This window comes from Bradyrhizobium huanghuaihaiense (assembly GCF_025200885.1).
GTDB classification, from domain to species: Bacteria; Pseudomonadota; Alphaproteobacteria; order Rhizobiales; family Xanthobacteraceae; genus Bradyrhizobium; species Bradyrhizobium huanghuaihaiense.
In genome coordinates this window covers 1411770-1468385 of record NZ_CP104172.1, presented here as the reverse complement: position 1 = coordinate 1468385, position 56616 = coordinate 1411770, and the positions used below count along the sequence as shown (strand labels likewise).

The window sequence follows — 56616 nt, the reverse complement described above, 5'->3', positions numbered from 1 at the left end:
GAAATAGACGCGGTTGCCGCTCGGCCCGGTCGAGATCGGCCCGTGCAATTCGGTCGGCACCGCGCCGGTCGAACCCGGCTCCTGACCCGGCAGGCCGAAGTCGCGGATCTTCTGCGGATGCGCGGGATCTGAGAGGTCATAGACCTGCGTCATGCGGCGCGTGCGCCAGTCCGGCGCACCCGAGACGAGAAAGGCGATGCCGGTGTCGCATTCCCACCAGCTCTTGTGCGTGTCCTTCAGGCCGGCGATGCGCGTGATGAGCACGGGGCTGGCGGGATCAGTGACGTTCCAGATCTCATGCGCCTCGCTGCCGAAGGTGCGCAGCATATAGACTGCGGCGGGATCGCCCTTCGGCAAGGCCTTGCCGTCGCAGACCCGCACCATCTGTGCGCCACCGGACTCATACTTGCCCTCCTGCCCCGGCAGATGCCGCAGATACTTTGGACGCGCGGGATCGGTGACGTCGACGATCGAGGTTCCGTTCGGCTCCGCCTGCCCCGTCATCGGATTGACGGGCGCGGGTACATCGTCGGTGCCGCCGTGATGGCCGATATAGGCGATCCAGCGATCGCCCTGATGGTGGATGGTTGGCTGATAGGCGCTGCGCGCCTGGAGGTCGTTGGTGCCGACCAGCTTCATGTTGGAAGCCTCCGGCGGCGCGCCGATCGTCTGCTTCTGCGCGTAGGCCGCGGTGCTGCAGGCGAAAAGAACGAGGCCTGCGGCAGTCAAGACACAACGGAACATCAATGTCCTCCCGGAACCAATCTGCGTTGGCTGAAATGAAAGGCTAACACGCTCGATCCTGCGGCCCAAAGACACGATCGCTTGGGCGTCATTCCGGAAACCGCGCAGCGGTTATCCGGAATCTCGAGATTCTCAGGTGCGCAATTGCGCACCGTAGCTCGACGCTAACGCGTCGCCCCGGAACGACGTCGTGCTTGACATGCAACCATTTGGTTGCCTATTATCGCCGCCATGGATGAGGTCTTCAAAGCGCTCGCGGACGCGTCACGACGCTCGCTCTTGGACAGGCTTCACGCCAGGAACGGCCAGACGCTGAACGAACTCTGCGAGGGCCTCGCGATGACGCGGCAGGCCGTCACCAAGCACCTTGCCATTCTCGAAGAGGCCAATCTGGTCACGACCATCAGGCACGGCCGCGAGAAGCTGCACTACCTCAACCCTGTGCCGATCCATCAGATCGGCGAACGCTGGATCAGGAAGTTCGAGCGCGGCAAGCTCGCCGCGCTCGGCGAGTTGAAACGCCAGTTGGAGAAGCGCGATGAGTAAGCCGCAATTCGTCTATGTGAGCTATATCGAGACCACGCCGGAAAAACTGTGGGAGGCGCTGACGTCGAGCGCGTTCACCAGGCAATACTGGTTCGGCGCCGAGGTGAAGTCGGACTGGAAGGTCGGCTCGCCCTTCGCGCTTCTGCTCGACGGCGAGGTCACCGATTCCGGCGAAATCCTCGAAGCCGATCCGCCGCGGCGCCTCTCCTACAGCTTCAAGCACCACAAGTTCGAGGAACTGCGCGGCGAGCCGATCTCACGCGTCCTCTTCACCATCGAACCGTTCGGCCCGCTCGTGCGTTTGACCGTGCTACATGACGGCTTCGTCGAGGGCGGCAAATATCTCGGCGCCGTCTCCAACGGCTGGCCGGCGATCCTGTCCCAGCTCAAGAGCCTGCTCGAGACCGGCAAGCTGCTCGGCATTCCGCGCGCAGCCCTGAACAAGGGATTCGATGCAAAATGAACCTCGATCAATTCAAGCCGCTCACGGTCTACACCATCTACATCGCCGCGACGCCGGAGAAGGTGTGGGAAGCGCTGACCTCGGCCGAGTTCAGCAAGCAGTATTTCTTCGGCAACGCCGTGGAGGTCGAGCCGCGCCTTGGCGGCGCGTTCATCGTGCGCACGCCTGATGGCGCGCTGCACATCAGTGGCGAGGTTCTCGCCTATGACCCGCCGCGAAAGCTCTCCGTCACCTTCAACGTCAACTGGCCGGAGCTGATCGAAAAGCTCGGCCCGACGCTCGTGACCTATGAGATCGAACAGGTCGGCGATGCGGTTCGTCTCACCATGAGCGAAGGCCATGACCGGCCGCTCAGTGACGATGTCCTCGAAGGCGGACGGCAGGGTTGGCCGGCGATCCTCTCCAGCCTCAAGAGCGTGCTCGAGACCGGCAAGCCGCTGGTGGTGAAAATGGGCCCGCCGCAGCGGATGCTGGATGCTCTGAAGGCGATGGGGATCAAGACGCCGTAAGTCTCCGCGAACTCGATATCGTAGGGTGGGCAAAGGCGCGCTTGCGCCGTGCCCACCACTGACTCAATACAGCACAGACGCGGTGGGCACGCTTCGCTTTGCCCACCCTACGGCACTGATCGAGGGCGAAGGAAAAGCGACAAATTTACACCGGCACCACCAGCCGCCGGTACAGATGCCACGTCGCGTGCCCGAGCACGGGCAGCGTCACGATCAGGCCGAGAAAATACGGCAGCGCCGAGACGATCAGCAGCATCACGATCACGGCCGCCCAGCCGATCATCGGCAGCGGGCTGGTCACCACCGCACGCACGCTCGTCACCATGGCCGTGACGAAATCGACCTCGCGATCGAGCAGCAGCGGAAACGACACCACGGTCAGCGAGAACAGGATCAGCGACAGCGCGGCGCCGACCGCGTTGCCGAGGGCCAGGAACAGCAGGCCCTCATTGGTCGTCAGCACCACCGTCATGAATTCCTGCAGGCTCGAGAACGAGGCATGCAGGCCGAGCAGCAGCGCGATCAGGAGCCGCACCTGGTACATCCAGATCACGAACACGAACAGCGTGACGAACGCCATCCAGCCGATCTCGCTGCGCGAGCGCACCGCCGACCAGATCGCGCCGAACGACACCGGCTCGCCGCGCTCGCGGCGGCGGCTGACTTCGTAGAGGCCGATCGCCACGAACGGGCCGATCAGCGCGAAACCGGCGGCCAGGGGATAGACCAGATAGACCATGCCGAAGGCGGTGAGGCAGAGCATGATCGCGATGCCGCCGGCGGCATAGAGCGCGCCAAAGGAAAGTCCGTAAAGCGGCAGCGCCTGGAAGTCGCGCAGACCCTCGACCAGCGCCTCGGCGATGTCGGTCGCCACGACGGGGCGCACGACCGGATCGACCTTGCCCGAGATGGACATCAGCTTCCTCCTGATTTGCCGGCGCGATCTCCGTCGCACGCGACCTCGATATTAGCGCCCTCCCGCACCACGCGCACGCGCAAGTTGACCGCGGAACGACGGTATCGCGGTGAGCCCGCAGCGCCTCCTCGCCCACCCGCCAAGCGTGTGCGTCAAAATCTTTCCTCGCTTTTCGGCACGATGCCTATGGACGGAGCGGAGGGCGGTGCCGCAAATTGTACCTCCGCCCCCACATCCGATGACCCGAGCGGACCATTCGACCGATGAGCTTGCGTACCCGGCTACTGATCCTCGTCATCGCGGCCATGCTGGTGCCCGCGGGCCTCGTCGGCTTGCGCTTCATGCAGAACCGCAGCAGCGACATCAACGCCGCCCTGACCAATCTGGCGGCGGCGGCCGACGAGATTGCAAGCGACCTGAACGAGAAGATCCAGGGTACCGCGCAGCTTCACTATGGTCTCGCGCGCGCCCGCGACCTCGACACCCGCGACAAGGCGGCGTGCTCGGCGTTCCTGTCGGAAGTGCGCGAGGAATACCCGCAGTTCACCGGAATATTGACCATCGATCCCGACGGCAGCCTGTTCTGCGACTCGCTGCGGACCAACCGCAGCCTCGATCTCCGGGATCGCGCCTATTTCAAGCAGGCCCTGGCCTCGAACCGCGTCGTGCTCGAACCGGTGTTTGGCCGTCTGACCGGAATATCGGTGCTCCAGATCGCTTATCCGGTGCGGACGGAAGCGGGCGCATTGAAGCTGATCCTGCTGGCTTCGTTCAACCTGCGCAAATTCGCGGAGTTTCACCACAGGCGCCTGCTCGCCGAGAAGGATGTCCTGCTGGTCGACGGCAAGGGCACGGTTCTGGTCGCTCCCTCGGGAGCAGGCTGGTCCGTGCCCGTCGGCGGGTCGATTGCGGGATCCGAACTGTTCCGCTTCGCGGCGGCGCCCGAGCGGGAGTCCTTTCATGAGGTGACCGATGACGAGGGCCGCACCCATGTCTGGAGCCTCGCCGCCCGCTCGCCGTCGACCCAGGATGCCGGTCTCTACATCCTGGTCGGACGGTCCAAGGATGGGCTGGTCGCGGCGGCGAACCGCCGGCTCTTCGAGGACCTGGCGATCCTCACCGTGGCCTCGCTGCTGCTGCTGGCGGCGGTCTTGATCCTCGCGACCGTGAGCGTCGGGCGCCAGGTCGGACGGCTCGCCGCGATGGCGAAGAAGCTCGGGCGCGGCGATCTCAGCGCGCGCATTCCACCGCCGCATCCGGGCGGCGAGCTCGGCGGGCTGATGACCCTGCTCAACGACACCGCCGAGTCGCTGCAGCAGCAACGCGCCGCCATCGCCGACCTCAACCAGAAGCTCAGCCAGTCGCAGAAGATGGAAGCCATGGGCCAGCTCACCGGCGGCGTGGCGCACGATTTCAACAATCTCCTGACCGTCATTCTCGGCAATTCGGAGCATCTGGCCGACCAGCTGGCGGGCAACAAGGAATTGCACCGGATCGCCGGCGACATCGCGACCGCCGCCGAGCGCGGCTCCGACCTGACGCGGAGCCTGCTCGCCTTCGCGCGCAAGCAGCCCTTAAGGCCGCGCGACATCGACATCGCCGGCAAGCTGCTCGAAATGGAGCCGTTGCTGCGCAGATCGCTGGGCGAGCACGTCGAGTGCACCTTCGCGCTCGATGCGGATCTGTGGATGACCAGCGTCGATCCCGGCCAGCTGGCGACCGCGCTGCTCAACCTCGTGCTCAACGCGCGCGACGCCTTGCCCGACGGCGGCAAGCTGACGGTCGAGGCGCGCAACATCTCGCTCGGCGACTCCGACCTCGACGTCAACGGCGAGCCGCGGCCGGGCGACTACGTCATGGTGGCCGTGACCGACACCGGCACCGGCATGACCGCCGAGGTGGCGAGCCGCGCCTTCGAGCCGTTCTTCACCACCAAGGAGGTCGGCAAGGGCACCGGGCTCGGCCTCAGCATGGTCTACGGATTCGTGCGACAGTCCGGCGGACTGGTGCAGATGCAGTCCGAGCCGGGACACGGCAGCGTCGTCAGGCTGTTCTTTCCCCGTCTTGCGACGCCGCCGGCCGAGGATCCATTGCCGGCGGAGCGGATCGCGGCCCCCGATGGCAGCGAGACCATTCTCGTCGTCGAGGACGACGACATGGTGCGGGCCTATGTCGAGAACGAGCTGAAGGCGCTCGGCTACCGCGTCATCGCGCGCTCGAACGGCCCCGCGGCGCTGGACCTGTTGCGCCAGCGTGGGGACATCCATTTGCTGTTCACCGACGTCGTGATGCCCGGCGGCATGTTCGGGCCGGAGCTTGCGCGGCAAGCAACGGCGCTGCGGCCCGGGCTCAAGGTGCTCTTCACCTCAGGCTACACGCAGGATCCGGTCAAGACGCCCGACGGCGTCGGCGACGCCCGCATCCTGACAAAGCCGTTCCGGCGCAAGGATCTTGCCGCGATGTTGCGGGCCGCCCTCTCGGCACCGTCGCGATAATCAGGACGAGAACGCGAGCTGGAGCGCCACGCCGAGATTGGCAGCGAACAGCGCCGCGTCGATGACGAAGATCCGGAGCATCGGGCCCTTCAACACGGGCCAGTAAGCGACGCCGACACGTCCGCCGCGCATCAGCACGGGAACGTTGTAGACGAATTGGCTGAAGTGGCAGGCAGAGAAGAACAGGAACAGCACGAGCTGCGCCTGCACCGGCTGGAAGAAGAGCGGCCGGGCGGCCAGAAGATAGAACGACAACAGCCCGATCGGCAGGTTCATGCCGCCGAGGAATGCGACGCTGGCCGCCAGGGTCGGCGCGATCGGATTGCTGCGCTCTTCGCGCGGCAGCAATATCTTCAGCGTATTGCGCTGGGCGATACTGAACTGGATGAAGGCACCGACGAACCAGAGCGTGTTGAGAAGCAGAACGATATCCAAAAGGCGCATGGCTATTTTCCGTAAAAGGCCTCGCTGCGGACTACGCGGCCCGCAGCGTCGAAGTCCATGAATTCGCCGGCGCGCGTGCCGCCCAATTGCCACCACACCGTCAGCCGCGCGATCACCTCGTCCCAGCTCCAGCTGAGGATCTTCAGGTCGGCGCTTTCGATGTGGCCATAGGCTTGCCGCCAATAAGCGCGGATGTTCTCCGCGCCCGTGACCACGGGGGAGCCTGTCAGTTCGAGCGCCAGCGGGCTGCGCATCTGCGCATCGTCGGCGAAATGCGCGACGACCGCGTCGATGTCGACCTTGCACCAGCTCGCGCACCATGCCGCGACGAAACGTTCGGCCGCCGAGCGGTCCATCTTCCCTGCGCTCATGGCAGAGCCCTCCCTGACCCGTTGGCCGGAAAGTGGCAAAGCCGCGCCCTCATGTCAACTATGTTGACTTGAGAAGTCGTCAGTTGTTGTCAGCGATCGCCTCCATGACCGCCATCCAGGCCGCCGTACCAGACGCCCCGGCGCGCTCGAATGCCTGGCGCATGACCTTGCGCTCGTGGTCCGATGCCCTTTGCTCGATGCGTTGCCCCGCGGCCGTCAGGCGCAACAATTTCGAGCGATGCTGCTCGGGCGAGCGCTTCGACGTCAGGAGCTTGCGCTCCAGCAGCAGGTTGAGCGGCCGGTTCAGGGCCTGCTTGGAAATGCCGAGAGTCTCGACCAGCGCGCCGATCGCGATATCGGGCCGGCGCGCCACGACATAGAGGATACGATGGTGCGGGCGCGACAGCCCCTGCCTGGCGAGATAGTCGTCGGCCTCCAGCGTCATCCCGCGCCAGCCGTAATACATGAGCTCCAGCGCCGCATCGAGATCGTGCAGCTTCGCAAGCGAGGCGCGGTGAAGCCCCGCGGCCTGAGACGTCTTCGGCATGAAAAACTAACCCCTCGCCCGCAGCTCGCGCCGCAGCACCTTGCCCGTGGCCGTCATCGGCAGCGTCTCGGCGAATTCCACATAGCGCGGATATTCGTGCGCGGCGAGCTGCACCTTCACGAACTCCTGGATCTCGCGCGCAAGCGCGTCGCTGCCGGTAAAGCCCGGACGCAGCACGATCCACGCCTTGATCGACTCGGTACGGATCGGATCGGGGATGCCGACCACGGCGGCCATCGCCACCGACGGATGCTTCATCAGCGTGTGCTCGATCTCGGAGGGGCCGACGCGATAGCCGGCGGTGGTGATGACGTCGTCCTCGCGGCTGACATACCAGAAATAGCCGTCCTCGTCCTGCACGCCGAGATCGCCGGTGAGCAGAAACTCGCCGGCATATTTCTTCGCCGTCGCCTCCGGATTGCGCCAATATTCGAGCATGGTGACGGGGCACGGCTGACGCACGCCGATGATGCCGCGCTGGCCGCGCGGCAATTCCTCGCCCTTGTCGTTGACGATGCGGACATCGAAGCCCGGCGTCGCCTTGCCCATGGCACCGGGGCGGATCGGAAAGAGATTTGAGTTGCTGCCGATCACGAGGTTGCACTCGGTCTGGCCGAATACCTCATGCGCGTCGATGCCAAAGGTCTCGCGCACCCATCCCAGCAATTCGCCGCCGAGGGATTCGCCGCCCGTAAAGATGCTGCGCAGCCTGACGCCGGGATGCTTCACGCCGGCCTGCCGCATCAGCTTCAGCGCGGTCGGCGGCAGGAAGACGTTGCGCACCGACAGATCGGCCATCATCTGCATCGCCGCCTGCGGCTCGAATTTTCGTGCGCGATGGCCGACCAGCGGGATGCCGTGATACCAGAATGCGAGCAGGCCGTTGACGAGGCCGCCGATCCAGGCCCAGTCGGCCGGCGTCCACATCAGATCGCCGGGCCGCGGCAGGAAGTTGTGACACATCTCCACATTCGGCAGATGGCCGAGCACGACGCGATGCGCATGCAGCGCGCCCTTCGGATTGCCCGTGGTGCCCGAGGTGTAGATGATCAGCGCGGGATCGTCGGCCGAGGTGTCGACGTTTGCAAAATCCTCGGACGCGGTTTCGATCGCTGGCCAGAACGGCTTTGCGCCGGCGTGGACGGCGCCGCTCGTGACATAGATATCCTGCAAATAGGGCAGCCGATCGCGGATCTTCGTGAGCTTCTCCCAGCCGGCCTCATCGGTGATGATGGCTCTTGCCTGCGAATTCGACAGGCGGAATTCCAGCGCGTCCTCGCCGAACAGCGCAAACAGCGGGATCGAGATCAGCCCGGAGCGGAACGCGGCCATATGCGCGATCGGCAGTTCCAGCGACTGCGACAGGAACACTGCGACGCGATCGCCGCGGACCAGCCCATCCGCCTTCAATACATTGGCGAAGCGGCGCGACATGTCCGCGACCTCGTCGAAGGAGGTGCGCGTGGTGACGCCGTTCTCGTCGACATAGATCAGCGCGAGACGCCCGGTACCGTCGGCATGGCGATCGCAGCACGCCTCCGCCATGTTGAAGCGCGCAGGGATGTCCCAGCGGAAGTTGCGATAGAGCTCGTCGTAGGTTGCGGCTTCGGTCAGCATCGGCTTGGTCGTCTTCCCGGTGTCTTGTTGTTATGGCCCAGTGTAGAGCCGTGGGTGCTCGGGACAAGAGCCCCGCGGCGTCATTCGGGGCGATGCGCCAGCGTCGAACCCGGAATCTCGAGATTCCGGGTTCGCCCTTCGGGCGCCCCGGAATGACGACGCACTAGGACCGCACCGTCGCGAAGAACTTCCTGACATCGCGCACGAACAGCTCCGGTTGCTCGAAGGCGGCGAAATGGCCACCCTTCTCCATCTCGCTCCAATGCGTGATGTTGTGAAAGTTCGGTTCCATCCAGCGCCGCACCGGCGTGATGATTTCCTTGGGGAACACCGCAACGCCCGTCGGCACCTTGACCACCGGCGTCGTGCGTCGCTTGCCGAAGCTCTCCCAATAGAGCCGCGCCGACGAGGTCGCCGTCTCCGTTGCCCAGTACAGCATGACGTTGTCGAGCAGCTCGTCCTTGCTGAAGATGTTCTCGGGGTCCCCGTTGCAATCGGTCCAGGCCCAGAATTTTTCCAGGATCCAGGCCGCCTGCCCGCTCGGCGAATCCGTCAGGCCATAGCCGAGCGTCTGCGGCCGCGTCGACTGCTGTTTGGAATAGCCGGAGTCGAGATCGACATAGTGCTTGAGGCCGGCGAGCGCGCGCTTCTCCTCCGCCGTCGGCTCGCCCTCGACCTTCGGCGCCGCGTTGAAGGCGAGCGTGATGTGGATGCCGGCACAGTGCTCGGCATCCTGCGCGCCGAGCGAGGTCGTCACCGCCGAGCCCCAGTCACCGCCTTGCGCGCCGTAACGCGCATAGCCGAGCACGTCCATCAGCTTCACCCAGGTCGCCGCGATGCGGTCGACACCCCAACCGGTACTCTTCGGCTTGGCGGAGAAGCCGAAGCCCGGCAGCGACGGACAGATCACGTGAAAGGCATCCGCAGGATTGCCGCCATGCGCGACGGGATCGACCAGCGGCGCGATCACCTTGTGGAATTCGACGATCGAGCCGGGCCAGCCATGGGTGATGATCAGCGGCAGCGCGTTTGGCTCTTTCGAACGCACATGCAGAAAGTGGATGTCGAGCCCGTCGATCTCGGTGGTGAATTGCTCGAAGCGATTGAGCTTTGCCTCGCGGGCGCGCCAGTCGTAACCGCTCGCCCAGTAGGTACAAATCTCCTGGATCCATTTCAGCGGCGCGCCCTGGCTCCAGTCGTCAACCAGCTCCGCCTCCGGCCAGCGGGTTCGGGCGAGGCGCGATTTGAGATCAGCGAGGATGTCGTCGCTGATGGCGATGCGAAACGGATTGATGGCGGCGGTCATCGGTTGCCTCCCCGATTTTCTTGGACAGAGAGTAGACCGAACTGATGCCGCATCAAAGGTGCCCATCCTCCCCTGGAGGGGGAGGATCGGTTCGCATAGAGCGAAGCGGCATGCGGACCGAGGTGGGGTGACAGTCTCTCCACGGAAGCGCTGCCCGAGTGGAGAGATCACCCCACCCCGCTCGCGCTACGCGCGATCGACCCTCCCCCTCCAGGGGAGGGTAAGGACGGCCTAGCCCGACAGCGCGGCCTTCACCAAACCGGACGCCTTGCCGAAATCCATCTGTCCCGCGTATTTCGCGCGCAGCACGGCGATCACCTTGCCCATGTCCTTCATGCCGGCGGCGCCGGTTTCAGCGATCGCGTCCGCGATCGCCTTCTTCACCTCGTCCTCGGACATCTGCTTCGGCAAATACGCCGAGATCACCTCGATCTCCTCGCGCTCCTGCTTGGCGAGCTCGGCGCGGCCGCCCTTGTCGTAGAGCTCGACCGCTTCCTGGCGCTGCTTGATCATCTTCTGCAGCACCGCGAGCAAATCGGCGTCCGACAGAGGCGGCTTGCCCTGCCCGCGCGCGTCGATGTCGGCGTTCTTGATGGTCGAGTTGACCATGCGCAGCGTGGACAGCTTGCGCTCGTCCTTGGCCTTCATGGCCTCCTTGACCGCATTGTTGATGTCGTCGCGCAGCATGATCGTGATCCCTTCGAATATATGACGCCTGATCTAGGCCGTTTGCGGCCTCCACACAACCTAACTCGCGAGCCATTCGGTGAGCGCCCGCGCTGTCGCATCCGGCTGTTCCGGCTGCGGCAGGTGCCCGCAGCGATCGAGGATCACGAGCCGTGCGCCGGCGATGCTATCGGCCATCTCCTTCGAAAACGCGTTGGGGATGGTGTTGTCCTGATCGCCCGTCAGCACCAACGTTGGGCACGTGATCCTCGCCAGCGTCGGACGTGAGTCCACCCGCGCGATGATCGCGGTCTGCTGCCGCAGATAGCCCTCGACGCCGACGTCCTCGCCCTGCTCGTGCACGAGCTGGCGGATGCTTGCATCGTCACGGCGCGAAGGGTGCACCAGTTCTGGAAACATCTCCTCGCGCGCCGCGCGAAGCTCGCCGCGCCTGGCGCGCTCCATCAGGCCGCGCCGGCGCGCGGTCGCCTCCGGCGTGTCGGGCCGGGCCTGGGTGTTGATCAGCGCAAGCTTCAAAACCCGCTCGGGCGCCTGGCGCATGATCTCGAGCGCGATGTAGCCGCCCATGGAATGTCCGGCGAGCGCGAAGCGCGGCGGGGCCTCGCCCAGGACCCGGGCGGCGATCGCCGCCATGCTGTTGTCGCGGATATGGTTGGCAATCATCACCGGACCGAGCCGCCACAAGGCAGGGAGTACCGGGGCGTAGATCCGGGCCGAGGAGGCCAACCCCGGAACCAGCAGAAGCGGGGTGGTCTGGTCCATTATTGCCTCGCAAGCCCCTCAAATTGCCGGAAATTGTGCGGCCGAGCTTAAGTGGCCGAGACCGGCTGTCAAATATGCAAAAACGCATGTGAATCGGCCCCCTCCCGCTTTGACGGGCGCGCGCGGGGGGCTTATGAAGCGGGCTCATGACACAACATGACAACGATCCCGCTTGGCCGGACCATGAACCGACCGCGCTCCTCGTGCTTGCCGATGGCACGGTGCTCGAAGGCTTTGGTCTCGGCGCCGAGGGCCACGCCGTTGGCGAGGTCTGCTTCAACACCGCGATGACCGGCTATGAGGAGATCCTCACCGATCCCTCCTATGCCGGCCAGCTCATCACCTTCACCTTCCCGCATATCGGCAATGTCGGTACCAACGAGGAAGACATCGAGACGGTGAACATGGCCGCGACGCCCGGCGCGCGCGGCGTGATCCTGCGCACCGCGATCACCGATCCCTCGAACTACCGCGCCACCAAGCATCTCGATGCCTGGCTGAAGGCGCGCGGCATCATCGGCCTCTCCGGCATCGACACCCGCGCCCTGACCGCGCTGATCCGCAGCAAGGGCATGCCCAATGCCGTGATCGCGCATTCCAAGACCGGCGAGTTCGACCTGCATGGCCTCAAGGAGGAAGCGCGCGAATGGCCCGGCCTCGAAGGCATGGACCTCGTGCCGATGGTCACGAGCGGCCAGCGCTTCACCTGGGACGAGACGCCGTGGCTGTGGGACAAGGGCTTTGGCCGGCAGGAGAAGCCCGAGTTCAACGTCGTCGCCATCGACTACGGCATCAAGCGCAACATCTTGCGCCTGCTCGCCGGCGTCGGCTGCAAGGTGACCGTGGTGCCGGCGACGACCTCGTCCGAAGACATTCTGGCGATGAAGCCGGACGGCGTGTTCCTGTCCAACGGCCCGGGCGATCCGGCCTCGACCGGCAAGTACGCGGTGCCCGTCATCCAGGACGTGATCAAGTCGGGCACACCGACCTTCGGGATCTGCCTTGGCCACCAGATGCTCGGCCTCGCGGTCGGCGCTAGAACCAAGAAGATGCATCAGGGCCATCACGGCGCCAATCACCCGGTGAAGGACGAGACCACCGGCAAGGTCGAGATCACCTCGATGAACCACGGCTTTGCCGTGGACGAGAAGACGTTGCCGAAGGGCGCGACGCAGACCCACATCTCGCTGTTCGACGGCTCCAACTGCGGCATCCAGCTCGACGGCAAGCCGGTGTTCTCGGTGCAGTATCACCCCGAGGCCTCACCGGGCCCGCGCGACTCGCACTATCTGTTCCAGCGTTTTGCCGATCTGATGCGGCAGAAGAAGAGCGCGTAAGACTCACTCCGGCTCTCGTGCCCCGGGCGCAGTGCAGTGCGCCGCGCTTCGCGGCGTGATGCGCTGCTGAACCGGGGCCCACGCCAGCCTCTGGGTCCCGGCTCTGCGACGCAGCGTTGCACGCTGCATCGCGTCCGGGACACGAGAGGAACGCGCTGCGGCAACGCCAGTTGATCTCTGCTAGTCTTGCGCAGGAGCACAGCCATGCCCGTCGTCCGCGACAAGGCCGAGCCGCTCGCCATCGTTTTCGAGGATGACGGGCTCGTGCCGAACAACATCCTTCCGTTCCTGCTCTACCAGGGCGCGGTGAAGCTCGATCCGAAGCAGCCGGAAGAGACCGTCGAAAACCTGTTTGAAGAGAACGGATGGGGTGGGACGTGGCGCAACGGCGTCTACGACTATCTGCACTATCACGCGACGGTGCATGAGGTGCTCGGCGTTGCGCGCGGCAGCGCCCGCGTCCGCTTCGGCGGCGACCATGGCCAGGAGCTGGATATCAAGGCCGGCGATGTCGCGATCCTGCCGGCCGGCACCGGGCATCAGTGCATCAAGGCGAGCGATGATTTCTGCATCATCGGCGCCTACCCGCCAGGCAGCAAGATGGAGGTCACGCGCGCGACGCCGGAGAACCACGCGAAAGCGCTGAAGACGATTCCAGAGGTCGCGCTGCCGCCCGCTGATCCCGTGACGGGGAAGGATGGCGCGCTGATGCGGTTGTGGGGGAGTTAGCGGCGCTCATTCAACAAACTCCACCGTCGTCCCGGCGCAGGCCGGGACCCATACTCCTCAGACGGGGTTATGGCGCGAGATGGTCATGACCTATCTTCGCCAAACTGGCTTTTGTGGTTATGGGTCCCGGCCTGCGCCGGGACGACAATGTTGATGGCCCTTACGCCGCGTTGCTGCCTTCCTGCCGGGTTGCCTCGAACAGAAACCACGTCCGACGCTCGGTCTCGTCGATGAAGATCTCAAGGATGCTGGCGCTGGCGACGTCGCCGGCCTCGTCGCAGACGTCGTGCGCCTTGCGCATCGCTGCCGCGACGTGCTTGTTGTCCTGCATCAGCTCGCGCAGCATCTCGCGCGGCGGGACGTAGTCCTCGTTGTTGTCCTTGATGGTCTGGAGCTTTGCGACCTGGCCGATCGACTTCAGCGTGGTGCCGCCGATCTTGCGGACGCGCTCGGCGAGCTGGTCGGTGGTGGCGAAGATCTGGTCCGACTGCTCGTCGAGCAGCAGATGGTAGTCCCGGAAGTGCCGGCCGCTGACGTGCCAGTGGAAATTCTTGGTCTTCAGATACAGTGCGAACGCGTCGGCCAGAAGCACGTTCAGTTGCTCCGAGACCTTCTTGACGCCGTCTGGCGACAGATCGGTGGGGGTGTCGAGATCGGGCGAGACCTTGTTGTTGGTTTTGCTCACGGGAAACCTTCCTGTTAGGACGCGGACATTGACGGCGCGCCGTCGCACCCCTAACGCAAGGCGGGCAGCCCCAGTTCCTTGGCAGGAACCCTTTGGCCGGGACCCTCGGATACCATGGACGATTGGATCGATTATTACGACTCGACGCATACGATCTATGTCAGCAAGCTGCATCGCGACTTGCACTTCCAGATCATTGCGCGGGACATCATCGGCTACATCACCTCGCCCGAGGCGACCGTGCTCGATTACGCCTGCGGCGAGGCGCTGTCGGCGAACCAGGTGGCGGTCGCCTGCGGCAAGCTGATCCTGGCCGAACCGGCGCCGGGCGTGCGCGGCCGGCTGATCGCGCGGTTTGCTCCCAACACCAAGATCCGCGTCCGCTCGCTCGACGATGTCCGCAAGATGCAGGACCAGTCCGTCGATCTCGTGGTGATGAACTCGGTCGCGCAATACATGACGGGCGAGGAGCTCGATGCCGCGCTGCTCAATATCCGGCGATTGCTGACGCCGTCCGGGAAGCTGGTGCTCGGCGACATCCTTCAGCCCCACGTCGGCATGTTCAGGGACGTGATTGCGCTGCTCGGCTTCGGCCTGCGTCACGGCTTCCTGAAGGACGCGCTGATCGGGCTGATCAGCACCGCGCTGTCGGATTACCGTCAGCTGCGCTCGAAGATCGGGCTGCAGCGCTACAGCGAGGACGAGATCACTGCGAAGCTGAAGGCGGCCGGCTTCGCGGTCCAGCGCGCCCATACCAATATCGGCCACAATCGCTGGCGCATGACCTTCATCGCACGGCCGCCACTGGTTCGTTAAGCATAACAATTAGCCGTTGTAGCTTGTCGCAGTGCAATCGGTAATGTCCGCGCCGGCCCGGTGGCGGAAGCGTCTACGCGAGGGCGGTGCAACGCTCTTCATCCTGGTTCAAATCCAGGCCGGGTCTCCACGCTTCGCCCCTGCGGGGCTATGCGTGGCGCAGCCACGCTAGACCAGCAGGGGCGAAGCGTGTCCGGCGTAGCTGAAGCGAAGCGAAAGCGAAGACGGACTGAGGCTGACACGCCCGTCTCATTTTCGGTCAACCTCGACCAATTCGCAGCCGGACACGAGCGGCAGCCGGTCGGCATCCTTGGCTGCGGAGCTGAGCACGGCGTCGAGCAGGCCCGGGAAGCGCGCCTCCAGATCCTCACGGCGCAACCGCATGAAGCGGTTTGTGCCCGCCACGCGGGTCCGCATCAGGCCGCAGTCGCGCAGCTTGGCGAAGTGATAGGCGAGGTTCGACTTGCCGCTGAGCGCGCTGAAGTCGCTGCAGCGGAGTTCGCTGCTGACACGTTCCTGTTGGGCGAGTTGGTAGACGATCGCCAAACGGATCGGATCGCTCAGGCAATCCAGGACCATCGGCAGCTCGATCTGCTCGCGGGTGGGATGGTGGGGTGTGCGGCTCATGGTCCGAAAATCATAGCGATGCGGCCACAATGTTCAATAGTTCTTGAACCAATTGACAGCGAAACCACTTCGTTTGATAGTTCAATAAACATTGAACATAGGGATGACTATCAATGAGCGTGTTCTGGCTGGCCCTCGGGGCCTTTGCGATCGGCACCGAAGGCTTTGTGATTGCTGGGCTTTTGCCTGCGATTGCGGGCGACCTTTCGATTTCGGTCTCGGCCGCCGGCCAATTGGTCACCGCTTACGCCCTCACCTATGCCGTGGGCTCGCCGGTCCTCGCAGTGGCGCTGAACAATGTCGACCGCCGCACCGTGCTGGCCCTGGCACTGACGACCTTCATTGCCGGAAACCTCGCGGCGATGGTGGCCTCCAACTACGCCCTGCTGCTGGCCTCGCGGATGCTGATGGCGCTGGGGTCCGGGCTGTGCATGCCGACGGCGCTCGCCGTATCGGTCGCCGTCGCCTCGCCCGAACGGCGTGGCCGCGCGGTGGCATTGGTGACCTCGGGCCTCACCGTTGCGACCGTGATCGGCGTTCCCCTCGGCAATCTCGTCGGGAGCTTGTTCGGGTGGCGCGCGACCTTTGCCATGGTCGCGCTGATCGGCGCTGTCGCACTCGCCGGCCTGCTGCTCGGCCTGCCCCGCGGCCTGCCGCGCAACACCGCTTCGCTCAGCGAGCGGCTGGCGGTCGCCCGTCACAGCAACGTCCTGATCGCGCTTCTGATCACCATTCTCTGGGCGCTCGGCGGCTTCACGGTGTTCACCTATTTCGCGATCCCGTTGCGCGGCCTCGGCTTCGATGCCTCGCAGATCAGCCTGGCACTGCTGGTGTTCGGCGGCGCTGCCGCGATCGGGAACATGCTCGGCGGCGCGCTGGCCGACCGGCTCGGCACGCTGACCACCGCAGCCCTCGGGCTCGCCGGCATGGCGAGCGCCCTGATCCTGCATTCGCTGGTCCTCAAATTGATGCCGGGGCAGGCGCATTACGCCGTGCTGGGTGCGATCTTCCTGTGGGGCATCTCGGGCTGGGCGTTCTATCCGGCCCAGATCGCCAGCATCATCCGGATCGAGCCGCAGGCCTCGATGATCGCGCTCTCGCTCAACGCCTCCTCGATGTATCTCGGCTTCGCCATCGGCGGGGCCCTGGGCGGCGCGGTGCTGGCCACCCTGTCGCCGACCGACCTCGGCTGGATCGGCGGATCGAGCGTCGCGGCCTCGCTTCTGGTGCATCTCGCCCGTGGCTGGCAGGCCCGGCCAAAACCCGTCAAAATTGCCGGTTGATGGGCGTTTTTCGGGGTTTCGCCGCCCCGAAAACTGGTCTAAGACCCACCCGCGCGCGAGGGAGACCCCCGCGCTCTCGCTCAAGGGACGCGCGGCAAGCGCGCCCTTTTTTTGTGCCCAAAATCCAGCCCGCGAGCGGTGATGCCTAAACGAACCGACATCTCGACCATCCTGATCATCGGCGCCGGCCCCATCGTGATCGGCCAGGCCTGCGAGTTCGACTATTCGGGCACGCAAGCGGTGAAGACGCTGAAGGAAGAGGGCTATCGCATCGTCCTCGTCAATTCCAACCCAGCCACGATTATGACCGACCCGGAACTGGCCGATGCGACCTATATCGAGCCGATCACGCCGGAGATCGTCGCCAAGATCATCGAGAAGGAGCGTCACGTCATTCCGGGCGGCTTCGCGCTGCTGCCGACCATGGGCGGCCAGACCGCGCTGAACTGCGCGCTGTCGCTGCGCCGGCAGGGCACGCTCGAGAAATTCGACGTCGAGATGATCGGCGCGACGGCCGACGCCATCGACAAGGCCGAGGATCGCCAGCTCTTCCGCGAGGCCATGACCAAGATCGGGCTCGAGACGCCGAAGTCGCGGCTCGCCAATGCGTCCGAGCTGAAGAAGTCCTTCCGCGACAAGTACCACGCCGAACGCGAGAAGCTGTCGGGCGCCGCGCTCGAAGAGCTCGACCGGCAATGGACCCTCGGCGAGAGCGACCGTCGCAAGCGCTACCAGGAATACGCCTTCGGCCAGGCCATGATGGCGCTGTCCGAGATCGGGCTGCCCGCGATCATTCGTCCCTCCTTCACCATGGGCGGCACCGGCGGCGGCATCGCCTACAACAAGGAAGAATTCCTCGACATCATCGAGCGCGGCCTCGACGCGTCCCCCACCAACGAAGTCCTGATCGAGGAATCCGTGCTCGGCTGGAAAGAGTTCGAGATGGAGGTGGTGCGCGACAAGAAGGACAATTGCATCATCGTCTGCTCGATCGAGAATTTCGATCCGATGGGCGTGCACACCGGCGACTCCATCACGGTCGCGCCGGCGCTGACGCTGACGGACAAGGAATACCAGATCATGCGCGACGCCTCGCTGGCGGTGCTGCGCGAGATCGGCGTCGAGACCGGCGGCTCCAACGTGCAGTTCGGCGTCAATCCGGAAGACGGCCGCATGGTCGTGATCGAGATGAATCCGCGCGTGTCGCGCTCCTCCGCGCTGGCCTCGAAGGCCACGGGCTTCCCGATCGCCAAGGTCGCAGCCAAGCTCGCGATCGGTTACACGCTGGACGAGATCGCCAACGACATCACCGGCGGCGCGACGCCGGCCTCGTTCGAGCCGACCATCGACTACGTGGTCACCAAGATCCCCCGTTTCGCCTTCGAGAAATTCCCCGGCGCCTCCTCGACGCTGACGACCTCGATGAAGTCGGTCGGCGAAGTCATGGCGATCGGCCGCACCTTCCAGGAGAGCCTGCAGAAGGCGCTGCGCGGGCTCGAGACCGGCCTCACCGGCCTCGACGAGATCGAGATCGAAGGTCTCGGCCGCGACGACGACAAGAACGCGATCCGCGCCGCATTGGGCACGCCGACGCCGAACCGCATCCTTCAGGTCGCCCAGGCGATGCGGCTCGGCTGGTCGAACGAGGACATCTTCAATTCCTGCAAGATCGATCCGTGGTTCCTCGGCGAGATGCGCGGCATCGTCGACATGGAGGAGAAGATCAGGAAGCACGGCCTGCCCGGCAATGCTTTCGGCATGCGCTCGCTCAAGACCATGGGTTTCTCGGACGCACGACTTGCGGTGCTCGCGCAGACGACGGAGGCCGAGGTCACCGCGAAGCGCCACGCGCTCGGTGTCCGTCCGGTCTACAAGCGCATCGACACTTGCGCGGCTGAATTCGCTTCACCCACCGCCTACATGTACTCGACCTACGAGTCGCCGTTTGCAGGCAGCACCGCCGACGAGAGCACGCCGTCGGACAAGAAGAAGGTCATCATCCTCGGCGGCGGCCCGAACCGCATCGGCCAGGGCATCGAGTTCGACTATTGCTGCTGTCACGCCTGCTTCGCGCTGCATGACGCCGGCTACGAATCGATCATGGTCAACTGCAACCCGGAGACGGTGTCGACCGACTACGACACCGCGGACCGGCTCTATTTCGAACCGCTCACCGCCGAAGACGTGCTGGAGATCATCGCGAAGGAGCGCTCGAACGGCACGCTGAACGGCGTGATCGTGCAGTTCGGCGGCCAGACCCCGCTGAAGCTCGCGCGTGCGTTGGAAGCCGCCGAAGTGCCGATCCTCGGCACCTCGCCCGATGCGATCGACCTCGCGGAAGACCGCGATCGCTTCAAGCGCGTCCTCGACAAGCTTCGCCTCAAGCAGCCGAAGAACGGCATCGCCTATTCGGTCGAGCAGGCGCGGCTCGTCTCCGCCGATCTCGGCCTGCCGCTGGTGGTGCGTCCGTCCTACGTGCTCGGCGGCCGCGCGATGCAGATCATCCGCGAGGAGAACCAGCTCAACGACTACCTGCTCGGCACGCTGCCGGAGCTGGTGCCCGCCGACGTCAAGGCGCGCTACCCGAACGACAAGACCGGGCAGATCAACACTGTGCTCGGCAAGAACCCGCTGCTGTTCGACCGCTACCTGTCGGATGCGACCGAGATCGACGTCGACTGCCTCTGCGACGGCAAGGACACCTTCATCGTCGGCATCATGGAGCACATCGAGGAAGCCGGCATCCATTCCGGCGACTCTGCCTGCTCCCTGCCGCCGCACTCGCTCGACGGTAAGATGATCGAAGAGCTGGAGCGGCAGACGCGCGAGCTCGCGCTCGGCCTCGACGTCGTCGGCCTGATGAACGTGCAATACGCGATCAAGGACGGCGAGATCTACGTGCTCGAAGTCAATCCGCGCGCCTCGCGCACGGTGCCGTTCGTCGCCAAGGTGATCGGCACCCCGGTCGCCAAGATCGCGGCGCGCATCATGGCCGGCGAGAAGCTCGCCGACTTCAAATTGAAGAAGGCCGATCTCAAGCATGTCGGCGTCAAGGAATCGGTGTTTCCGTTCGCCCGCTTCCCCGGCGTCGACACGGTGCTCGGCCCCGAGATGCGCTCGACCGGCGAGGTCATGGGCATCGACCGCTCCTTCGCGGTGGCGTTCGCCAAGAGCCAGCTCGGTGGCGGCACGCGGGTGCCGCGCAAGGGCACGGTGTTCGTCTCGGTGCGCGAGAGCGACAAGGTCCGTATTGCCGACGCGGTGCGCGAGCTGCATACGCTCGGCTTCAAGGTGCTGGCGACATCGGGTACGGCGCGTTTCCTGACCGACCAGGGCATCCCGGCGGAGAAGGTGAACAAGGTGCTGGAGGGACGGCCGCACATCGTCGACGCCATCACCAACGGCGACGTCCAGCTCGTCCTCAACACCACCGAAGGCCCGCAGGCGCTCGCCGACAGCCGTTCGCTGCGGCGCGCGGCCCTCTTGCATAAAGTGCCGTATTACACCACTCTTTCCGGGGCCGTGGCGGCCGCGCAGGGCATCCGCGCCTATTTGGGCGGGGACCTTGAGGTTCGTACCCTGCAGAGCTACTTTTCGGAAACCTGATCGCGAGCGGCGGCGAACCCGCCGCTAAGTGATTGGCAATGAAGCTACAATGGCCGGAGGAACTGTCCCGGCCATGTGGTTGTTCTGTTCCGGCGCCAGACCCACATAACGTTCCGGTGGCGGCGTGTTCAGCCCCGGACATATCGACGAATCAAGGTTGCCGCGCCCCTCTGTGGGGCGCGCCGGCCGAAGGACGAGAGAAGAGATGGAAAAGGTTCCGATGACCCAGGCCGGCTTTGTCGCGCTCGGGGAAGAATTGAAGAAGCGCCAGTCGGAGGACCGTCCGCGGATCATCGAGCACATCGCCGAGGCGCGCTCGCACGGAGACCTGTCGGAAAACGCGGAATACCATGCCGCGAAGGAAGAGCAGTCCCACAATGAGGGCCGCATCGCCGAGCTCGAGGACAAGCTCGCGCGCGCCGACATCATCGACATCTCGAAGCTGTCCGGCGACACCATCAAGTTCGGCGCCACCGTGACGCTGGTCGACGAGGACACCGAGAAGAAGACGGTGTGGCAGATCGTCGGCGAGGTCGAGGCCGACGCCAAGAAGGGCCGCATCTCCATCACCTCGCCGCTCGCCCGCGCGCTGATCGGCAAGAAGAAGGGCTCGACCGTCGAGGTCAATGCCCCCGGCGGCGCCAAGGCGTATGAGATCACCAAGGTGGAGTGGCGGTAAGCATTTGCCGCTGCGGGTAAGATGACGTTTCGAAAAGGCCGCGCAACGCGCGGCCTTTTTGTTTCTGGGTGTTGCCCACCACACGTCATTGCGAGCGCAGCGAAGCAATCCGACTGCCGCCGCGGAAAGACTCTGGATTGCTTCGCTACGCTCGCAATGACGATGTTGATGCAGCGAGCACCACTCCACCACCGTCACCCTGAGGTGGCCGCGCGCTACATGCGGGCCGTGCATCCTTCGAGGCTCCCCATGGGACGCGTTGCGTCCCATGCCTCGCGCCTCAGCGACTGTGTTCTTCGTCAAGCGGTTTGCCATGGTTTTCGGTCCCTGAGCATGGCGTTGAGGGTGGTCAGGAGCTTGCGGGCAACGGCGATGAGGGCGACCATTTTCGGCTTACCGGCGCTGACCAGGCGGCGATAGAAGACCTTGAGCTGCGGATGGCACCGGATCGCCGAAAGAGCGGCCATGTAGAGGGCCGCCCGCAGGGCGGATCGGCCTCCGCCGATCTTGCTCCTGCCCTTCCATCGGCCGGACTGGCGGACGAACGGGGCAAGTCCGGCGAGGCTTGCGATCTGGCGCCGATTGAGCGCGCCAAGCTCGGGGACTTCGGCAAGGAGGGTGCGCGCGAGTGTGTTGCCAACACCGGGAAAGCTGATCAGCAAATCCTCCTTGTCCCGCCAGACCGGCGAACCGCGCACCAGTGTGTCGATGTCGTTGTCGATATCCGGCAGTTCCTTCTCGAGCAGCTTGATGTGGCGAGCAAGGCCCTTGCGGATGCGGACGTTCTCAACCCGTTGCTCGCGCTGGCGTTCGGCGACGATCATCTCAATGATCTGCCGTCGGCGAGCGACCAACTCGGCCAGCAGCCGCGCCTGCTGATCCGGGACGGGGCGCAAGGCCGGCTTCACCGCCTCGACGAACCTTGCGATCACTGCCGCATCGATCGGATCCGATTTGGCGCGCTGACCGATGGCCTGTGCGAAATGCCGGATCTGGGCCGGATTGATCACCACCAGCGGCAGCTGGGCGCCGGCCAGTGCCGCGGCGACGACGGTCTCGAAGCCTCCCGTCGCCTCCACCCCAACCAGCGTCGGCGAACAGCTCAGAAGGCGCGCAACAAGTTCTTCCAGGCCCTTGCCATCGCGCGCTACGGCAAACACTTCTCCGATCGGACGGACATGCACGTCCAGCCGGTCCTTCGACACATCAATGCCAACATAGATCGCGTCCATCTGCACCCATCCTTGCGCAACCGGGCTCGCCAGGCGGCCCCCGCGACTGTTCGGGTTCAATGGAACAACGGACGGGGCGCCGCGCTGAGGAACGGGCTTCAAGGCCCTTGGATGAAGCGGTCTCCCGTCCGTTACCGCATCGGACACTCTATCCGATCCAGTGAGTCGTGACTTACAAGGATGACGGAATTGGCAGGGCGTGGGGGGCGCCTACCGTCGTCCCTTCACCTCGAGCGGCACCGCCGCCTCGTATTTCGAATTATGCAGCACCAGTGACGTCCGCACGTTGCGCACGTGGGGCGCGGCGGTCAGGTGCGTCACGAAATCCTGGAACGTCGCCATGTCTGGCGCGACGCATTTCAGGATGAAATCGACCTCGCCCGACAGCATCCAGCATTCCCGCACCAGCGGCTCGGCGCGGACGAACTCCTCGAAGGCGCGCAAGTCAGCCTCGGCCTGGCTGGACAGGTGCACGGCGGCGAACACCGTGACGTCGAAACCCAGCTTTCGCGCATCCAGCAGCCCGCGATAGCCGTGGATGTAGCCCTCCTCCTCCAGCGCCCGGACCCGGCGCAGGCAGGGCGGCGGCGAGATGCCGACGCGCTTGGCCAGCTCGACATTGGTGATTCGACCGTCGGCCTGAATCTCGGTGAGAATTTTCAGGTCGATCTCGTCTAGGCTCCGCGACACGTGATTGGAACTCCTGGCCTTTGCGGCGGTATTGGGTGGGTCTGTCGCAATCCTCATAGCCTAGTCCGCGCGGTTAGCGCAATTTTATTGCGCGTGCAGCGCAATCGACTTTTGTTCCCTGTTGGAAAAATCCGCCGACAGGGAATGCAATTCTTGCATAGCTCACCAGAAGGCTTAGATTAGCTCTGATATTTCAGCGCCTCCGCGAGGCCTCCCGGCACGTTCCGCGCCCGCGCTGCAAATCCCCCGTGAAAGGCGTCCATCGAAATGTCCGCTCCTGTTCATGCAAAGGTCGTCATTATTGGCTCCGGCCCCGCCGGTTACACCGCCGCGATCTACGCCGCGCGCGCGATGCTCGAGCCGATCCTGATCCAGGGCATCCAGCCGGGCGGCCAGCTCACGATCACCACCGACGTCGAGAACTATCCGGGCTTCGCCGACGTGATCCAGGGCCCGTGGCTGATGGAGCAGATGGAGAAGCAGGCGGTCCACGTCGGCACCACGATCGTCACCGATCTGGTCATCAAGCTCGACACGACGCAGCGGCCGTTCCGCCTCACCTGCGACAGCGGCGACGTCTATCTCGCCGACGCCGTCATCCTCGCCACCGGCGCGCAGGCGCGCTGGCTCGGGCTGCCGTCCGAAGCGAAGTTCCAAGGCGGCGGCGTCTCGGCCTGCGCCACCTGCGACGGCTTCTTCTACCGCAACAAGGAGGTCGTGGTGGTCGGCGGCGGCAATACCGCGGTCGAGGAGGCCCTGTACCTCACCAACCATGCCTCGCAGGTCACCATCGTGCATCGTCGCGATCACTTCCGCGCCGAGCGCATCCTGCAGGAACGCCTGTTCAAGCACCCGAAGATCAAGGTGATCTGGGACTCCGCCGTCGACGAGATCTGCGGCACCGAGAACCCGAACAAGGTCACCCATGTCCGCCTGAAGAACGTCAAGACCGGCGCGCTCACGCACGTGAAGACCGACGGCATCTTCATCGCCATCGGCCATGCCCCGGCGACCGAGCTGGTCAAGGGTCAGGTGAAGCTCAAACCGTCGGGCTATGTCGAGGTTGCCCCGAACTCGACCGCGACCTCGGTGCCCGGCCTGTTCGCCGCCGGCGACGTCGCCGACGAGACCTATCGCCAGGCCGTAACGGCCGCCGGCCTCGGCTGCATGGCAGCACTCGAAGCCGAACGTTTTCTGGCCCTGCGCGCCAGCGAGCGCGCCGCAGCGGAATGAAGATCATGCCCCGAACACGCGACGGATTTACGGATATGGACTGGGACAAGCTGAAGGTGTTTCACGCGGCGGCGGAAGCGGGCAGCTTCACGCATGCGGGCGAGCAGCTCGGCCTGTCGCAATCGGCGGTCTCCCGCCAGGTCTCGGCGCTGGAGCAGGAGCTCTCGGTCTCGCTGTTCCACCGCCACGCCCGCGGCCTGATCCTCACCGAGCAGGGCGACCTGTTGTTCCGCACCGCGCATGACGTGTTCATGCAGCTCCAGGCGGCGCGCGCGAAACTGACCGACAGCCGCGAGCGGCCGAGCGGCGATCTCAAGATCACCACCACGCCCGGCGTCGGCATCAACTGGCTGATCCCGCGGCTCGGCGAGTTCACTGCGCTCTATCCGGAGATCCGGATCTCGCTGATCGTCACCGACGAGGAGCTCGACCTGTCGATGCGCGAGGCTGACGTTGCCATCCGCACCCGCAAGCCGACGCAGCCGGATCTGATCCAGCGCAAGCTGTTCGCGATGGGATTCCACGCCTATTGCTCGCCGGAATACATCAAGCGCTTCGGCACGCCGCGCACGCTCGAGGAACTCGACTCCCACCGCATCATCACGCTCTCCGACGGCAACTTCGCGCCGCATCTGCAGAACCGCAACTGGCTGGTCGAAGCCGCGCGCAACGGCTCGGGTCCGCGCGAGGCGTACTTCAAGGTCAACAACATCCTTGGCCTCGTGCGCGCCTGTCAGCAGGGCCTCGGCATCGCCGCGCTGCCCGACTATCTGGTCGAAGAGCAGAGCAAGCTTGTGCAACTGTTCGGCGAATCGGATTCGATCCAGCTCGACACCTATTTCGTCTATCCCGAGGAGTTGAAGACAGTCGCGCGCGTGCAGGTGTTCCGCGACTTCGTGGTGAGCAAGGCGCAGCGCTGGCCGTCCTGATTTCCGCATGTCTGACATGCGGCCTCGGCTGTTGCTGCATGGCGCTCGTCAAGCCCATACTGTTTGCACGCTGAGCCTTCGCGTTGCGCATTTGTCCCCCTCCTCCAGTGGCGCGGGAGTTCAGTAATCCCTCTTGGAAGGTGATTGTGTCGGCCTCACGTGGCCAATACCTAAGCCGGGCCCTTCGGGTCCGGCTTTTTTTCTGCCGAAAACGGCTTTCGCCCTCCGCGTGTATTGACAGTTTTGGGTGCCCCCCGCATCATTTGCCAATGATCACGAAGTCGTGCGCACGCGTTTCGAAAAAAGGCCCCCATCCGGGGACCTCGGAGTTTTGCGCGCGCTTGTAACGGCTTCGTCATCGCGAGCTAAATCCCGAAAACCCCGCCGCCTGGACGGGGTTTTTTCATGTCCTCCGTCTCAGGTTTTTCCCGAGAAGGAGATGGAACATGACCGGACTACGCGAACATTTGCACGGGCTGTGGCTGCCGCTGGTGACGCCGTTCCGTGACGGCAAGCTGGACGAGACCTCGCTGCGACGGCTGACCCGGCATTACAGCGGACAGGCCGTCGACGGCTTCATCCTGGGGGCGACCTCCGGCGAAGGCATGACGCTGCGCGAGGCTGAGCTCGAGCGTCTCGTTGCCGTCGTGCGCGACGAGATGGCATCCGGCCGCCGCACCTTGCCGATCTGCCTCGGGCTGTCGGGCGCCGACACCGCGCGGCTGAAGGATCGCCTCGATGAAACCGCGGACTGGCCGATCGAGGGTTATCTGATCGCGAGCCCGTATTACGTGCGGCCGTCGCAGCGCGGGCTGCTGGCGCATTTCGAGGCGCTCGCCGACCACGCGGCGTGGCCGATCGCGCTCTACAACATTCCCTATCGCTGCGCGGTCAACATCACCAACCAGACCATGCTGCGGCTCGCCGAGCATCCCAACATCGTCGGCCTCAAGGATTGCGGCGCCAGCCGCGAGCAGTCGATCGCGCTGCTGCGCGACCGCCCCAAGAATTTCCGCATGCTCACCGGCGAGGATGCGAACTATCTCGAGGCGCTCACCGACGGCGCCGATGGCGGCATCGTGCTGTCCGCTCATGTCGAGACCGCGACGTTCGCCGCGGTGTACGCCGAGGCGAAGCGCGGTAACCATGACGCTGCGCAGGCGCGCTGGAATGAGGTCGCCGAGCTGACGAAGCTGCTGTTCACCGAGCCGAGCCCCGCGCCGGCGAAGTATTGGCTGTGGCGCAGCGGTTTGATCGACAGCCCGGAGGTGCGCCTGCCGATGGTGGAAGTGAGCAGCGAACTCGCGGCCACGATCGATCGCGAGATCGAACGGCGGATCAAGGTCGCGGCGTAGCGCTCTTACCCTCCCCTGGAGGGGGAGGGTAAGAGAGGCGCCGTGGTTAACTGCGCGCCAACACCCTTCGCAGCTGCCGCATGGTGCATCCACGGCTCGTTTACGAGACCGCGCCTATCGTTCCTCCCAAAGTCTGCCAAAAGGGGGAATGACCATGGGGTATCGCACCCGGCCTACGGCCGCGCAGCAATTCGCGCCCGCCGATCTCATGCGGGGAATTCTCGTCGTCTCGTCGTTCGGGTTCTGGGCGGTGGTGCTCGGCCTGATGCCGGTACTGCTGTTTCGGATCTGGCTGGCCTGAGGCGGTGACGCGCGCGGATGGTTAAGCGGCGGTCACAAATGCGCTCAAAATGTGAGCGGGCCTCTAAGCCGGAATTTTAAAACATCCCGCGTAGCGTGACGCCCATAAGCGAAGAAATCGCGGGGGCGTTTGTGAATAGTCATAATGAAATGGCGTCGCATTTCGGCGCCGGACGGCAGACGCTGTCCACTGAAGAGAGCTTCACCACCGGGGACATCCTCTGGGCCGTCGGCATCTGGTCGGTGATCCTGACGCTGTCGCCGGTCATCGTGTTCTACATGCTGATGGTGGCGTAGGCCTGATCTGGTCATTCCGGAGCGCCCGAAGGGCGAGTTACGGTGCGCAATTGCGCACCTGAGAATCTCGAGATTCTCAGGTGCGCAAGTGCGCACCGGAGTTCTCGCTTCGCGAGCCCCGGAATGACAAGTGGACCCTAAAACGCAAAACGCGCGGACCTGCCCGCGCGTTTTCCGTCCGGGGAATGATTTATGAAAATTATGCCGCCTGCTTGTGCATTGCGCCGGACGCCGACGCCGAGCCGCGAATGGCCTTGACCGAACGCTCGATCGCCGCCCACAGCCTTGCGATTTCCTGAGCCGCACGGCTCTCGGCCTGATACTCGCGCGCGCCTTCGCCGTGGCTGAGCGCCATCAACAAATCCGAACGATTGGTGATCTGACCGCCCCACACCGGAGCACGGAATTTCGCCAGCGCCTCGCGGGCGATGGTGACGATCGGGCTCTCGGCTTCGTCGCGCTTGGCCGGAGCACCGTTGAGCACGACCGCGTAGGGCTTGCGCGCCGCACGGCACATCTGGATGGTTTCCTGCACCGCGTTGACGTCGAACACGCCGGGACGGGCGGGGATGACCACCATGGTGGCATTCTTGATGGCGTCGTCGACGACGGCCGAGAGGTTCGGCGGCGTGTCGATCAACACCCATTCATAACCGTCGCGCTTGGCAGCGGAGACGATGCCGCTGACGGAGTTCACGGCGGCCTTGATCGGCGGCTCGTTGGTGCCGCGCAGCTTGTGCCACAGCGTCAGCGAGCCCTGCGGATCCGCGTCCACGAGCATCACCTGCTTGCTCGCCTTGATCTGCGCGGCGAGATGTGCGGCCAGGGTACTCTTGCCCGAGCCGCCTTTACGCGATGCAAAAACAATAACGTTCATACCCTTGGCCTCCAGATTGACCCCAGGCCGCGAAAATGAATCAGCGCGCTGATTCGTGAAAGAAAAATTTACCGGGAGTTGCGTCGCCGCCACGAAATAACAGGTCGTGTTGGCTTTTGAGTCACACTGCTGCACGCGACGCGACACAAACCGCAATGAATCGCGCTTGAAGCGAGCATATGTGCGTTTCCTGGGCAGCGCGGCGGCAAAACCGAATGCAACCTTGCCGCGCAAACCGTTTAGCGGCCCTTTTCCATCGCATGTGCCGGTAATCGCCGCATGTCTGCGCGCGACAACCGCGAACAAAACGAGTCCGGCGCTGTCGCAGGGCTGACGCCGCAATCATCTGGTTCGAGGATCGAAGAAACCGCTTCACGCCTCCCGCGATCGGAGGACATCGCGGGACATGCAAATGCCCGGGTGAAGACGCGCCCGGGCATCAGCAGGTTTCAAACAAGGAACGCGCGTGGCGCGCTCAGCTCTCGTCGGTTTTCTTCTTCCTGCTCGCCTTCGCCGCCGGCTTGCTGCTCTTCTTCGCCGAGCTCTTTGACGCCGCCTTGGTCGCAGCCTTGGGCGCGATGTTGGTCGGCCGGCCGGCGCGGGCCTCGCCGGGCTCGGGGCCCTGGCGGAAGAACGCCTTGCACTGCGGCGACAGCTGCGCCTTCTTCTGGATCATGCAGGCGGTGATGGCATCGACGTTCGGAACGAACTCGCCGCACAGCCGCATCGCATCCGGCGTGCAGGCCTGCTGCTGCTCCGGCGTGTAGGCAAAGCCGGCGCCTGGCTGGACCAGCACGGCCAGGGCGACCCCGGCGATGGCAGCAAGAATGGATTTCCCAGAGTGAAGCGCCGGCATCGATCCCCCCAATGTCTGACCGGGGCGGAGTGTGGGTGAACCGCGGTTCGTTGGCAACGTGGGGGAGTGCGAAAGGCGGAAGTTGTGCGGTCTCGGCAACAGGGTGGCGTGGCTGGGCGAACCGACGGCGCTGCGGGCTTGCTCCGCCTCTCCCGCTTGCGGGAGAGGCCGACGCACCCCGGGCGATGCGAAGCATCGTCCCGAGCGCGGCGGGTGAGGGCTCTCCCCACTCAGGGACGTCCTCCGCAATCCCTGACAATCCCGACGCGGAAACACCCCCACCCCAACCCTCCCCCGCAAGCGGGAGAGGGAGCGCACCTGCCCCGTGGCGTCACCTGCACAGCTAACCCCCTGGCAGAACTGGCAAGATCGGTTTCCGGCCCCCTCAAAACAAAAACTGCGAAAACAACCCCATGCACAGTAGCCGGGCCTTGACGCTCCTACGGATTTTACGAATCCGTTTTGACTCGTCGGGCAAAACAGGGGCATAATGCCAGCATCGAAATTTGCGTGGGGTGGTCGGCCGATCCCCGTGAGGTCAAAGGGGCGCATGGCCACCATCCTGATCGTCGCACCGGTGTTCGCCCTGATCGCGGCGGGCTATGCCGCGGTGCTGTTTCGCTTCGTCTCGGAGACCGCGCACAAGGGCATCTCCGAATTCGCCTTCAGCATCGCGATCCCTGCCCTCTTGTTCCGCACCATCGTCGTGTCGGAATTCCCCGACGTCAGCCCCTGGCGGATGTGGGGCGCCTATTACGGCGCGCTCGCGCTGACCTGGATCGCGGCGCTGATGCTCTCGGCGCTTCTGCGCGCGCGGCGCGAGGACCGCGAAGACGGCGTCGTGTTCGCGATCGGCTCGGTCTACGGCAACATCGTGATGCTCGGCATTCCGCTCGTGCTCTCCGCGCTCGGCAACGAGGGCGCAGGCCCCATGGCGCTGATCCTGTCGGTGAACACGCCGCTGCTCTGGCTCTGCGGCATCCTGCAGATGGAGTTCGTCAGCCAAAAGCGGACCGGCTCGCCGCTGTCGATCATCTGGCCGGTGCTCGCCGATCTCTCGCGCAATCCGCTGATGCTGGGCATAGGCTTTGGCGTGCTCTGGCGCTTCACCGGCCTCGGCCTCAACCCCGTCGTCGACCGGACGATCGAGCTGCTGGCGCAGGCGGGTTCGCCAGCCGCGCTGATCGCGCTCGGCATCAACCTGTTCCGCTTCGAGGTGAAGGGCGAGAAGCTGAGCATTTTGGTGCTGTGCGCGCTCAAGCTGGTGGCGATGCCGGCCGCAGCGTTCGTGCTGGCAAGACTGCTCGGCCTTCCCCCGGTCGCCGCCGGCGTCATCGTGCTGTTCGCGGCGATGCCGACCGGCGCCAACGCCTACATCTTCGCGGTCCAATATCAGCGGCTGGTGAACCCGGTGTCGGGCGCGGTCGCGCTGGGGACGCTGCTGGCGGCGGTGACGTTGCCGGTCGTGGTGATGATGGTGGCGGGGGTGAGGTAGGGCGCCTGACGATTGCCGAAACCGCTATTCCACACCCTGGCCCGCGCGCCAGGCCATCTCCCAAAAGTCTGCCTCGAGCCGGGTGGCTTCCTTGAAGATCGCAGTCAGCTCTACCTCGCGGGCCGGCGTGGCGTAGAGATCGGCGAGATGCTCCAGGTGCGCCCGCGCCTTGGCAGCGACCTCCTGGTACGGCACGCCGGCGTATTCGGCGATCCAGACGCGATAGGCGTTGGTCGCAGCGTCCGCATGGGGGCGCGAGGCGAGCCGCGTTGCGATCTCAGCGTACCCGATCACGCAAGGCGCAAGCGCCACCTTGAGGGCCAGCAGATCGCCGCGCATGCCCGCGTCGAGCACGTAGCGCGTATAGGCCAGCATCTCGGCCGCCGGAGGGGCCCGTTCGAGGTCGGCCGGAGATAAACCCCAATCGGCACAAAGCTTCACATGCAGGTTCATCTCGACATCGAGGATCGCCGAAAGGCCGGCCGCGGCTTCACGCATGTCGGCAAGCCTGGGCGACTTGTAGACCGCGAGCGCGTAGGCGCGGGCAAACTCGATGAGGAACAGGTAGTCTTGAACGAGGTAGTGACGAAACGCGGCTTCGGGGAGCGAGCCGTCCGCCAATCCGTTCGTGAAGGGATGTTCGGTGTAGGCCCGCCACTCAACGGATGCTTCAGTCTTGAGGCGCTCGAAGAAACTCACGATCTTTTTCGCCTGGCTTGCTTGTCCATGAACGTCTTTGGCTCGCTACCGATATCGCATTGCGATCCGAGGAGCTACGGTGACAGCGGACAAAATTGGCTTTGAGCGTTGCGGATAGAGCCCTCCCCGCGTCGAAAGTTTGGTGCACTGTCACCGTAATTCCGGCGCCCTTGTTCGACGGCTGTTCGAATTTCTTCTACACCAATCAAGTGAGATCTGTGTGCCCTACCGATTCCGTCCGCCTCAAGTCCGAGAAGAACTTTATTAGCTCGGGCAACTCTGCATCGCCGTGGGTCAGGTAGAAGCGCCGAGCGATCTCTTGCCGACTCAATTCCACCTGGACCAAATAGGAGCCATTCAAATTGAGCTCTGCGTGGCCTGAAATTCGCGCCGTACTGTAGACACGCCTCCTGCCGCGCGGCAGTTGCTGCACCTCGCGATGAATTTCTAGGTACGTTTTGCCCCTTTCAAAGCGATCTATCTCTTCTGATACGTCCTCGGTAGTAACGCTAGCACTGAGAACAGGCTTCGGTCCGTGATCGCGAGACCAGCCGCGCGTGGTAAGCACTCGTCAAGGAGACCCTAAATAAGAAATTGATATGAGTTCGATTCCATGTTCTTGTTGTGTTCTTCTGCTCGCCATGGGCTAGGATCGGATGGCGGCGAGATGGCGGATGTGATGCGATCTGGAAGAATGTCGGCTCGCGCTTGCTCGACCAGACCTGCACCAATCGCACCGGCCGCCACGAGGAAGATGGGTGTTGGCCGAATTGGTCGATTGGCTAGGCGAGTTTTACACTGCCGGGGTTCGTGCCGTGAGGGCAGAATAACTGCGGAGTGTCCGCTTCCGTTATTGATACATTTTCGACCGCAACCGCACCTTGTCTGAACGCCGCCTGCACTGATTGACCTCCAGCAAGAGCAGCGTAGAAGCGCGGCGCGAAAGCAACAGCTCCGATGTCGGATATCGAAGTCTTCATTGAAATAACAATGATGCCCAGCTTGAGCAGCGGCTTGCGAGCTCCCGAGCTGTGACAAGAATTCAAAACAACGACACGCGGCGGGTGGTCCGTCGCTGCTAGAGCTTTCGCAAGCAATCCAAACGAGACCGACTCGTCGGCGCGCTTCCCCACCTTTCCGCTGTCCATAGCCAGCCCGTAGGCGCTGCCGTGTCCGGAAAAATGAACGATCTGCGGAGCAATATCATTCAAGCCGTCAAGCAGTGTTCCGACATTCGCTGCGGGCCTATATTCGACCCCGAGATTGTCGCGGTATTGGGAGCCTCGAATGGCCTCTTGGACCCGACGCACCTCAGCATCAACGCGAAGCGCATGAGCCTTATCGGGGTCAGCGGTAAGGTACAGAATCGCTAGGTGGGCCCTCTTCTTTAATTCCTGGCGAGTGACGGTTCGCACCGACCGAACTATAACCGTTGCTGCAGGCCGTCGCTTGGTCGGCAGTTTGTCTCGAGCCTTTGTGTTGTCAGCAAACTTGATGAGTTCCTTTCGGATCGCGCGGATGTTCGGATCCTTGCGGTAGAGATTCCTGCTCCCATCCTTCACCGAACCATCATTGTCTTCACGAACGATGAGGTGGTGTGTTGCCAAGTGATCGATTTGGTTTTGAGCTTGCTGAGCATCTTGGGCGCGGATACCCGCGGCCTTCATAATCTGCTTCTTCGATCTCGGCAGGCTTCCCGGACCGTAAATCACATTAAAGAGCTTGCGCCGCAGCTTATTCCTACCAAGATGCTTCGATAGCCGCTCGACTGTTTCCTCGTGATCGCCAGCGAGATTGATGATGGACTGCCGGGTGACCATCTAAGTCATCCCTTCCGCGGTGAGATTTTTGGTACCATTCGGCTGATCGTCGGCTGGCTGACACCAAGCACCTGCGCAAGCTGAGCTTGCGAATACCCTTTGTCGAAAAGCTCCATGATGCGGAGCTTTCGAAGCATCTCGAGTTCCTTGATTATCCTGTCGGCCTGCTCTTCGGTCACACTAAGCCTCCGCCGCAGGTTTCGGCGTTGGAATGCCTTTAGGCATCATCCGGCTCATGGTTGCTTCACTTACGCCCAAGGCAGACGCGATATGCTTTTGCTTATATCCGGCCGCCAGCACCTGGAGCATCAGCAGCTTGCGCACCCACTGGGTCTCTTGAACCAAAGTTTTAAGAACGTCGTCATCCATGGGATTATTCCTCGCTAATCTGTGCTACGGCCTCGCTTACGGCCAGCGGCCTTGCGTGCCGTGGAAAGGGTTACGTTCACGTGGTTCGATGTCGTGCCGAGGATCTCGGCAATCAAGCTAGGTCTCAGCCCGGCCTGCGACAGGAACACAATCTTTTCCTTCGACGACTCCATGCTGGCCGTCAGAGCGGCTGCTTGCAGCCGGATCAAGATGTCGAGCTTCTCGGAAACGTCGTCAGACATGCTTCTGTCTTGCTTCCTTTAGATTTTGCTTGCTGATCGGGAATACGTGGAGCGGCAAATCGTCATCGCCGACACGCACGACGACGCCCGCTTCGATCCAACGGGATAGCGCGCGGCTAAAATTCCCCTTGTCTAATTTTGCACGCTTCACGATCTCCGCTTGAGAAGTTCGCCCATCGCAGAGATTGTAGGCCGTCATCTGCTTCTCGCTGCCCTTAAAAGGACAGACGACACGAATCACCTGATCGGCAGAGAAAACACTTCTTGCAGACATCGAAAATATAGTACCACTGCGGGCTCTCTGCTCGGTTGAAGTGATCGCCAATGTTGCCGACTCGAATCTGGAGATTGACTGACGCCAGCGATTCGCGAAGACCTCGTTGAATTCCGCGCCACGCCCTCGTCGGGCACGGGCTCTCTCTTGTGACAGTGCACTAAATTGATGCCGCCTGATGTCGCGGGGTTCGTGCACCGTCACCGCAATTCTGCTTCAACTAAGGAAGCGAGGGAAAGCCATGCTTTCCAAACAAACTCAGCATAATGACGAACTCAGCCCCAATAAAAAGGGTAAGGCCAATCCCTGCCCACCTCAATCCAGCGGCCATGCACTCCTGAGCGCCTTTGAGATTGAAAGTGTTCTCTGAGATGCTTTGCGCGTACAGCGCAACCTGTTCGGCACGCGCTGTGTCGAATTCCTTGGCGGTAGAGATGTCCTCGATCCAAAGGAAAGGGTTCGTCCCAGCATAGAAGAACCTGTCCGGCGTGGTCGCCTTCGCCACGCGCGAGAGCGCACCGATAAGACAGACAAGCAGTGGGACTAACGCAACGTAATGTATTCCAAGGCCGATATCTTTGCCGGCAAGAGTGCCCAGCAATCCGACAATAGAGGCCGTGATAGCGCCGATGATAGCTGCTAACGTCACGGCGCGCTGGCTAATCGCCAAAGCAGCCTTCAACTGCTCTTGAAGGAAGGTCTCGGCTTGCTTTTCGAGCTTGTCGAGATAATCCTTTCGCTTCGTAGCATCCAGCCCTTCGATCGCTACAATTAACTCTTGCTTCTTTTGTTTCAGAACGTCGACTTGTTGTATGGGGGAAATAGACATGGCACCAAAGGATCGAGAAGAGGGATTCCGGAAGCCACAGGAGAACACGCGCATCATCAAAGAGGAGCGCGAACGACCCGGTCACGGGTTGGAAGAACGCAAAGAGCAAAAAGAACACGAAAGAGGACGCCGCGGACGAGATGATAGCAGCAACGACAAGTAGTTCTAGTTCGATCTTGCTCTCATATCCGGCGTGAACGGCCTCTTAGCCCCACGTCGTAGCCAAATTGGCGCTTAATCGCTGGTACAGTTGGGTGGGTACTGCCAACCGTCAGCCTAAGCATTGAAAGACCTAGCGAATTTGCGCTCGCTCTACACCCTTTTGTAGCAGGATTTTGTATTTTGCAACACAGCGTCGGCAAGCTTCAGTCTCGCTGCAACGACCAATGAGCCCGCGCATTCTGAAGCGGCTATCGCTTTTAGTTCTTTTCGGGCAGCACGCGAAGGTTCGCGTTGGCGCTGAAGACTGCGCGTCTGTCCATGAAATCTGCGGCGATGAACTCGTCGTAGGAGACGGCCTCGTAGTGGCGGCTGAAGGGAGGGAAGCCGACGAACTCAATATCCACCGCCGCTTTGAACCGATTGGCCCTAACGAACTTTAGCATGTCGAGCCAGGTAGCCACGGACTGCTCACAAAGCACAACGGTAAGGCCAAACATCTGCGGGTCCGCGTCGTAGTAGGAGACCATCGCTGAGTTTGTGTCGAGGTTGCTCTCGACGATGCGTTCAAATCCTCTCCCGGCGGGATCGTAAGCAGCGGCTGGCCTTCCTGTCGGCATGATTGAAACGAAACCGCCTGAGATGCTCTGAAGTGCATCTGCCAACCGCTGCTCGGCTGGGGCGCGGCATTGATGACGGGCGTCTCCGTAGGCAGACCAGCCTCCCGTGGAGTCAGCTTCGAGGTTTAACGCGGCGCCGTCGATCAAAAAGGTCCAATTATACATGGGTCAGCTCGTTCTCGGTGTTTGCCCGTTAGGAGGCGTCGGCTTTTCTCCACCTTCAACTCTGGGCGTTGCACGCGGTCGAAAGGACACTCCTCAGCGGCTTTCCTTAACTACTGCGGCTGTTCGTGTACGGCTTCCACCACGGGACCTTCAGCTCTCGCGACTTGGCGGTCTTGCCACGCAGCATAGGTCTCGTTCGTCGCGGTGTTTATCCAATCGGTGCGCCCGTTGCGGCTCGTCCCCATCACCGCTTGAGCGGCAGCGCTCGGCGATGTAAAGGCCACGTCCTCGGTGAAGCGGAGGTTACCTGTGCCCTCGGCGGGATGGAGTTTCCCTGTGCGGCGCAGCTGCTCTCTGTAGGTCCGAACGTTGGAAGCGAGGGAGGGCGCCTCCTCGGATCGCGCGTCGGATCCAGCCAAGATTATCATTTGTCCGTCCACTTCAACCGCTCTCGCCTGAAGGCCCCCAGCGCTCATGCGGAACTCCGGATGTGTGGCAGCGTCTACGGAGTACTTCTGAACCTGCGCTCCATCGATCCCCGCCTCCGACGAAGGAATGATCGTTGGCTTTACCGCTTTAGAGGAACGGACCTGAGGGGTTGGCCGGACAAAATCGGCTCCCAACACTGGGAGCAATATCTGGAGGCGGGCGATGAAATCATCCATGTCTGCTAAGTCGCTTTCGGGAAGCAGATCAAAATCCGGGTCGCTCTTGTTCGCGAGCGAAGCACGCCCCTCGCGATCAATAATCTTGATTAATCTGCTCTCCAAATAACGAACATGGGCTTTCGTCAGATTGAGGTCCTTGCTCGTTATTACGCAAACGTGCTCCCAGAACTGCTTGTCCGAGTCTTTGTTGTGGCTTGAGATGCGCACACCAACGTTATCGCCTTCTCCAACATAGACCATCGTTTGGTCAGCATCCTGAGGGTCAGGGCCTATCAGCAAATATGCGCCGGTCTTTCTAACCTCAGGTCGCGCAAGGAGAGCCGCTACGCTAGCACGCGGGGCGAACAGCACGTGTCCGGTCCAGCTCATAATTTCCGCGGTCCGCATTCCATCAGGAACACCGTCCACCAGAAACAGTTTGATAGTTCTTCCAGCTAAATTGCTCATCGCAATTCCCATTCTATTGCAAGCGTATTTTGGCTCAAGGCTGAAGCAGCTCCGGGGGCGCGGGTAATCAAAGCACCACGGCGCGGCCTCTGCGCGAACGACCCAAACGGATCAGACCTTTGTTCTGAGTGGACTAGGAAATTGCTTTACTGGAGCAGCTGCACGCCCGCACCGAAGTACATGCTTAGCAAGAAGTCTCTCTACCGCCGACGGCTCGGTCTACCGGTCACACTTGGCCCCCACGTAGCGGCGCAGCGTCGTCAATCGTTCCTACCCCTCTGCATGCTTGGCAAACACCATTGTCCGAGACGTTTTTGTTTTGGCTGCTGCATACGGGACAATCGATCCACTCCTTCCTGCCTTCGTGAAAAATTTCCATCCGTCCATCGCATGCCACGCACAGGCACTTTCCTTTGCAAACTGGACACAAAATAATTGTCATGCTTCCTACCTGACCGGACCTTAGCGGCTCCGTGCTCCGCCGGTGACGAGAGCCTACGAAAGGAGGCCCATCTCTGTCAGAAACCGTGATGGCTTCTTTGACCAATTCCGATACTGGTCGGAGTAGCTGAGCACGAGATGATCTTCAGTTCGCGTGATCGCGACAAAGCAGGCACGCCGCTCCTCTTCCAGCTCAGCCGTCGCACCGGGCTTCAAGCTCTGCCACGATGGCAACTCTCCCTCGGCGAGGCCAAGCAGATAAACTGTCTTGAACTCTTTCCCTTTGGCTCCATGAATGGTCATAAGCCGAACGCAGGAAGGCCCCGGATTTGGCTCTTTTGAACTTATGTCTAACCGATGCAAGAATTCATCGAGAGAGGCGGTCTTGCCGATAGCTTGATTGATTTCCTTCGACAGCTCCTTCCAAGCATCTCTATCCTCCAAAACGTCGCTAGGAAGTTGGTCTCCCTCGTACACAGCCGGCCAAAGGGCCGCGCATCGCTGGACGAACGTTCGCCAATTTTTCGGATCATTGACCAGTTCATCCGCGGCCTCAATGAGGGGTGCAAGTTTGGGAGGGCAAAGCGCTTGAGTTTCGACCCAAGTCTTCAGCAGAGATTTCCCGCTCTCGACCTGAGCATCGTCCAGCACCTCCACCGCCACCTCTCGGCCACCCAGCTCACCGAAGCTGCTGGCGAGGACCTCCAGGTTGGACGTATCCTGCGGTCTGACGAGCTGTCGCAACACTGCTTGCATCCAGACGTAGGCAGCGGAGACAAAATCATCTCTTCTTGAAACGACTTTCGCCTCGACGTTTAAAGTCACCAACGCCTTCAGAACTCCGTCCAGTAGATACTTGCTTCGCGCCAGCACCACTATGTTCGAGCGCTCGCTCAACGGGGACGCGCTGATTGCCTCGGCAATACCTAAGCGCTCCTCATCGTCCGTGGGGAAGTGGTTCAGCTTTATAGTTGGGTCAACATTGGTTTTGACCTTACCAGGAACCAAGTCCGCCTTGCTCGGAGTACGTTCGCTGTTGTGGCGGATCAAGTTGTTCGCAGCTTCTACAACTTGCGGAGAACAGCGATAATTTGTGGGAAGCTGGATTTGCACTGGCAAGAAGTCGCTACGAAAGCGCTCTAGTTGCTGGTAGCTCGCGCCATTCCAGCGATAGATAATCTGGTCATCATCTGCGACGACGAAAAGATTGCGAAACTGATCCCCCGCAAGCTCTCGAAGCAAGCCATACTGAGCACGGTTGGTGTCCTGAAACTCGTCTACGAGCCAATACCGAAAAGTCTTTCGATAACGAGCAGCGACAGCAGGCACCTCGTGGAACAGCCTCCAAGCCTCCATCAAGAGGCCGGGAAAATCGAGAGCCTGAGCCTCAGTGAGCGCATTCTCGTAACCCTCATAAGCGCGAGCCACAAACGCACCATTATCCGGGTCTTTGAAGTAGCGCGCAGCATCTCTCGAAGGCACAAGTCGCCCTCGCAACCTATCAATAGCTGCAAGAATGCGTTTATTTTCATAGAGACCGTCTTGCCCAAGCTTGCGAAGTGCTGCTGCCAGCACCGTCTCTCGATCTGCCTCCAAATTGAAGATCCGAAAACTTGAATTCACACCGATGTGCGCACCGTGACTTTGGAGCACGCTGATGCAGAACGCGTGAAACGTACCTATAAACGCCCGATCATCCTCCGCTCCCAGAAGGGCTTTAACTCGATCACCCATTTCGGCGGCGGCCGCGTTGGTAAAAGTCAGAGCTAGAACTCTAAAACGTTCTTTTGGAGACCCTTTGAGGAGGGACGCTATCCGTGTTGTAAGAACGGCGGTCTTTCCCGACCCGGGTCCTGCGAGAACCAACGCCGCACCGTCACCCCACGCAACCGCCTCGCGTTGGGCAGCATTCAGATGCAGACCTGCATCCCGACTATAGGAAATATCTTCGGTCAAGCGTGTTCTCGCAGCTTCAACATCATCAACATTATGGAACGGGGGATGACGACAGCCATCTGGGGCGCATCTCTCATTCTTGCCACCAACGCCTTAGCCACTTCAATCTTGTTACCTTCGAGCGAAATGCACAAGTCGGCCCGTGACGCGCCCTGAGCCGCCTGAACCGCACACTCCGTGGCTAAGATGTCCCGCAAGAGGGCCTCGTTTTTCGCCTCCAGGATCGTGACCTCGAGGTTACTATGCTCAAGTGAGACTACCATCTCGTTGAGCTGGTGGGCCGAAAATCCCAGCTGAGCTACCTCAGCTTTCGATCTTTGTCCCTGTAGATCATTATCAACTAAGGCCAGCCAAGGAATTCCAAACGCTCTTGCGAGAGCCACAAAAGGCCCCAAGCTACCGTTGTTTCGGTAATCGATAACGGTCACGCCGTGCCGGTCTAAAGGATAGTCCATTTCGCGTGCTAGGCCTTGCAGTAAGATGTGCTCACTCTGGCCTTCGACCAATAGCCACTTTCTCGCAAAGAAGATTTCACCGCGTATACGACGCGCCCATTCGTCAAGGTCGGACAGAGTTGCATCACTGACAAACTTTTCGCTGCGTTTGGCACAGTCAACAATCGCACTGCAAATTTGGACCCGATCATTGTGGGCACCAAAAGCGGTCATCAAATCCCGCTTGGCCTGTTCTTCCATCTTTCCGACTACTTCGAGCTGCCCGCTCACAGCATCGTAGGTCAGCGCCGGATATTTCTGAAGGACAGGATTGAGCGTTGCCAAATTTGGTATTTTGACTGAGTAGTTTTCGTCAAGCGTACTCACTTCTGTGCCATTTGCGGTACATCGAACCAATCGTATGCTCCTGAAAGGAGCGTGTTGCACAAAATATGGCGAGTGGGTCGTTATGATCTTCTGACCGGGCAGCTCATTGATGTGACCCCACATTGTCCGAGCAGCCTGCGGATGCAGGTGCGCCTCCGGCTCCTCAATGGCTAACACCGGCGCAGAGCCTACACCGTAGATATCGTTCAACAGTTGGCGGACAAACGTTTCAAATAGGAACACCACCGAAAGGCTTTGCACGCCTTGACCATGACGCCGCAAAGGAAGCCACGGGCTGCTCGTCTGGTTTCGGAGTATGATTTCAGAGCGGGACACCAAATCCCACGCCTTTAGCGGAACTGCTCGCAACTGAAGATCACCGGCCGTGTCTTGAGCCGCTACTGCAGTTAGTACTTTTAGCTCTTCTGTTATTTGGGCGAGGCGCGGGTCACTCCCCATCAGCCTCTGATTGACTAAGTCCAAGACTTTCATCACCCGTGCTTCAAGAGCAGGTGGGATTGTAATGGCCTTTAGAAGTCGTCCCCAGAACTGGGATTGCGCGGAAAACTCGTCAGCCGGGTCTCTCAGAGCGCCCATGTAGAAAATAGGGATGTACTGAAAAAAGGGATGCGTGTTGGTAACGCGGCGTCCTCCACGTAGGGGAGCCCCAGCCGCATCCAAGAATTCCCAAAGCGGCTCATAGCCTTGAGATTGCGCATCCCAGCCGCATGTCACCCTCAGACGAATGTAGGCGCGACCATGTGGATCATTCTGTATCTGATCCAACAAGTCATCCTGAAGTTCTTGTGGCCACTCCCCCGCTACCCGCTCGGACATTCTTAGTTCTATGACAGCCGGACCGCAGAGTTTTGGGTCGGCCCGATCATCGGGAAGGTGGATGTCGTACTCGGTAAATCCCGTTCCGCGCTGGCCCCACCGTCTACCGAGCGCGATCCGAACTGCATCTAGGATGGCTGTCTTGCCTGAGTTGTTTGGCCCGACAAGCAGCGTCGTGCTTCGCAGTGGCAGCTCTAGAGATTTGATCGACCTGAAATTCCGAATGCTTATGTGGGTTATTTCCAACGTGGCCCCCGAACACTTCTCCCCTACTTCAACCATAGTTCGTCAAGGGAGAGCCAGACAACAAAAGGTTGGAGTACCGCGTGTGGCGAAACGGATGACAATCGCCCTTGTATAAAATCTAAATGGACGTATAGGTTCTTTACAGACCAGCTCTGGAGGACCTCCGACGTGCCCGCAGCTCCCCTTGTCACCTACATCCGGGTCAGCACCTCCGGCCAAGGCCGCTCAGGTTTAGGCATTGAAGCCCAACGGCACACCCTTGCCCACTTCGCAGCCGCTGAGGGATACGAGGTGGTCTGCGAGTTCGTTGAGGTGGAGACGGGCAAGGGCTCGGATGCCCTCGACCGCAGGCCTCAGCTCAAGGCGGCTCTGGCAGCCGCACGGAAGCTCAAGTGCCACGTGGGGGTCGCGAAGCTCGACCGCTTGAGCCGCGATGTTCACTTCATTTCCGGCCTCATGGCTCACAAGGTGCCCTTCGTGGTTGCTGAGCTTGGGCCTGACGTAGACCCGTTCGTGCTGCACCTGTTCGCCGCGCTGGCCGAAAAGGAACGCGCGCTGATCTCCACCCGCACCCGGCAAGCCCTATCGGCCGCTAAAGCTCGCGGGGTCACCCTGGGTAACCCAAAGCTCCACATGGCTCGCAGAGGCGCGGTGGAAGCCGTAAAGGCTGAGGCTGAGCGCTACGCCGCGAATGTGCTGCCGATTATCCGTGAGGCCCAGAGGGCTGGTGCGAGCACGTTGCGGCAGATTGCTGAGGCCCTGAATGCCCGAGGCATCCCTACGGCGCGCGGTGGGCAGTGGTATGCCCAGAGCGTTGCGAATATCCTAGAGCGGAGATAGGAGGCGTCCGCAGCCACATGAATTGGGAAGAGTTGTACCAACATCCTCTCGCCAGCGCGCTGCGTGCGGTCTTTTTCCAAACCGAATACACGGAGTACCCGCATGCAACCCATGGCGGGACCTTGTTCATCGTTAAGTATGGACGGCGGCCCTATGGGGTGACCTGTAAGCATGTCTTGGGTGACTTCGACCCCAATATGCTCCACGTGAGCGCGCGGACAGAGTTGAGACCAGGGCAGCTCTCGGCACGGATCAAGAATTTGGGTTTCGCCAACAACCTGGGCGGCGCTGCGGTGGGCTCCGACTTAGGTGACCTGTGCATCATAGAATTTGCTGATGATCTGGCCCCCGACTTTTTCGGAGGCACTGCATATCCCATCGAAAACAAAACTGTCGGTAGTAGCGCGGCTGAGCACGACCTTTTCGCTATTGGGATTTCCAAGGACAGGTCTCGGCTGTTGCCTGATGGCAATTTCGCCCTCTGTATGTTGCCTTTGCGCGATAGAGGCCCAACCAGCGATACGCTCCTGAGACGGGCGAGCGCCAGATATGGCGAAGCAGACTTCGAGACGATTACTGGGATGAGCGGGGCACCGGTCTTCAACCTCACGAAACAGGTCCTATGCGGAATGGTGATGCGCGGAGGCTTCCGAGATGGCCTCTGCGAGGTGCGTTACCTGGATGTCTGGCACATCATCCAGCTGATCCACGCAATTCACGTTCGCGCACTCGGAGCATTTTATTATTCTTAGGCAATGCATCAGCCTCGGCGGGCATAGGGCGCACGCAGGCCTTCGGCGCTGAGTGCCCCCCGCAAACAGGAAAGCGCGCTTCGGAACGGGTCCCATATTCGCCCATGGGACCCTTTTTGGCCGCGAGCTCTGACCGGTTTCGAGTTCCTCGGCTTTAAGCTGCTCGGCGCTGCTCGGCTCACGGCTGCACTGCGCGTGTTTTGGCGGCGGGCACATATGAAAACACCACCTTCTCAGCACAATTCGCCAGTGGATCAGACCGTTAGTTGGCGAACCCACCCCCGCAAACACGAAAGCGCATGCCCCCTCACTCACCGTAGAGGCGCCTTAGTCACCCGAGGAGCGCGCAGGTCCCCGATGGACACCACAGGCAGCTCCTCGCTCTTTTTTTGCCCCCCCGTCAATCACCACCACCACAGAACAAGCTTCCACGAAATCAGTCAGTTGCCGCCTGCCCACCCTCCCTTCTACACGAAAGCGGCTTCTCGAAAGGACCAGCCCCAGATGGACACCAATGGACACGAAGACTCCTCACTGCCGGTGACGGCCCCAGAGCCTCAATCCTCGGAGCCTCATGAGCCTCAAGAGTGGAAGCCACTGCTCGCTAACGCCGTGCGCGTGTTCGAAGACGCAGTTGCAAGGCACCAGCGTGTCGCCCTGCTATACTCTGGCGGCTTGGAAAGCTCTCTGTTGTTGCATCTAGCGGAGCCGCATCGCGACAACGTCACAATCTACAATGTAAGAACGGGCGCCGAGTTTCCTCACATGATTGCCTTCATGGACCGCAAGCTTTCCGGGTGGGACCACAAGGTAGTTACATCTGATCTCACGGACTTCTTTCTCAGCGAAGGCATACCTTCCAAGGTGGTGCCGATAGAGCACATCTCGTTTATTGGGCTCGCGGCAAAGCGACCTCACATCGCGCCTTGGACAAGATGCTGCGGACGCCATAGGGGAGATGTAGGTTGGGAAGCGATCAGAGCGGACGGCATCGGCTGCGCGATAGGCGGGCGCTGCGCGAGCGATGGCAACAACCTGGCTCCCCTGGAGCAGCCGGGGATCGAGTGTGTGGAGCCTCTTTGGCACCTATCGCGTGAGAACGTGATGGATGCGGTCCACGCGCTCGGTGTGGAAGTCGCAGATCATTACTGGAATGAAATCTCCTCCTCGCTGGATTGCTCTATTTGCCCAGCACGGCTCACACCGCATCGTCGTGCATGGATGGCGCAACGCTATCCTGACCACCTCGCCGTTGCTGAGGCTTTGCACTCTGCGGTGCGGCAAGCGGTCATCGCTGCGCTCGATGGCGGCTAACCAGAAACGTGCGCGTCCCGAACTGGCGCACCTGAGTTGGTAGAACGGCGCAGAGTTGTTGAAACTACCTGCCCCTTGGCTGGCCATCGGCCTCCCTCTCCCAGACATGTGCTTCATTCCTGGCCCTTAGGAAGCCGAAAGGAAGCAGATGTCCGACGACGATAGCCAAGGGCTCTCACCACAAGCACGCTGGGCGGCCAGAACATTGCTCAATGTCCTACTGCCGATGCGTCGCACGCGTAAGCGGTTGACCTTCTCGCTTGTGAATACGTTTCTTAATGTCGCTGCACAGGAAGGTCTCACCGTGTCGGAGCTGGCGGCACGCTGCGGCGTAAGCGGCGAGGTGATGTCCAAGCACCTCCGCGACCTCGGGGCCGTCAACAGGCGACACGGGACCGGCTTAGGACTTGTCGCCGTGGTTCAGCAAATCCATGGAGACCGTAGGGAGCGCCATGTAGTCATCACGCCCCAAGGGCTCGACCTTGTTCGCCAGATGATGGCCGTGCTGAAGGGAGAAACGCCTCCAGGCACGCGGATACGGAAATCTCTGCCGACAGAAGCAGGGACCTATATCCCCGCAGAAACCGAAGGTGTCCCCAGCGATACCTAAGGCAGACGCCGCCACCCCTCAGGACACTAATGGCCTCTTAGGTTCGCTGCGGGAGTCACTGTCTCCTTTCGGGCGGTGGCGACAGAAAGAAGCCCATGGTGTCTGAAATGAGTCCCTGGGCTTCCCTGTCAACCTACGGGCACCTTACCGACCGCCCGGTGTACAGATCAGCCGGTGAAGCCGCGCAAGGGAGGGCGCTTCCACCCGCGATATGATTTTAACCTAGCCCGGGGCTCCACAGCACCCCTCCAAGCCCACGAAGCTCCTCATGAGAGGAGAACACCAAGAGCGAACACCCAGAAAGGGTCCCCCTGAGAGTTCTAATGGTCTTGTTCTATTAGAGCTTTCGGGGGGTGTTTGCCGACAACTCCGCGCCTTAGGTGCCCTCAGAGCACTACGGTGCCTCCTATAGAGCCTTCAGGGGCTCCTTTCCGGCTGGTCATGTCAGACAACCACCTTCACCCCACCACCATTCACAAGCCGTCCGGTGCTCCTCCCAAGGAGTCCTTCCGGTGACTTGTCGTGTCCCATAGAGAACACCACAAACTATCATGCAAGAAACAACATCACCGAACTCTAGCTACGCCCTCGTGTCCCCGCAGTCTTTCTGTCAGCGGATGACCGAGCATTGGACCAAACACCGCTCTGAAGGAGGCCTTGGGCAACACTGCTCGACTGACCTGCAGATCCTTTGGAGGATCATGGGGGAGAACTTTGAGGTCTCCATAGTTGAAGCCGCAAATGGTATTCAATCTCCGTGGCGCATCCTGCAGCCGCCTACAGGTACCGGGAAGACCCAAGGCACGTGCGTATATGCAGCGATGCAAGCTGATCTCAATCGAGAGACCGAAGGCACACGCAGGCCGGTAGGCATCCTCATCGTTACCCGACTGAAGGAAGACGCTAACAACATCGCCGCTACCGTGAACACTCTGGCAGGCCGACCAGTGGCCGTTGTCCATCACTCGGATAGCTACGCGACGCCCGAGGAGCTGCACGAGAGCGACGTGGTGATTATCACCCACCAAGCGTTCCTGAATGCCAAGAGGAAGCTCAAGGGCCAAGACTGGCGCCCCTGGGACCGTCTGGTGTCTTGGCGGGGTGGTCAACGGCTTCTCACCATCATCGACGAAGCTCTCGCCAACGTGGTCGACGAAAGCAGCGCGACCACCGAGAACCTAGCCTTTGTCATTAGCCTCATCCCGCCTGCGGTGCGCGCGGCGTTGCCTGAGCAAGTGACCCTTCTGGAGCAGGTGCACCATGTGCTCCTCTCCTATGTGGACCTTGATAACCTTGACGGGGCCATGTCGCTCATCTGGGAAAATAATAGCGCCCCAGCGTGCGTGGACTTCGCCCCTCTCCTCTCAGCAATGCAGACTCTACCCTATGATCGCATTGTGTACGACCGCAGCAGCACCAGGGACAGAGCCCGCTTGGCCGAACGCGTGGAGGAAACCATCACCGCCGTTCAGTCATGCTTGGATCAGTTCGCCTACTACTCCAAGTCTGGGGAGTGGCACTCGATTAACTCAGCGGCTTTGGCGGTGCCCCTGAACACCCCGGGGCCGGTGGTGCTCGATGCGACCGCCCGGGCGAACTTCCTTTGGGACCTCTTCGAGGAGCGACACGTGCGCCCGACTGTGCCGGGACGCGCACGGGATTACAGCAGCGTCAAACTCCACGTTGCGAGGGGCACCGGTCTTGGGAAGAACGCCATGATCGAACGCATCAAGGGGCGCCTTCCCCGCATTCGGCAGGCTGTGGAGGCGGCAGTAAGCCCGGAGCGTTCGGTGTTCATGTGTGTCCATAAGGACGTTGAGGACCTTGTCGTGAAGAAATGGGCCGAGAAGTCCAACTTCAAGCAGTTCTCAGTGGGCCACTGGGGCGCCGTTGATGGCCGTAACACGTGGCAAGACTTCGATACCGCGATCATTCTTGGACTGCCCTATCGGCCGCAGACGTGGGCCACAAACATGTTCTGTGCGCTGCAGGGGGCTCAGGATGACCAATGGCTCAGGTCGCCCCAATGGAAGCAGTACAACAATGTGCGCAAGGAGATGGAGCAGCGGCAAATGTCCGTATCGGTCATCCAAGCTATCAATCGGATTTGCTGCCGCCATGTGATCGATGCCGAAGGGCACTGCCCCGCCGCAGACATCTTCATCGTGCTGCCACAGGATGCGGTGGGTGATGCGATCCTGGATGACATCAAAGTCGATATGCCGGGCATAAACGTAAAGTCGTGGGATTTCTCGCTGGATACCGCCAAGGAGAAGAGGCCCCGCGCCGGCAGTTCCCACGTGCGCTTGATCGACTATATGACAAAGCACGCGGCCGGGACTGTGTCGCTCTCAGAGATTCAGCACGCCTTGCAGCTCAAGAACCTGAAGAAGCTGAGAGAGACGTTGAACGATAAGGAGCACCCCACGACTCAGACGCTCATCGGACTGGGGGTTACGTACATCCCCGGCGTCGGGAGAGGTTCAAAGAGCTTCCTCGCGAAAGCCGCATAGCAAGACAACGGCCGCACCCAAGGTGTCCATTCGGAGCCTCAGGTGCGGCCCAACTCTTTAGGCTGTGCGCTCACAATTACGTCCACTTAGCGCCCGAGAGCGGCGCAGAAGCAGACTTGCCGATATCGACGTGATGGCCAAATCCCGACGTCCATTCCGAACTTAACTCCAGCGCGTGAGCCCAGACATCTGCGTCAGGCCGGGTCGGCCGGAGCAGGCTTAGCCCGGCCAGTCTGTGGCGCCGACGCTGTCTTGGGCAGCAAGCCGGACGTATCTTCGCACTACGATAATTCGGAACGAAGTGTCTCGGCGCGACTTGGCACGGTGAGACCGTCGCTCGCCGTCAACTAGTCGGCGCATGTCGCGGATAGCCAAAGGTCCTACGCAAGACCCGCTGTTCTCAACTACAGCGCTCGCGCAGATAGCCAAAAGCGGCGGTCTCCAGTTTCACAGAATGCCCGGAGGCGGAAAAGCTGCGGTAGGCAGGCGCTGGTTTCTAAATCTCCGCGCCCTTTTGTCGAAGGAGACTTCGCTATGCCATATCGCGACGACATAGACCCCAAACACAGCCGAGCAATTATGAAGGTGATTGGCCAACAACTGCGCGTGTCGCTGAAGCCTACGCCGGAGCAACCGGAGAGCCTTCGAAACCAAATCGAGCGGCTTCGGGAATTGGAGGAGCGCCGCTCACCATCAATCATTCCCGCTGACGAATGTGAGGGAAAAGGCGGCTGAAGCCGGATCGTGTTCGGATTACGTTTGCACACTCCCCTCACCCGTTGGATAGAACAGGTGGCAGCGCGCTGAACCGTCCCCGAACTCAGCGTCCGTTCCGGGTCAATTGCGCCATTCTGACTGTGCGCCGATAACTTCCGGTCTACCCCGACAAGCAGACAATTTCAGAGCTGGGCGGCACTTGGCATTCGGGCCAGCAGCGGAAGTCAACGTGGGGCTGAAACGATGAGGCACCTCGGTGGGCGGCCTTACTGTCTTGTCCTGCTTCTGTCGAAAATGAACGCAGCTTGGAACACGCGCTCGACTTCCGTTCGCACCTCGACAGCCACGTCTCGCCGTATGTCCGCAAAGTCCTTTGCCAGGTTAGCAAGCGATTTGGCAGCCTCAAACTCGGCCTCTTGCTGGGTCTTGAACTCCAACCCTTCTTCATCGGGATAGAGGCCGGTGTTGTCCCGGATGTCGAAATAGTACCGGGTCATGAGCCGCATCGCCTTAGTTAATCATCCCAAATGCGTTCGCCACACTGGCATTGGTAAAGCCGGACGGTCTTGCCCTTCTGGGTGTCGAGTAGCGATTGGGCCAGACGGGGGAAGGCTGCGCAGGCCGGGCAGCGCGGACTGTGGTCCTGCCTCGCTTGCGGCGGAAGCTGATCTTGGTGATGCGTAGCCACGTACCTAAACCTCTCAACAGGAGGCTTAAGTGCAAAAGTGAACATTCGTTCCTAAAACGTATTAGGACACTCTCAAAATCAACTTAGGACACTGGGGTCAAATACGCACATTACCCCGCCCGTTTAATGAGAACAAACGCCGACCTCAGCACGGAATGGGAACGGCCAAAGGTCCGCTCAGGGGCAAAACGAGACTTGCTGGACTGCTCGGGCCTCGTCCGCTTCTCGTAGATTAGCCGACTTACGAGGTCATCGACTTACCTTGGCGCCGCGTGTAGAATTCCGTCTCCCCAACGGCCGACAGGTCCAAGCCGAGGAAGCGTTCATTCCAGCGCGTATCGCGGGAATTTCTTGAGAGCTTCGGCCATGGCCGCCGCGGTCGGTGGGCCATATTTCCGTCCCTCGGTCGCCTGCGTGTGCCCCGTTATGGCGTCGTTCATTTTCTCCGCCATCCCAATTTCGTCACCGATCCTCTTGAAGAGGTGGCGCCAAGCATGGTTAGGGCTGAGTTCGGGATCATCAACACCCAATCCACGAACCCATGTTCCCAGGTGAGCGCGAGCAGTTTCGGCGCGAGAGCGCGACGGCTTCAAAGGGTCATTGCTTATCTTCTGTGGCGTCTTGTCATTGTAGAACAGCGCCCCCTTCCCAACCTGCTGCACCATTTCAATGAAGCCCTGAACGATCAGGTGCTCGTGGATTGGCACAACGCGCGGCTTGCCTGTCTTGACCGTGCCCGCTTCGGGCGTCAACTTCATCACATAGAAGCCATTGCGGGCTTCAATGTCGCCGCCCCGCAACTGAGTGATTTCGCCTGACCGCGCGCCCGAATACGCGCACAGCCATGGCACCCAACGGCGCGTCCTCTCGGTTGGCGTGGCGGGCTTCTGATACGTAAGGCTGGCTTTAAGAATGATGCTGGCCTCTGCGGTGGTAAAGCTGCGGCCGTCCTCCCGCGTCTGCACCTTGCGGGGAACGTCAACCCTAACTTCCTTGAAAGGATTTTGGCGAACGCGCTTGTGCTCGCGCGCCCAACTAAACACACGACGCGAGGCCGAAAGCCAAATCTCCCGGACAGTGATCGCCGTACGCTTCTCTGTGATCAGACCATGCACCCACTTGCGCGCAGCGTCCTCGGTGATCCCATCCGCCCCTACCTCGGCAAACTCGCGTTGCATTTCGAGGAACACGGCTCGCCAGCGTGTCACCGTATTAGGTGCGGGCGTTGTCGCGGTCACGAAAGCCTCGAACAATTCCCAGCAGCTCGCGCCTGAGCCGCGCACGGGTCCGTCTGTGAACCGCGGAAAGGTGTCAGGGGTGTCATCGCGTGAGTAGTCGCCATTCGCGCGCCTCTCCAGCACCGAGATGGCTAGCAAAAGATTATCGCTCACTGCATCGACAAACAGCGCATGCGCTGCGGCGTTTAAAGCCTTACCCTCGCTTGCAAGGAACGTGGCTACACGGGCCAGCTCGGCAACCTGAGGCCTTACCGCTTCACGCACGTCTGGCGCCTTGGTCCATTCCCAATGGGGATCAGCCTTGGGGTTCTCGTGGTACGCTGCAGGCGCCTCGGCGTAGAGCACGTTCCAAGTAAGATGGTCGCTGAATTCCCGCCAGTGTTTGGGGGAGCCGGGGTCTGCCTCGTGCTGCTTTACGAACCAGTTGTACCAACGGCCAGCGAGAGCAATTGCGTTGAGTCGGGTGAGCGGCTGACCTTCGCCGTTACGTTGGGCGCGCAGGGTCGCGATGCGCGTCTCGACCTCGGCCTCCCACTCTCCGAGGCGGGCCTTAGCCTCGTGCTTAGGCGTGTCGGCGGCGAGCTTGAGGTGAGCTTCGCGCTTGTGGCCATAGAGCCTTTGGTAGTCCTCACGGACATCTTCTGGGATGCCCTTACGCGCAAACCACCGACCGTCAGCAGCTCGACTTAACCCGACCATCCGCAACGCCATTTGTAACGCCTTTTGTATTTTAGGCGGCACAAATCCGGCAGGTCTATCAATAAGATGCTGAGAATGCGGAGTTATCCGCAACGGTGGTACAGTTGGGTGGGCTCGAACCACCGACCTCCTGTTCCACAGACAGGCGCTCTAACCAACTGAGCTACAACTGCATCCTTGCGAGCCGCCCTGGGGGCGCCCTTGCTAGGGCCGACAACCGAGGGGGCTGGACGGGGCGGAAACTAGGTGCAACGGCTCCGTTTGGCAAGGCCGCTGCCGGGCTAAAATCCGGCCAAAATCACCTTATTCCAGAACAAAACCCGGGCCCTGGGGCCCGGGTTTCTCAACTTGATCGATCCGCCGGTCTGATCAGGCGGCCGGCTTGTAGAACTTCGCGGCACTCGCCTTGATCGGCTCGGCGGTCTCGTTGGCGACGCGCTGGCTGATCTCGACCAGCTCCTTGGCCTGGGCCTGGAAGGTCTCGAGCTGGGTGCGGGCGTGGCCGGTCCAGAGCGAGAACGCGTCCGACGGCGACTTGGCGCCGAGCAGCTCCTGGGCGAAGTCCAGCGAGGCCGTGGAGTTGGCCTTCATGAACTCGACCAGCTTGGCGGTGTACTCGCTCGCGCCCTTGCTGGCGCAGGTGAACACGGCCTCGACGGTGCCGTTGTGGGTCTCGGCCGCGTCCTTGAACTTGGCGTAGCTCTCGCGGGCCTGCGATACGCCCTTCTCGGCGAACGCACGCATCTGCTCGGGAACCTCGAACGGAATGATCGAGGCAGAAAACGGATCAGTCGCACCTGTCATGTTGGTCCCTCACGCTAATCTAGAAAAAATGGAGTGAGCCTTACGGCGCGCCCGCCGGCCAACCGGGGCCATCTGTTGGCGGGTACGAAGACTGGATACGCGAAACAAACGAGATGACTCGCCCAGCGCCCAGCATTGTGGCTGCCTAACATGTCAACATTGTGCAGCGCAATGCATCGGGCGGGTGCGGCGCGAAATTTAATCTCGGGGAAGGCGAGGTTCCTGAGGTGGGGAACCCGAGGTTGAGGTAGTCGGGTGCCGTGGAGAACGATGCAGCGGGGCACTTTCTTACCCTCCCCTGGAGGGGGAGGGTCACTCGCAGCGCGTAGCGATGCGAGACGGGGTGGGGTGACAGTCCTTCAACGGAGGCGGTGCCCGAGGGGAGAGATCACACCACCCCGCTCGCGCTGCGCGCGATCGACCGTCCCCCTCCAGGGGAGGGTGGGCACCGAGGATGCCGCGCGCAGCTTCGGCAACCGGCCTGACCATCGCCGCCCCCGCAAATCCTGCGGATGCAGCATCGCTGCGGCTTGCGGGTTCTACCGGATTAAGGTTATCGCGGCTTTGGGCCTGTCTTTCAGGGGTGGGCCGTGGACCTGCCCGCGCCCGCGGGCGATAAACCCTTTCTTAAGGCTGCCATTCCGGCAAGCCGCCCGCCAAGACGCCGACAGCGAGACGTGAAGCCGGTTGGATGAGTAGTTCGGATTTCCAGTTGCGAGGGGTGGGCGATCCGCGGCTGGCCGTGCATGCGACCTCGCAGCTCCCCACCTGGCTCTTCGCGGTCGACGGCAGCCGCGTGCTGTGGGCCAATCCGGTCGGCGCAAGGCTGTTCGGCGCGGCCCATACCACCGCGCTCGCCGAGAAGATCTTCGGCCCCGCCGACAGCCATCGCCGCCAGGTGGCCCGGCTCGCCCGCCAGCTGCCGGCGAGCGGCGCGGTGCGGCTGGAGCGGCTGCGCGGCTTCGGGGCCCGGCTCGGCACGCTCATGACCTGCGCCTGCGCGCGGCTCGACTTTGCCGACGGCAAGAACGGCGTGCTCGTCACAGCGCTGGACCCGACCGGGCAGGCCATGCCGCTGGTCGAACGGCTGCATCGGCTGGTCGAGGCCGCGAAGGTGCCGATGGCAGCGTTCGCGCCCGACGGCCTGTTCGTCAGCGCCAGCGAGGCCGCCCGCTCCCTGCTCGGCTTCCGCGACCTCGACGAGGCCGGCCTCGAACAGGCCCGCAGCGATGCGCTTCGCCAAGGCCGCGTCGAGACGCCGATCGGCATCGGGCAGATGGTGCTGCAACGGGTCGGCATCGGCGCCGATGTCGGCCTGGTCGCGCTGATCGAGCCGGCGGCGGCGCAGACGGCGGCTGCGGATGCCGCGCGCGAGGGGCCCGTGCCTCCGGCCCCGGCGCCGGACGATGTGCAGCCGGCACCGCCAAACGAGGCTGCATCGGAAATCACGCTGTTCGATGCCTTTGCCGAGCTGGCCGATACGGCTGCGGCGCGCGAGCCTGCCGCGGAAACGACCGAAGCCATCGACTTCGCGCCAAAGACTCCGGTTGAAAACCCGCACGCAGCCATTGTGCCGCCGCAGGCCGTGCCCACCACTGGTGGCATGGTCGAGCCGCCGCCCGCTCCCGCAGAGCCACCGCGCCAGCATCCGCTGCGTTTCCTCTGGCAGATGGATGCGCAGGGCCGCTTCGTGCTGGCGTCCAGCGACTTCATCCGCCTGATGGGCGCGCACACCGCGGCCGGCTTCGGCCGCCCCTGGCGCGAGATCGCCGAGGAATTTTCGCTCGATCCCGAAGGACGCGTGGCGCAGGCGCTGGCCAGCCACGACACCTGGGCCGGGATCACCGTGAACTGGCCCGCCGACGGCGGCGAGCATCTGCCGGTCGAGCTCGCAGGCCTGCCGGTCTACGACCGCGAGCGCAACTTTGCGGGCTTCCGGGGCTTTGGCGTCTGCCGCGATCTCGACGGCCTCAACCGGCTCGATGCGCTGCGTCGCTTCGAGCTGTTCGTCAAACCGCACGCGCCGCAAAGCCCGTCCGCCGATGGCGTCGAGCCCGAGCCTGTGGCGGAGGCACCGCCGCCGCCGATCGAGCCGCCTGCGCCTGAGCCTGAGCCAACACCTGAACTGCCCGACCCCGTCAACGAAGCGAATTCACACCCAACCGATTTGGAAACGCCAGTGGAAACGCCTCCCAACGTCGTGCCGTTCCGCAGCCCCGGCGATACCAGAGCGCCGACGCTGACGCCTGTCGAGAACAGCGCGTTCAACGAGCTCGCGCGGCAATTGTCCGAGCGGCTCGAACGCGAGCGCGAAAGCATCGCAGCAGCCGGCGCCGAGCCGCCGGCCGCGGACAGTGCGCCCGAGCCGCTGCTGTCCGAGCCTGAGCCCGAACCTCTGACGCCACCCGCACCGGCCGAATGGCTGACCGAGGCGGCGCCGCCGGCGCGCGGCACCAGCCTGCGCGACCGCACGCTGCTCGACCTGTTGCCGACGGGCATTTTGATCTATCGCCTCGACCGCCTGCTCTACGCCAACCCGGCGTTCCTCGCGCGCATGGGCTATGACAACCTCAGCGCGCTGGAGCATGCCGGCGGGTTGGACGCGCTCTATGTCGAACCGGGCGTGTCGCCCGCCAGCAGCACGTCGCAAGCCGGCACGCCGGTGACGATCAGCGCGACGCTTGCCAATGGCGAAGCGCCGCTGCCGACCACCGACGCGCATCTGCACAGCATCGACTGGGACGGCGACAGCGCGCATGCGCTGATCTGCGCGCTGCCGCAAGCCGCACCCGCTGCCCTCGCGGTCGCAGCACCGCCCGTCGTTGCCGAGCCCATCATCCCTGAGTCCTTTCCCTACGCGCCCGATCTCGAGCCTGCGGCCGGCGACGCCGACGCGGAAGATCTCGCCGCGATCCTCGACACCACGGCCGAGGGCATCGTCATGTTCGATGCCGAAGGCAACATCCACGCCTGCAACCGCAGCGCCGAGGCGCTGTTCGGCTATGACGGCGAGGCGCTGCTCGAGCAGAATTTGGCGACGCTGTTCGCGCCCGAGAGCCAGCAGGTCGTCGCCGACTATCTGGGCAGCGTGACGAGCCAGGACATCGCGAGCCTGCTCGACCACGGCCGCGAGGTGCTGGGACGCGAGAAGAAGGGCGGCGTCATTCCGCTCGCCATGATCATGGGCCGCACCCGGCCCGACGGCCCGAACTTCTTCGCCGTGTTCCGCGACCTCTCGCAGAGCAAGAAGGGCGAGAGCGAGCTGACGCAGGCGCGCCGCCTCGTCGACGGCGCGGCGAATGCCAAGGCCGACATGCTGGCGCGGATCAGCCACGAGATCCGCACCCCGCTCAACGCCATCATCGGCTTTGCCGAGGTGATGATCTCGGAGCGCTTCGGCACGCTCGGCAACGAGCGCTACGGCGAATACATGAAGGACATCCGCGCCTCCGGCGAGCGCGTCATCGCCATCATCGACGATCTCCTGGAGCTGTCGCGGATCGAGACCGGCAAGCTCGACCTCACCTTCGCCAACCTCAGCCTCAACGATCTGGTCGAGGCCTGCGTCGTGGTGATGCAGCCGCAGGCCAACCGCGAGCGCATCATCATCCGCACCTCGCTCGCCCATGCGCTGCCGCAGGTGAGCGCGGACGCGCGCGCGATGCGGCAGATCACCATGAACCTGATCTCGAACTCGATCCGGCTAGCGAGCGCCGGCGGCCAGGTCATCGTCTCCACCGCGATGACCGACCGCGGCGAGATCGCACTGCGCATCCGCGACACCGGCCATGGCCTCTCGGAGCGCGAGGTCGCCGCCGCCATGGAGCCGTTCCGCACCCCGCCGCCGGGGGATGCCGCCGACAATTCCGCGCTCAATCTGTCGCTGACGAAAGCGCTGGTCGAAGCCAACCGCGCCCAGTTCAACATCAAGAGTTCAGGGAATTCCGGCACGCTGATCGAAGTGGTGTTCGCACCGGCGCTGGCGCGGGCTTGAGCGACGACTATCGCATTCGACCTCCGTCATTGCGAGCGAAGCGAAGCAATCCAGACTGCCTCCGCGGTGAGACTCTGGATTGCTTCGCTTCGCTCGCAATGACGATGTGGATACAGCTCGAGCAAGAAAGGGCACGGCTTGCGCCGTGCCCCTTCGCATTCATCGTGCCTGATCTCAGTGATAGATCTCGAACAGGCCGGCGCCGCCCTGGCCGCCGCCGATGCACATGGTCACCACGCCCCACTTGGCCTTGCGCCGCGCACCTTCCTGCAGCAGATGGCCGGTGAGACGGGCGCCGGTCATGCCGAAGGGATGGCCGATCGCGATCGAGCCGCCATTGACGTTGTACTTGGCGGGATCGATGCCGAGCTGGTCGCGGCAATACAGGCACTGGCTGGCGAAGGCCTCGTTGAGCTCCCACAGATCGATGTCGTCGATCTTGAGGCCGGTGCGCTTCAAGAGCTTCGGGATCGCGAACACCGGGCCGATGCCCATCTCATCGGGCTCGCAGCCCGCGGTCGCCCAGGCGACGAAGCGGCCGAGCGGCTTGAGACCGCGCTTCTCGGCGTCCTTGGCCTCCATCAGCACCACGGCAGCGGCGCCGTCGGAGAGCTGGCTGGCATTGCCGGCGGTGACGAACTTGCCGGGGCCCTTCACCGGCTCAAGCTTGGCGAGGCCCTCCATCGTGGTCTCGGGCCGGTTGCACTCGTCGCGATCGACGACGTAGTCGACGATGCTCTCCGCCTTGGTCTGCTTGTCGACGACCTTCATCTTGGTCTTCATCGGGACGATCTCGTCCTTGAACTTGTTCGCCTGCTGGGCGGCGGCCATGCGGCGCTGCGATTCCAGCGAGAACTCGTCCTGATATTCGCGGCTTAGCTTGTAGCGCTCGGCGACGATGTCGGCGGTGTCGATCATCGCCATGAAGATATCGGGGGCGACCTTGAGCAGTTCCGGATCGACCCATTCCTTCGGCGAGCCGCCGCCGGGGATCGAGATGCTTTCGACGCCACCTGCGACGATGCAGTCGGCGCCGTCGGAGCGGATCGAGTTCGCGGCCATCGCGATGGTCTGCAGCCCCGAGGAGCAGAAGCGGTTCACGGACACGCCGGCGGTGGTCTTCGGCAGACCCGCGAGCAGCGCGGCCTGGCGGCCGATGTTCGGCGCGCCGTGGGCGCAATTGCCGAGATAGCAGTCCTCGACATAGTCCTTCTCGACGCCGGCGCGGTCGACCGCGTGGTGGATGGCGTGCGCCGCAAGCGACATCGGCGGCGTGATGTTGAACCCGCCGCGGCCGGATTTTGCGAGGCCCGTGCGCGCATAGGAAACGATGACGGCTTCACGCATTGTTTTCTCCCTTGTCGAACGATTTTGAACGGAGCGTAGTTACGAGGCGTCCTGGACGCCATTGGTACACAAAG

The 56616-nt window shown here is 62.4% G+C and carries 54 protein-coding genes and 2 tRNA genes (1 of these 56 cut by a window edge); 25 read left to right on the top strand and 31 right to left on the bottom strand.

Going from position 1 to position 56616, the window contains the following annotated elements; all coding sequences use genetic code 11:
- Window positions 1–744 carry the 5' portion of an LVIVD repeat-containing protein gene (locus N2603_RS06975; protein WP_260388173.1) on the bottom strand. Its footprint begins 702 nt before the window's first position, so only the first 744 of its 1446 coding nucleotides appear in the window; it begins with the start codon at window positions 742–744; the stop codon falls past the left edge of the window.
- 231 nt (window positions 745–975) lie between these two features.
- On the opposite strand from N2603_RS06975, the gene N2603_RS06970 reads away from it, so the two are divergent.
- From N2603_RS06970 to N2603_RS06960, 3 genes are read left to right on the top strand one after another with little or no spacing between them, the layout of a single operon-like run.
- A complete protein-coding gene (locus N2603_RS06970) occupies window positions 976–1290 on the top strand; it encodes an ArsR/SmtB family transcription factor (RefSeq protein WP_063993872.1) in 315 nt (104 codons plus the stop codon).
- Window positions 1283–1753: an SRPBCC family protein gene (locus N2603_RS06965; protein ID WP_260388172.1), complete on the top strand. Its 471-nt coding sequence runs from the start codon at window positions 1283–1285 to the stop codon at window positions 1751–1753. The genes N2603_RS06970 and N2603_RS06965 overlap by 8 nt, the downstream gene beginning before the upstream one ends.
- Window positions 1750–2262 (top strand): SRPBCC family protein, encoded by a 513-nt coding sequence (locus N2603_RS06960; protein ID WP_260388171.1) that lies wholly within the window; start codon window positions 1750–1752, stop codon window positions 2260–2262. The genes N2603_RS06965 and N2603_RS06960 overlap by 4 nt, the downstream gene beginning before the upstream one ends.
- Before the next feature lie 145 nt (window positions 2263–2407).
- On the opposite strand, the gene N2603_RS06955 is transcribed toward N2603_RS06960, so the two are convergent.
- Window positions 2408–3178 (bottom strand): DUF2189 domain-containing protein, encoded by a 771-nt coding sequence (locus N2603_RS06955; RefSeq protein WP_260388170.1) that lies wholly within the window; start codon window positions 3176–3178, stop codon window positions 2408–2410.
- Window positions 3179–3441: 263 nt separating this feature from the next.
- Between N2603_RS06955 and N2603_RS06950 the strand changes: the two genes are divergently transcribed.
- A complete protein-coding gene (locus N2603_RS06950) occupies window positions 3442–5673 on the top strand; it encodes an ATP-binding protein (protein ID WP_260388169.1) in 2232 nt (743 codons plus the stop codon).
- Here the strand turns inward: N2603_RS06950 and N2603_RS06945 are convergent, their stop codons facing one another.
- The 7 genes from N2603_RS06945 to N2603_RS06915 all read right to left on the bottom strand — a co-directional run bounded on the left by N2603_RS06945 (window position 5674) and on the right by N2603_RS06915 (window position 11407).
- Window positions 5674–6117, bottom strand: a complete 444-nt coding sequence (locus tag N2603_RS06945) for a hypothetical protein (protein ID WP_018643795.1) — start codon at window positions 6115–6117, stop codon at window positions 5674–5676. It lies immediately after the preceding gene.
- Window positions 6118–6119: 2 nt separating this feature from the next.
- A complete protein-coding gene (locus N2603_RS06940) occupies window positions 6120–6488 on the bottom strand; it encodes a YybH family protein (RefSeq protein ID WP_260388168.1) in 369 nt (122 codons plus the stop codon).
- Window positions 6489–6567: 79 nt separating this feature from the next.
- Window positions 6568–7035, bottom strand: a complete 468-nt coding sequence (locus N2603_RS06935) for a MarR family winged helix-turn-helix transcriptional regulator (protein ID WP_260388167.1) — start codon at window positions 7033–7035, stop codon at window positions 6568–6570.
- 6 nt (window positions 7036–7041) lie between these two features.
- Window positions 7042–8652: an acyl-CoA synthetase gene (locus N2603_RS06930; RefSeq protein WP_260388166.1), complete on the bottom strand. Its 1611-nt coding sequence runs from the start codon at window positions 8650–8652 to the stop codon at window positions 7042–7044.
- A 163-nt stretch (window positions 8653–8815) separates the two neighbouring features.
- Window positions 8816–9958 carry an epoxide hydrolase family protein gene (locus N2603_RS06925; protein WP_260388165.1) on the bottom strand — a complete coding sequence of 381 codons (1143 nt, stop codon included), beginning with the start codon at window positions 9956–9958 and terminating at the stop codon, window positions 8816–8818.
- A 231-nt stretch (window positions 9959–10189) separates the two neighbouring features.
- The gene (locus tag N2603_RS06920; RefSeq protein WP_018643800.1) at window positions 10190–10645 is read right to left on the bottom strand and encodes a GatB/YqeY domain-containing protein; all 456 of its coding nucleotides are present in this window, start codon (window positions 10643–10645) and stop codon (window positions 10190–10192) included.
- A gap of 60 nt (window positions 10646–10705) precedes the next feature.
- On the bottom strand, window positions 10706–11407 hold the full coding sequence (locus tag N2603_RS06915; protein ID WP_260388164.1) for an alpha/beta fold hydrolase: 702 nt from the start codon (window positions 11405–11407) through the stop codon (window positions 10706–10708).
- A gap of 146 nt (window positions 11408–11553) precedes the next feature.
- On the opposite strand from N2603_RS06915, the gene carA reads away from it, so the two are divergent.
- Both carA and N2603_RS06905 read left to right on the top strand, forming a co-directional pair.
- On the top strand, window positions 11554–12744 hold the full coding sequence (gene carA, locus N2603_RS06910; protein WP_260388163.1) for a glutamine-hydrolyzing carbamoyl-phosphate synthase small subunit: 1191 nt from the start codon (window positions 11554–11556) through the stop codon (window positions 12742–12744).
- Between the two features lie 204 nt (window positions 12745–12948).
- Window positions 12949–13473, top strand: a complete 525-nt coding sequence (locus tag N2603_RS06905) for a cupin domain-containing protein (protein ID WP_260388162.1) — start codon at window positions 12949–12951, stop codon at window positions 13471–13473.
- 160 nt (window positions 13474–13633) lie between these two features.
- On the opposite strand, the gene N2603_RS06900 is transcribed toward N2603_RS06905, so the two are convergent.
- Entirely contained in the window at window positions 13634–14158 is a 525-nt protein-coding gene (locus tag N2603_RS06900) for a Dps family protein (protein ID WP_212341714.1), read from the bottom strand.
- A 114-nt stretch (window positions 14159–14272) separates the two neighbouring features.
- Here N2603_RS06900 and N2603_RS06895 point away from each other — a divergent pair, with 114 nt between their 5' ends.
- Window positions 14273–14974 carry a class I SAM-dependent methyltransferase gene (locus N2603_RS06895; protein WP_260388161.1) on the top strand — a complete coding sequence of 234 codons (702 nt, stop codon included), beginning with the start codon at window positions 14273–14275 and terminating at the stop codon, window positions 14972–14974.
- A 54-nt stretch (window positions 14975–15028) separates the two neighbouring features.
- Window positions 15029–15104: transfer RNA gene (locus N2603_RS06890), tRNA-OTHER, on the top strand.
- Between the two features lie 119 nt (window positions 15105–15223).
- On the opposite strand, the gene N2603_RS06885 is transcribed toward N2603_RS06890, so the two are convergent.
- Window positions 15224–15601 carry an ArsR/SmtB family transcription factor gene (locus N2603_RS06885; RefSeq protein WP_026312112.1) on the bottom strand — a complete coding sequence of 126 codons (378 nt, stop codon included), beginning with the start codon at window positions 15599–15601 and terminating at the stop codon, window positions 15224–15226.
- Between the two features lie 113 nt (window positions 15602–15714).
- On the opposite strand from N2603_RS06885, the gene N2603_RS06880 reads away from it, so the two are divergent.
- From N2603_RS06880 to greA, 3 genes are all read left to right on the top strand, one after another.
- Entirely contained in the window at window positions 15715–16884 is a 1170-nt protein-coding gene (locus N2603_RS06880) for an MFS transporter (protein ID WP_260388160.1), read from the top strand.
- A 141-nt stretch (window positions 16885–17025) separates the two neighbouring features.
- Complete coding sequence (gene carB, locus N2603_RS06875; RefSeq protein ID WP_260388159.1) at window positions 17026–20490, top strand: carbamoyl-phosphate synthase large subunit; 3465 nt, start codon at window positions 17026–17028, stop codon at window positions 20488–20490.
- A 205-nt stretch (window positions 20491–20695) separates the two neighbouring features.
- The gene (gene greA / locus N2603_RS06870; RefSeq protein ID WP_018643807.1) at window positions 20696–21169 is read left to right on the top strand and encodes a transcription elongation factor GreA; all 474 of its coding nucleotides are present in this window, start codon (window positions 20696–20698) and stop codon (window positions 21167–21169) included.
- A 299-nt stretch (window positions 21170–21468) separates the two neighbouring features.
- On the opposite strand, the gene N2603_RS06865 is transcribed toward greA, so the two are convergent.
- Entirely contained in the window at window positions 21469–22401 is a 933-nt protein-coding gene (locus N2603_RS06865) for an IS110 family RNA-guided transposase (RefSeq protein ID WP_260384990.1), read from the bottom strand.
- Window positions 22402–22611: 210 nt separating this feature from the next.
- Complete coding sequence (locus N2603_RS06860; protein ID WP_026312113.1) at window positions 22612–23091, bottom strand: Lrp/AsnC family transcriptional regulator; 480 nt, start codon at window positions 23089–23091, stop codon at window positions 22612–22614.
- 267 nt (window positions 23092–23358) lie between these two features.
- Here N2603_RS06860 and trxB point away from each other — a divergent pair, with 267 nt between their 5' ends.
- From trxB to N2603_RS06835, 5 genes are all read left to right on the top strand, one after another.
- Entirely contained in the window at window positions 23359–24324 is a 966-nt protein-coding gene (gene trxB, locus N2603_RS06855; protein WP_260388158.1) for a thioredoxin-disulfide reductase, read from the top strand.
- 5 nt (window positions 24325–24329) lie between these two features.
- Entirely contained in the window at window positions 24330–25253 is a 924-nt protein-coding gene (locus tag N2603_RS06850) for a LysR family transcriptional regulator (RefSeq protein WP_026312114.1), read from the top strand.
- Window positions 25254–25699: 446 nt separating this feature from the next.
- Window positions 25700–26608, top strand: coding sequence for a 4-hydroxy-tetrahydrodipicolinate synthase family protein (locus tag N2603_RS06845; RefSeq protein WP_260388157.1), 909 nt, complete (start codon window positions 25700–25702; stop codon window positions 26606–26608).
- A 154-nt stretch (window positions 26609–26762) separates the two neighbouring features.
- Window positions 26763–26909, top strand: a complete 147-nt coding sequence (locus N2603_RS06840; protein WP_260388156.1) for a hypothetical protein — start codon at window positions 26763–26765, stop codon at window positions 26907–26909.
- A gap of 149 nt (window positions 26910–27058) precedes the next feature.
- Window positions 27059–27205 (top strand): hypothetical protein, encoded by a 147-nt coding sequence (locus N2603_RS06835; RefSeq protein ID WP_260388155.1) that lies wholly within the window; start codon window positions 27059–27061, stop codon window positions 27203–27205.
- Between the two features lie 199 nt (window positions 27206–27404).
- Here N2603_RS06835 and N2603_RS06830 read toward each other — a convergent pair whose 3' ends face one another.
- Window positions 27405–28082, bottom strand: a complete 678-nt coding sequence (locus tag N2603_RS06830) for a ParA family protein (RefSeq protein ID WP_018643814.1) — start codon at window positions 28080–28082, stop codon at window positions 27405–27407.
- A 475-nt stretch (window positions 28083–28557) separates the two neighbouring features.
- Window positions 28558–28938, bottom strand: a complete 381-nt coding sequence (locus N2603_RS06825; protein WP_260388154.1) for a hypothetical protein — start codon at window positions 28936–28938, stop codon at window positions 28558–28560.
- A 550-nt stretch (window positions 28939–29488) separates the two neighbouring features.
- On the opposite strand from N2603_RS06825, the gene N2603_RS06820 reads away from it, so the two are divergent.
- Complete coding sequence (locus tag N2603_RS06820) at window positions 29489–30433, top strand: AEC family transporter (protein WP_260388153.1); 945 nt, start codon at window positions 29489–29491, stop codon at window positions 30431–30433.
- 24 nt (window positions 30434–30457) lie between these two features.
- Here the strand turns inward: N2603_RS06820 and tenA are convergent, their stop codons facing one another.
- The 7 genes from tenA to N2603_RS06785 form a co-directional block, all read right to left on the bottom strand.
- A complete protein-coding gene (gene tenA, locus N2603_RS06815) occupies window positions 30458–31132 on the bottom strand; it encodes a thiaminase II (RefSeq protein ID WP_260388152.1) in 675 nt (224 codons plus the stop codon).
- Between the two features lie 782 nt (window positions 31133–31914).
- Entirely contained in the window at window positions 31915–32952 is a 1038-nt protein-coding gene (locus N2603_RS06810; protein ID WP_260388151.1) for a CHAT domain-containing protein, read from the bottom strand.
- 5 nt (window positions 32953–32957) lie between these two features.
- The gene (locus tag N2603_RS06805) at window positions 32958–33131 is read right to left on the bottom strand and encodes a helix-turn-helix domain-containing protein (protein ID WP_260388150.1); all 174 of its coding nucleotides are present in this window, start codon (window positions 33129–33131) and stop codon (window positions 32958–32960) included.
- A gap of 1 nt (window position 33132) precedes the next feature.
- A complete protein-coding gene (locus N2603_RS06800) occupies window positions 33133–33321 on the bottom strand; it encodes a helix-turn-helix domain-containing protein (protein WP_260388149.1) in 189 nt (62 codons plus the stop codon).
- A gap of 14 nt (window positions 33322–33335) precedes the next feature.
- Window positions 33336–33563 carry a hypothetical protein gene (locus N2603_RS06795; protein WP_260388148.1) on the bottom strand — a complete coding sequence of 76 codons (228 nt, stop codon included), beginning with the start codon at window positions 33561–33563 and terminating at the stop codon, window positions 33336–33338.
- The gene (locus N2603_RS06790) at window positions 33556–34041 is read right to left on the bottom strand and encodes a MarR family transcriptional regulator (RefSeq protein ID WP_260388147.1); all 486 of its coding nucleotides are present in this window, start codon (window positions 34039–34041) and stop codon (window positions 33556–33558) included. Before N2603_RS06790 ends, N2603_RS06795 begins: the two co-directional genes overlap by 8 nt.
- 16 nt (window positions 34042–34057) lie before the next feature.
- Window positions 34058–34666, bottom strand: a complete 609-nt coding sequence (locus N2603_RS06785) for a hypothetical protein (protein WP_260388146.1) — start codon at window positions 34664–34666, stop codon at window positions 34058–34060.
- Here N2603_RS06785 and N2603_RS06780 point away from each other — a divergent pair.
- On the top strand, window positions 34665–34829 hold the full coding sequence (locus N2603_RS06780) for a hypothetical protein (RefSeq protein ID WP_260388145.1): 165 nt from the start codon (window positions 34665–34667) through the stop codon (window positions 34827–34829). The genes N2603_RS06785 and N2603_RS06780 overlap by 2 nt on opposite strands.
- A gap of 256 nt (window positions 34830–35085) precedes the next feature.
- Here N2603_RS06780 and N2603_RS06775 read toward each other — a convergent pair whose 3' ends face one another.
- The 4 genes from N2603_RS06775 to N2603_RS06760 form a co-directional block, all read right to left on the bottom strand.
- Window positions 35086–35610, bottom strand: a complete 525-nt coding sequence (locus N2603_RS06775; protein WP_260388144.1) for a hypothetical protein — start codon at window positions 35608–35610, stop codon at window positions 35086–35088.
- A gap of 110 nt (window positions 35611–35720) precedes the next feature.
- A complete protein-coding gene (locus N2603_RS06770; RefSeq protein WP_260388143.1) occupies window positions 35721–36725 on the bottom strand; it encodes a GIY-YIG nuclease family protein in 1005 nt (334 codons plus the stop codon).
- 495 nt (window positions 36726–37220) lie between these two features.
- Entirely contained in the window at window positions 37221–39122 is a 1902-nt protein-coding gene (locus tag N2603_RS06765; RefSeq protein WP_260388142.1) for an ATP-dependent helicase, read from the bottom strand.
- On the bottom strand, window positions 39119–41062 hold the full coding sequence (locus N2603_RS06760; protein ID WP_260388141.1) for an ATP-dependent nuclease: 1944 nt from the start codon (window positions 41060–41062) through the stop codon (window positions 39119–39121). Before N2603_RS06760 ends, N2603_RS06765 begins: the two co-directional genes overlap by 4 nt.
- Window positions 41063–41194: 132 nt before the next feature.
- Here N2603_RS06760 and N2603_RS06755 point away from each other — a divergent pair, with 132 nt between their 5' ends.
- From N2603_RS06755 to N2603_RS06730, 6 genes are all read left to right on the top strand, one after another.
- Window positions 41195–41866, top strand: coding sequence for a recombinase family protein (locus N2603_RS06755; RefSeq protein ID WP_260388140.1), 672 nt, complete (start codon window positions 41195–41197; stop codon window positions 41864–41866).
- 17 nt (window positions 41867–41883) lie between these two features.
- The gene (locus N2603_RS06750; RefSeq protein ID WP_260388139.1) at window positions 41884–42618 is read left to right on the top strand and encodes a hypothetical protein; all 735 of its coding nucleotides are present in this window, start codon (window positions 41884–41886) and stop codon (window positions 42616–42618) included.
- A 504-nt stretch (window positions 42619–43122) separates the two neighbouring features.
- Complete coding sequence (locus tag N2603_RS06745; RefSeq protein ID WP_260388138.1) at window positions 43123–43932, top strand: phosphoadenosine phosphosulfate reductase domain-containing protein; 810 nt, start codon at window positions 43123–43125, stop codon at window positions 43930–43932.
- Between the two features lie 148 nt (window positions 43933–44080).
- Entirely contained in the window at window positions 44081–44542 is a 462-nt protein-coding gene (locus tag N2603_RS06740) for a MarR family winged helix-turn-helix transcriptional regulator (protein ID WP_260388137.1), read from the top strand.
- 701 nt (window positions 44543–45243) lie between these two features.
- Entirely contained in the window at window positions 45244–47055 is a 1812-nt protein-coding gene (locus tag N2603_RS06735) for a DEAD/DEAH box helicase family protein (protein ID WP_260388136.1), read from the top strand.
- A 534-nt stretch (window positions 47056–47589) separates the two neighbouring features.
- Window positions 47590–47790: a hypothetical protein gene (locus N2603_RS06730; RefSeq protein ID WP_260388135.1), complete on the top strand. Its 201-nt coding sequence runs from the start codon at window positions 47590–47592 to the stop codon at window positions 47788–47790.
- 248 nt (window positions 47791–48038) lie between these two features.
- Here the strand turns inward: N2603_RS06730 and N2603_RS06725 are convergent, their stop codons facing one another.
- The 4 genes from N2603_RS06725 to N2603_RS06710 form a co-directional block, all read right to left on the bottom strand.
- Window positions 48039–48269: a DUF6894 family protein gene (locus N2603_RS06725; protein ID WP_260388134.1), complete on the bottom strand. Its 231-nt coding sequence runs from the start codon at window positions 48267–48269 to the stop codon at window positions 48039–48041.
- Window positions 48270–48783: 514 nt separating this feature from the next.
- Window positions 48784–50409, bottom strand: coding sequence for a site-specific integrase (locus N2603_RS06720; RefSeq protein ID WP_260388133.1), 1626 nt, complete (start codon window positions 50407–50409; stop codon window positions 48784–48786).
- Between the two features lie 84 nt (window positions 50410–50493).
- Window positions 50494–50570, bottom strand: a tRNA-His gene (locus N2603_RS06715).
- 196 nt (window positions 50571–50766) lie between these two features.
- Window positions 50767–51201: a phasin gene (locus N2603_RS06710; RefSeq protein WP_260388132.1), complete on the bottom strand. Its 435-nt coding sequence runs from the start codon at window positions 51199–51201 to the stop codon at window positions 50767–50769.
- A gap of 691 nt (window positions 51202–51892) precedes the next feature.
- Here N2603_RS06710 and N2603_RS06705 point away from each other — a divergent pair.
- Entirely contained in the window at window positions 51893–55195 is a 3303-nt protein-coding gene (locus tag N2603_RS06705) for a PAS domain-containing sensor histidine kinase (protein ID WP_260388131.1), read from the top strand.
- 174 nt (window positions 55196–55369) lie between these two features.
- Here the strand turns inward: N2603_RS06705 and N2603_RS06700 are convergent, their stop codons facing one another.
- Window positions 55370–56542: a thiolase family protein gene (locus tag N2603_RS06700; protein WP_260388130.1), complete on the bottom strand. Its 1173-nt coding sequence runs from the start codon at window positions 56540–56542 to the stop codon at window positions 55370–55372.
- Window positions 56543–56616 lie beyond the last annotated feature (74 nt).

Coding starts and splice junctions, on each gene's coding strand:
- N2603_RS06950 (WP_260388169.1), top strand. CDS start 3,442: ATGAGCTTGCGTACCCGGCTACTGATCCTCGTCATCGCGGCCATGCTG.
- N2603_RS06945 (WP_018643795.1), bottom strand. CDS start 6,117: ATGCGCCTTTTGGATATCGTTCTGCTTCTCAACACGCTCTGGTTCGTC.
- N2603_RS06835 (WP_260388155.1), top strand. CDS start 27,059: ATGGCGTCGCATTTCGGCGCCGGACGGCAGACGCTGTCCACTGAAGAG.
- N2603_RS06840 (WP_260388156.1), top strand. CDS start 26,763: ATGGGGTATCGCACCCGGCCTACGGCCGCGCAGCAATTCGCGCCCGCC.
- N2603_RS06780 (WP_260388145.1), top strand. CDS start 34,665: ATGGCACCAAAGGATCGAGAAGAGGGATTCCGGAAGCCACAGGAGAAC.
- N2603_RS06795 (WP_260388148.1), bottom strand. CDS start 33,563: ATGTCTGACGACGTTTCCGAGAAGCTCGACATCTTGATCCGGCTGCAA.
- N2603_RS06880 (WP_260388160.1), top strand. CDS start 15,715: ATGAGCGTGTTCTGGCTGGCCCTCGGGGCCTTTGCGATCGGCACCGAA.
- N2603_RS06845 (WP_260388157.1), top strand. CDS start 25,700: ATGACCGGACTACGCGAACATTTGCACGGGCTGTGGCTGCCGCTGGTG.
- N2603_RS06740 (WP_260388137.1), top strand. CDS start 44,081: ATGTCCGACGACGATAGCCAAGGGCTCTCACCACAAGCACGCTGGGCG.
- N2603_RS06785 (WP_260388146.1), bottom strand. CDS start 34,666: ATGTCTATTTCCCCCATACAACAAGTCGACGTTCTGAAACAAAAGAAG.
- N2603_RS06925 (WP_260388165.1), bottom strand. CDS start 9,958: ATGACCGCCGCCATCAATCCGTTTCGCATCGCCATCAGCGACGACATC.
- N2603_RS06720 (WP_260388133.1), bottom strand. CDS start 50,409: ATGGCGTTGCGGATGGTCGGGTTAAGTCGAGCTGCTGACGGTCGGTGG.
- N2603_RS06915 (WP_260388164.1), bottom strand. CDS start 11,407: ATGGACCAGACCACCCCGCTTCTGCTGGTTCCGGGGTTGGCCTCCTCG.
- N2603_RS06825 (WP_260388154.1), bottom strand. CDS start 28,938: ATGCCGGCGCTTCACTCTGGGAAATCCATTCTTGCTGCCATCGCCGGG.
- N2603_RS06935 (WP_260388167.1), bottom strand. CDS start 7,035: ATGCCGAAGACGTCTCAGGCCGCGGGGCTTCACCGCGCCTCGCTTGCG.
- N2603_RS06930 (WP_260388166.1), bottom strand. CDS start 8,652: ATGCTGACCGAAGCCGCAACCTACGACGAGCTCTATCGCAACTTCCGC.
- N2603_RS06865 (WP_260384990.1), bottom strand. CDS start 22,401: ATGGACGCGATCTATGTTGGCATTGATGTGTCGAAGGACCGGCTGGAC.
- N2603_RS06710 (WP_260388132.1), bottom strand. CDS start 51,201: ATGACAGGTGCGACTGATCCGTTTTCTGCCTCGATCATTCCGTTCGAG.
- N2603_RS06960 (WP_260388171.1), top strand. CDS start 1,750: ATGAACCTCGATCAATTCAAGCCGCTCACGGTCTACACCATCTACATC.
- N2603_RS06830 (WP_018643814.1), bottom strand. CDS start 28,082: ATGAACGTTATTGTTTTTGCATCGCGTAAAGGCGGCTCGGGCAAGAGT.
- N2603_RS06730 (WP_260388135.1), top strand. CDS start 47,590: ATGCCATATCGCGACGACATAGACCCCAAACACAGCCGAGCAATTATG.
- trxB (WP_260388158.1), top strand. CDS start 23,359: ATGTCCGCTCCTGTTCATGCAAAGGTCGTCATTATTGGCTCCGGCCCC.
- N2603_RS06775 (WP_260388144.1), bottom strand. CDS start 35,610: ATGTATAATTGGACCTTTTTGATCGACGGCGCCGCGTTAAACCTCGAA.
- N2603_RS06745 (WP_260388138.1), top strand. CDS start 43,123: ATGGACACCAATGGACACGAAGACTCCTCACTGCCGGTGACGGCCCCA.
- N2603_RS06850 (WP_026312114.1), top strand. CDS start 24,330: ATGCCCCGAACACGCGACGGATTTACGGATATGGACTGGGACAAGCTG.
- N2603_RS06905 (WP_260388162.1), top strand. CDS start 12,949: ATGCCCGTCGTCCGCGACAAGGCCGAGCCGCTCGCCATCGTTTTCGAG.
- N2603_RS06760 (WP_260388141.1), bottom strand. CDS start 41,062: ATGGTTGAAGTAGGGGAGAAGTGTTCGGGGGCCACGTTGGAAATAACC.
- N2603_RS06970 (WP_063993872.1), top strand. CDS start 976: ATGGATGAGGTCTTCAAAGCGCTCGCGGACGCGTCACGACGCTCGCTC.
- N2603_RS06940 (WP_260388168.1), bottom strand. CDS start 6,488: ATGAGCGCAGGGAAGATGGACCGCTCGGCGGCCGAACGTTTCGTCGCG.
- greA (WP_018643807.1), top strand. CDS start 20,696: ATGGAAAAGGTTCCGATGACCCAGGCCGGCTTTGTCGCGCTCGGGGAA.
- N2603_RS06810 (WP_260388151.1), bottom strand. CDS start 32,952: ATGGTCACCCGGCAGTCCATCATCAATCTCGCTGGCGATCACGAGGAA.
- N2603_RS06705 (WP_260388131.1), top strand. CDS start 51,893: ATGAGTAGTTCGGATTTCCAGTTGCGAGGGGTGGGCGATCCGCGGCTG.
- N2603_RS06750 (WP_260388139.1), top strand. CDS start 41,884: ATGAATTGGGAAGAGTTGTACCAACATCCTCTCGCCAGCGCGCTGCGT.
- N2603_RS06885 (WP_026312112.1), bottom strand. CDS start 15,601: ATGAGCCGCACACCCCACCATCCCACCCGCGAGCAGATCGAGCTGCCG.
- N2603_RS06955 (WP_260388170.1), bottom strand. CDS start 3,178: ATGTCCATCTCGGGCAAGGTCGATCCGGTCGTGCGCCCCGTCGTGGCG.
- N2603_RS06735 (WP_260388136.1), top strand. CDS start 45,244: ATGGGGGAGAACTTTGAGGTCTCCATAGTTGAAGCCGCAAATGGTATT.
- carA (WP_260388163.1), top strand. CDS start 11,554: ATGACACAACATGACAACGATCCCGCTTGGCCGGACCATGAACCGACC.
- N2603_RS06965 (WP_260388172.1), top strand. CDS start 1,283: ATGAGTAAGCCGCAATTCGTCTATGTGAGCTATATCGAGACCACGCCG.
- N2603_RS06800 (WP_260388149.1), bottom strand. CDS start 33,321: ATGGATGACGACGTTCTTAAAACTTTGGTTCAAGAGACCCAGTGGGTG.
- N2603_RS06725 (WP_260388134.1), bottom strand. CDS start 48,269: ATGACCCGGTACTATTTCGACATCCGGGACAACACCGGCCTCTATCCC.
- N2603_RS06700 (WP_260388130.1), bottom strand. CDS start 56,542: ATGCGTGAAGCCGTCATCGTTTCCTATGCGCGCACGGGCCTCGCAAAA.
- N2603_RS06920 (WP_018643800.1), bottom strand. CDS start 10,645: ATGCTGCGCGACGACATCAACAATGCGGTCAAGGAGGCCATGAAGGCC.
- N2603_RS06770 (WP_260388143.1), bottom strand. CDS start 36,725: ATGAGCAATTTAGCTGGAAGAACTATCAAACTGTTTCTGGTGGACGGT.
- carB (WP_260388159.1), top strand. CDS start 17,026: ATGCCTAAACGAACCGACATCTCGACCATCCTGATCATCGGCGCCGGC.
- N2603_RS06895 (WP_260388161.1), top strand. CDS start 14,273: ATGGACGATTGGATCGATTATTACGACTCGACGCATACGATCTATGTC.
- N2603_RS06820 (WP_260388153.1), top strand. CDS start 29,489: ATGGCCACCATCCTGATCGTCGCACCGGTGTTCGCCCTGATCGCGGCG.